At 41.6% G+C, this 57,297-nt stretch carries 55 protein-coding genes; 44 read left to right on the top strand and 11 right to left on the bottom strand.

Features of this window, described 5'->3' with window-relative positions:
- The 29 genes from VMW01_01175 to VMW01_01315 form a co-directional block, all read left to right on the top strand.
- On the top strand, positions 1-302 hold a 302-nt coding region (locus VMW01_01175), incomplete at its 5' end, for a hypothetical protein (GenBank protein HUW04845.1).
- A 243-nt stretch (positions 303-545) separates the two neighbouring features.
- Positions 546-1,679 carry a DegT/DnrJ/EryC1/StrS family aminotransferase gene (locus tag VMW01_01180; GenBank protein HUW04846.1) on the top strand — a complete coding sequence of 378 codons (1,134 nt, stop codon included), beginning with the start codon at positions 546-548 and terminating at the stop codon, positions 1,677-1,679.
- A 47-nt stretch (positions 1,680-1,726) separates the two neighbouring features.
- Positions 1,727-2,305, top strand: coding sequence for an acyltransferase (locus tag VMW01_01185; GenBank protein ID HUW04847.1), 579 nt, complete (start codon positions 1,727-1,729; stop codon positions 2,303-2,305).
- On the top strand, positions 2,305-3,258 hold the full coding sequence (locus VMW01_01190; protein ID HUW04848.1) for a Gfo/Idh/MocA family oxidoreductase: 954 nt from the start codon (positions 2,305-2,307) through the stop codon (positions 3,256-3,258). The genes VMW01_01185 and VMW01_01190 overlap by 1 nt, the downstream gene beginning before the upstream one ends.
- A gap of 23 nt (positions 3,259-3,281) precedes the next feature.
- A complete protein-coding gene (locus VMW01_01195) occupies positions 3,282-4,577 on the top strand; it encodes a nucleotide sugar dehydrogenase (GenBank protein HUW04849.1) in 1,296 nt (431 codons plus the stop codon).
- A gap of 298 nt (positions 4,578-4,875) precedes the next feature.
- Positions 4,876-6,402, top strand: a complete 1,527-nt coding sequence (locus tag VMW01_01200) for an amino acid adenylation domain-containing protein (protein HUW04850.1) — start codon at positions 4,876-4,878, stop codon at positions 6,400-6,402.
- The gene (locus VMW01_01205) at positions 6,395-7,234 is read left to right on the top strand and encodes a GNAT family N-acetyltransferase (protein HUW04851.1); all 840 of its coding nucleotides are present in this window, start codon (positions 6,395-6,397) and stop codon (positions 7,232-7,234) included. Before VMW01_01200 ends, VMW01_01205 begins: the two co-directional genes overlap by 8 nt.
- Entirely contained in the window at positions 7,215-7,448 is a 234-nt protein-coding gene (locus tag VMW01_01210; protein HUW04852.1) for a phosphopantetheine-binding protein, read from the top strand. The genes VMW01_01205 and VMW01_01210 overlap by 20 nt, the downstream gene beginning before the upstream one ends.
- Entirely contained in the window at positions 7,445-8,509 is a 1,065-nt protein-coding gene (locus VMW01_01215; GenBank protein ID HUW04853.1) for a ketoacyl-ACP synthase III, read from the top strand. The genes VMW01_01210 and VMW01_01215 overlap by 4 nt, the downstream gene beginning before the upstream one ends.
- 18 nt (positions 8,510-8,527) lie before the next feature.
- On the top strand, positions 8,528-8,743 hold the full coding sequence (locus VMW01_01220) for a phosphopantetheine-binding protein (GenBank protein HUW04854.1): 216 nt from the start codon (positions 8,528-8,530) through the stop codon (positions 8,741-8,743).
- Positions 8,743-9,507: an SDR family oxidoreductase gene (locus tag VMW01_01225; protein ID HUW04855.1), complete on the top strand. Its 765-nt coding sequence runs from the start codon at positions 8,743-8,745 to the stop codon at positions 9,505-9,507. The genes VMW01_01220 and VMW01_01225 overlap by 1 nt, the downstream gene beginning before the upstream one ends.
- A gap of 9 nt (positions 9,508-9,516) precedes the next feature.
- Entirely contained in the window at positions 9,517-10,269 is a 753-nt protein-coding gene (locus tag VMW01_01230) for an SDR family oxidoreductase (protein HUW04856.1), read from the top strand.
- A 2-nt stretch (positions 10,270-10,271) separates the two neighbouring features.
- On the top strand, positions 10,272-10,901 hold the full coding sequence (locus VMW01_01235) for an MBL fold metallo-hydrolase (protein HUW04857.1): 630 nt from the start codon (positions 10,272-10,274) through the stop codon (positions 10,899-10,901).
- A 77-nt stretch (positions 10,902-10,978) separates the two neighbouring features.
- The gene (locus VMW01_01240; protein ID HUW04858.1) at positions 10,979-11,644 is read left to right on the top strand and encodes an acetyltransferase; all 666 of its coding nucleotides are present in this window, start codon (positions 10,979-10,981) and stop codon (positions 11,642-11,644) included.
- Positions 11,645-11,860: 216 nt separating this feature from the next.
- Positions 11,861-12,856: an SDR family oxidoreductase gene (locus VMW01_01245; protein ID HUW04859.1), complete on the top strand. Its 996-nt coding sequence runs from the start codon at positions 11,861-11,863 to the stop codon at positions 12,854-12,856.
- 19 nt (positions 12,857-12,875) lie between these two features.
- On the top strand, positions 12,876-13,754 hold the full coding sequence (gene rfbA / locus VMW01_01250; protein HUW04860.1) for a glucose-1-phosphate thymidylyltransferase RfbA: 879 nt from the start codon (positions 12,876-12,878) through the stop codon (positions 13,752-13,754).
- Positions 13,755-13,915: 161 nt separating this feature from the next.
- Positions 13,916-14,482 carry a dTDP-4-dehydrorhamnose 3,5-epimerase gene (rfbC, locus tag VMW01_01255; protein ID HUW04861.1) on the top strand — a complete coding sequence of 189 codons (567 nt, stop codon included), beginning with the start codon at positions 13,916-13,918 and terminating at the stop codon, positions 14,480-14,482.
- A gap of 171 nt (positions 14,483-14,653) precedes the next feature.
- A complete protein-coding gene (locus VMW01_01260) occupies positions 14,654-15,904 on the top strand; it encodes an oligosaccharide flippase family protein (GenBank protein ID HUW04862.1) in 1,251 nt (416 codons plus the stop codon).
- Positions 15,904-17,142, top strand: a complete 1,239-nt coding sequence (locus VMW01_01265; protein HUW04863.1) for a hypothetical protein — start codon at positions 15,904-15,906, stop codon at positions 17,140-17,142. Before VMW01_01260 ends, VMW01_01265 begins: the two co-directional genes overlap by 1 nt.
- Positions 17,111-18,100, top strand: a complete 990-nt coding sequence (locus VMW01_01270) for a glycosyltransferase family 2 protein (GenBank protein ID HUW04864.1) — start codon at positions 17,111-17,113, stop codon at positions 18,098-18,100. The genes VMW01_01265 and VMW01_01270 overlap by 32 nt, the downstream gene beginning before the upstream one ends.
- Positions 18,093-19,268: a glycosyltransferase gene (locus tag VMW01_01275; protein HUW04865.1), complete on the top strand. Its 1,176-nt coding sequence runs from the start codon at positions 18,093-18,095 to the stop codon at positions 19,266-19,268. Before VMW01_01270 ends, VMW01_01275 begins: the two co-directional genes overlap by 8 nt.
- A gap of 12 nt (positions 19,269-19,280) precedes the next feature.
- Positions 19,281-20,318: a polysaccharide biosynthesis protein gene (locus VMW01_01280; GenBank protein HUW04866.1), complete on the top strand. Its 1,038-nt coding sequence runs from the start codon at positions 19,281-19,283 to the stop codon at positions 20,316-20,318.
- Positions 20,319-20,329: 11 nt separating this feature from the next.
- Positions 20,330-21,466, top strand: coding sequence for an NAD-dependent epimerase/dehydratase family protein (locus VMW01_01285; GenBank protein HUW04867.1), 1,137 nt, complete (start codon positions 20,330-20,332; stop codon positions 21,464-21,466).
- A gap of 58 nt (positions 21,467-21,524) precedes the next feature.
- The gene (locus VMW01_01290; GenBank protein HUW04868.1) at positions 21,525-21,869 is read left to right on the top strand and encodes a four helix bundle protein; all 345 of its coding nucleotides are present in this window, start codon (positions 21,525-21,527) and stop codon (positions 21,867-21,869) included.
- Positions 21,870-21,966: 97 nt separating this feature from the next.
- Positions 21,967-23,103 carry a UDP-N-acetylglucosamine 2-epimerase (non-hydrolyzing) gene (gene wecB, locus VMW01_01295; protein HUW04869.1) on the top strand — a complete coding sequence of 379 codons (1,137 nt, stop codon included), beginning with the start codon at positions 21,967-21,969 and terminating at the stop codon, positions 23,101-23,103.
- Positions 23,104-23,114: 11 nt separating this feature from the next.
- A complete protein-coding gene (locus VMW01_01300; protein ID HUW04870.1) occupies positions 23,115-24,317 on the top strand; it encodes a glycosyltransferase family 4 protein in 1,203 nt (400 codons plus the stop codon).
- Between the two features lie 13 nt (positions 24,318-24,330).
- Positions 24,331-25,206, top strand: a complete 876-nt coding sequence (locus VMW01_01305) for an NAD-dependent epimerase/dehydratase family protein (protein ID HUW04871.1) — start codon at positions 24,331-24,333, stop codon at positions 25,204-25,206.
- A gap of 4 nt (positions 25,207-25,210) precedes the next feature.
- The gene (locus tag VMW01_01310) at positions 25,211-26,215 is read left to right on the top strand and encodes a glycosyltransferase family 4 protein (GenBank protein HUW04872.1); all 1,005 of its coding nucleotides are present in this window, start codon (positions 25,211-25,213) and stop codon (positions 26,213-26,215) included.
- Positions 26,216-26,840: 625 nt separating this feature from the next.
- Positions 26,841-27,839, top strand: coding sequence for an O-antigen ligase family protein (locus tag VMW01_01315; protein HUW04873.1), 999 nt, complete (start codon positions 26,841-26,843; stop codon positions 27,837-27,839).
- Positions 27,840-28,090: 251 nt separating this feature from the next.
- Here the strand turns inward: VMW01_01315 and VMW01_01320 are convergent, their stop codons facing one another.
- From VMW01_01320 to mce, 9 genes are all read right to left on the bottom strand, one after another.
- Positions 28,091-29,080 (bottom strand): hypothetical protein, encoded by a 990-nt coding sequence (locus tag VMW01_01320; GenBank protein ID HUW04874.1) that lies wholly within the window; start codon positions 29,078-29,080, stop codon positions 28,091-28,093.
- 92 nt (positions 29,081-29,172) lie between these two features.
- Positions 29,173-31,113, bottom strand: coding sequence for a nucleoside-diphosphate sugar epimerase/dehydratase (locus tag VMW01_01325; GenBank protein ID HUW04875.1), 1,941 nt, complete (start codon positions 31,111-31,113; stop codon positions 29,173-29,175).
- 311 nt (positions 31,114-31,424) lie between these two features.
- Positions 31,425-32,981 (bottom strand): citrate lyase subunit alpha, encoded by a 1,557-nt coding sequence (citF, locus tag VMW01_01330; GenBank protein HUW04876.1) that lies wholly within the window; start codon positions 32,979-32,981, stop codon positions 31,425-31,427.
- The gene (gene citD / locus VMW01_01335) at positions 32,971-34,194 is read right to left on the bottom strand and encodes a citrate lyase acyl carrier protein (GenBank protein HUW04877.1); all 1,224 of its coding nucleotides are present in this window, start codon (positions 34,192-34,194) and stop codon (positions 32,971-32,973) included. The genes citF and citD overlap by 11 nt, the downstream gene beginning before the upstream one ends.
- Before the next feature lie 250 nt (positions 34,195-34,444).
- A complete protein-coding gene (locus VMW01_01340) occupies positions 34,445-35,608 on the bottom strand; it encodes a sodium ion-translocating decarboxylase subunit beta (GenBank protein ID HUW04878.1) in 1,164 nt (387 codons plus the stop codon).
- Positions 35,609-35,610: 2 nt separating this feature from the next.
- Positions 35,611-36,051 (bottom strand): biotin/lipoyl-containing protein, encoded by a 441-nt coding sequence (locus VMW01_01345; GenBank protein ID HUW04879.1) that lies wholly within the window; start codon positions 36,049-36,051, stop codon positions 35,611-35,613.
- A 6-nt stretch (positions 36,052-36,057) separates the two neighbouring features.
- Positions 36,058-36,960, bottom strand: a complete 903-nt coding sequence (locus VMW01_01350) for an OadG family transporter subunit (GenBank protein ID HUW04880.1) — start codon at positions 36,958-36,960, stop codon at positions 36,058-36,060.
- Positions 36,961-36,973: 13 nt separating this feature from the next.
- Positions 36,974-38,536, bottom strand: a complete 1,563-nt coding sequence (locus VMW01_01355; GenBank protein HUW04881.1) for an acyl-CoA carboxylase subunit beta — start codon at positions 38,534-38,536, stop codon at positions 36,974-36,976.
- Positions 38,537-38,569: 33 nt separating this feature from the next.
- Positions 38,570-38,983, bottom strand: a complete 414-nt coding sequence (gene mce / locus VMW01_01360) for a methylmalonyl-CoA epimerase (protein HUW04882.1) — start codon at positions 38,981-38,983, stop codon at positions 38,570-38,572.
- A gap of 306 nt (positions 38,984-39,289) precedes the next feature.
- Between mce and VMW01_01365 the strand changes: the two genes are divergently transcribed.
- Positions 39,290-41,206, top strand: coding sequence for a sulfatase-like hydrolase/transferase (locus tag VMW01_01365; protein ID HUW04883.1), 1,917 nt, complete (start codon positions 39,290-39,292; stop codon positions 41,204-41,206).
- A gap of 96 nt (positions 41,207-41,302) precedes the next feature.
- Here the strand turns inward: VMW01_01365 and VMW01_01370 are convergent, their stop codons facing one another.
- Positions 41,303-44,350 (bottom strand): glycoside hydrolase family 3 N-terminal domain-containing protein, encoded by a 3,048-nt coding sequence (locus VMW01_01370; protein HUW04884.1) that lies wholly within the window; start codon positions 44,348-44,350, stop codon positions 41,303-41,305.
- 285 nt (positions 44,351-44,635) lie between these two features.
- Here VMW01_01370 and VMW01_01375 point away from each other — a divergent pair, with 285 nt between their 5' ends.
- The 4 genes from VMW01_01375 to VMW01_01390 are packed head-to-tail and all read left to right on the top strand — an operon-like array spanning position 44,636 to position 49,336.
- Positions 44,636-45,262, top strand: coding sequence for a TetR/AcrR family transcriptional regulator (locus VMW01_01375; GenBank protein HUW04885.1), 627 nt, complete (start codon positions 44,636-44,638; stop codon positions 45,260-45,262).
- Positions 45,263-45,283: 21 nt separating this feature from the next.
- Positions 45,284-46,300 (top strand): HlyD family secretion protein, encoded by a 1,017-nt coding sequence (locus tag VMW01_01380; protein HUW04886.1) that lies wholly within the window; start codon positions 45,284-45,286, stop codon positions 46,298-46,300.
- A gap of 1 nt (position 46,301) precedes the next feature.
- Complete coding sequence (locus tag VMW01_01385; GenBank protein HUW04887.1) at positions 46,302-47,954, top strand: DHA2 family efflux MFS transporter permease subunit; 1,653 nt, start codon at positions 46,302-46,304, stop codon at positions 47,952-47,954.
- 47 nt (positions 47,955-48,001) lie between these two features.
- A complete protein-coding gene (locus tag VMW01_01390; protein ID HUW04888.1) occupies positions 48,002-49,336 on the top strand; it encodes a TolC family protein in 1,335 nt (444 codons plus the stop codon).
- 137 nt (positions 49,337-49,473) lie between these two features.
- Here VMW01_01390 and VMW01_01395 read toward each other — a convergent pair whose 3' ends face one another.
- A complete protein-coding gene (locus VMW01_01395) occupies positions 49,474-50,439 on the bottom strand; it encodes a ketoacyl-ACP synthase III (protein HUW04889.1) in 966 nt (321 codons plus the stop codon).
- Positions 50,440-50,863: 424 nt separating this feature from the next.
- Between VMW01_01395 and VMW01_01400 the strand changes: the two genes are divergently transcribed.
- The 10 genes from VMW01_01400 (at position 50,864) to VMW01_01445 (ending at position 57,180) form a co-directional block, all read left to right on the top strand.
- Entirely contained in the window at positions 50,864-51,412 is a 549-nt protein-coding gene (locus VMW01_01400; GenBank protein HUW04890.1) for a DUF134 domain-containing protein, read from the top strand.
- Between the two features lie 50 nt (positions 51,413-51,462).
- On the top strand, positions 51,463-51,789 hold the full coding sequence (locus VMW01_01405; GenBank protein ID HUW04891.1) for a NifB/NifX family molybdenum-iron cluster-binding protein: 327 nt from the start codon (positions 51,463-51,465) through the stop codon (positions 51,787-51,789).
- A gap of 2 nt (positions 51,790-51,791) precedes the next feature.
- On the top strand, positions 51,792-51,974 hold the full coding sequence (locus tag VMW01_01410) for a DUF5320 family protein (GenBank protein ID HUW04892.1): 183 nt from the start codon (positions 51,792-51,794) through the stop codon (positions 51,972-51,974).
- A gap of 24 nt (positions 51,975-51,998) precedes the next feature.
- On the top strand, positions 51,999-52,238 hold the full coding sequence (locus VMW01_01415; protein HUW04893.1) for a DUF5320 domain-containing protein: 240 nt from the start codon (positions 51,999-52,001) through the stop codon (positions 52,236-52,238).
- A gap of 79 nt (positions 52,239-52,317) precedes the next feature.
- Complete coding sequence (locus tag VMW01_01420; GenBank protein ID HUW04894.1) at positions 52,318-52,677, top strand: NifB/NifX family molybdenum-iron cluster-binding protein; 360 nt, start codon at positions 52,318-52,320, stop codon at positions 52,675-52,677.
- Positions 52,678-52,689: 12 nt separating this feature from the next.
- Positions 52,690-53,133 carry a CGGC domain-containing protein gene (locus tag VMW01_01425; GenBank protein HUW04895.1) on the top strand — a complete coding sequence of 148 codons (444 nt, stop codon included), beginning with the start codon at positions 52,690-52,692 and terminating at the stop codon, positions 53,131-53,133.
- Positions 53,126-54,022, top strand: coding sequence for an ATP-binding protein (locus tag VMW01_01430; protein HUW04896.1), 897 nt, complete (start codon positions 53,126-53,128; stop codon positions 54,020-54,022). Before VMW01_01425 ends, VMW01_01430 begins: the two co-directional genes overlap by 8 nt.
- The gene (locus VMW01_01435; protein ID HUW04897.1) at positions 53,997-54,872 is read left to right on the top strand and encodes an ATP-binding protein; all 876 of its coding nucleotides are present in this window, start codon (positions 53,997-53,999) and stop codon (positions 54,870-54,872) included. Before VMW01_01430 ends, VMW01_01435 begins: the two co-directional genes overlap by 26 nt.
- Positions 54,873-54,969: 97 nt before the next feature.
- Entirely contained in the window at positions 54,970-55,773 is an 804-nt protein-coding gene (locus tag VMW01_01440; protein HUW04898.1) for an Mrp/NBP35 family ATP-binding protein, read from the top strand.
- A 48-nt stretch (positions 55,774-55,821) separates the two neighbouring features.
- Positions 55,822-57,180: an FAD-dependent oxidoreductase gene (locus VMW01_01445; protein HUW04899.1), complete on the top strand. Its 1,359-nt coding sequence runs from the start codon at positions 55,822-55,824 to the stop codon at positions 57,178-57,180.
- Positions 57,181-57,297: the final 117 nt, after the last annotated feature.

Raw genomic sequence — 57,297 nt, forward strand, 5'->3', positions numbered from 1 at the left:
AGGTGTGCGATGCCATTTCTGGTGCTCGTCCAGGCGCTCGCCGCGAAATAGTGGAGAGCTACATCAAGCGTTTGAAGGAGATGGAGCAACTTGCTCTTTCATATCCCGGTGTGCTCAAGACCTTCGCTATTCAGGCAGGACGAGAGCTGCGCGTGATTGTGGGTAGTGAAAAGGTAACCGACCAAGAGGCAGAACGTCTATCGTTCGATATTGCCCAAAAAATTCAGGATGAGATGACCTACCCTGGACAGGTTAAGATTACCGTAATTCGAGAAACCCGCGCAATTAGTTTTGCAAAGTAGAAAACCAGATGTTATTGCATATTTAAAGAATAAGGCTGTCTAAACGACGGCCTTATTCTTTTTAATAGTAATGCTGTAAGCTCATCTTTACTCTTGAGTGAATCTATTAAACATTGGTAAATCAAATTTTTGTTGGATTTTGTCGTTACAATCAGGTTAACAAATGTTACCTCTTTTTTCAAAAAAGGTTGGACTGCCTTCAAGTAAATATTGTATTTTCGTACTCTTATTCAAGGTATAGCAATGGATAATATCGTAATGTGCGATCTTAAGGGACAATACCTTAAGATTAAGGATGAAGTTGATTCTGGAATTCAGTCTGTTATCGATAGTTCTGCGTTTATAAAAGGGGAGGCGGTAAAACAATTTCAGCAAGAGTTAGGCTCCTATTTAAACTGCAAGCACGTAATTGCCTGTGGTAATGGCACCGATGCTCTTCAAATTGCCCTCATGGCGCTGGGGCTTAAGCCGGGAGATGAGGTAGTAACTCCCAACTTCACCTTTATTGCTACCGTTGAGGTGGTTGCGCTAATGGGGCTAACCCCTGTGCTGGTGGACGTGGACATTGATTCATTCACCCTGGATATCGAACAGCTGGAAAAGGCAATAACCGCGAGAACTAGAGCCATTATTCCAGTGCATCTCTTTGGCCAGTGCGCCAACATGGAAGCCATTATGCAGGTGGCGCAAAAGTTTGGAATTTTTGTTGTTGAGGATGTTGCCCAAGCTCTGGGGAGCAGCTACACCTTTTCCAGTGGGTCGGTAGCAAGAGCGGGCACCATAGGTCACATTGGAACAACCTCCTTTTTCCCATCAAAAAACCTTGGATGCTACGGCGACGGTGGAGCGCTCTACACCAACGATGATAGCTTGGCTGAAGAAATTCGCTCCATTGCCAACCACGGCATGAAGGTGCGCTACCACCACGATCGGATCGGGCTTAACTCTCGCCTGGACACCATTCAGGCAGCCATTTTAAGAGTTAAGCTGAAGTATTTGGACCAGTATAACCAGGCGAGAATACAAGCGGCAGATAGGTACGATAGGCTTTTTGCCAGCTGCTCAGCGCTGAAAACGCCATTCAGAGTTGCGGATTCCAACCATATTTTTCACCAGTACACCCTCCGGCTGCTGGATGGCGATCGGCAGGAGCTGATAAAATACCTTGCCTCCAAGGGCATACCAGCGATGATTTACTATCCCGTTCCGCTTCATCGCCAGGTTGCCTTTGCCGAATACCAGAAAGTGGCAATAACAAAGGAGTTTCCGGTTACCGATCAGCTGTGTGCATCGGTATTTTCGTTACCCATGCACACGGAGCTGACCCTCGAGCAGCAGGAATATATTGCAGGGGCCATACTTAACTATCTTGAGTAGGACATTGTTTATACTGTGAAGAAGAATATACTGAATCGAATTTTGAAATGGAAAAGGCATACTTTGCTCACGAAACAGCCGTTATCGATAGCGGGTGCATAATTGGTGCAGGAACAAAAATTTGGCACTTTAGCCATATTATGCCGGGATGTGTTATCGGCAAGGGGTGTAATATTGGCCAGAACGTGGTTATTTCCCCGGAGGTGATTCTGGGCAATAATGTAAAGGTGCAGAACAACGTCTCCATATACACGGGCGTGGTTTGTGAGGATGACGTGTTTTTAGGACCTTCAATGGTTTTTACCAACGTGATAAATCCGCGAAGCGCAGTTAATCGCCGTGACCAGTATTTAAAGACCATTGTTGGAAAGGGAGCCTCCATTGGCGCCAACGCAACCATCGTATGTGGACATAATATTGGCCAGTTTGCGTTTATAGGAGCAGGCGCTGTGGTAACGAGGGAGGTTAAGCCCTACGCCTTGGTGGTTGGCAACCCTGCCCGGCAGGCTGGATGGATGAGCGAGTATGGCCATAAGCTTACCTTTAATAGCGATGGTATTGCCGTATGTCCAGAAAGTGGGCATTGGTATCGATTAGCATCAGAACATGTTGAAAAAATAGAGTAATGGAAGATTCAAAAAAGTTAAATTTTGGTCTCATTGGGGCCTCCGGATACATTGCACCACGCCACTTGAGGGCAATTAAGGATACAGGAAATAACCTCATTGCAGCTCTCGATAGGTTCGACAGCGTGGGCATCATGGATAGCTTTTTTCCCGAAGCCGATTTCTTTGTGGAGTATGAGCGCTTCGACCGGCACTTTGATAAGCTAAAGCGGCATGGCACCCGCATTGACTATGTAAGCATTTGTACCCCGAACTACCTGCACGATTCCCATATTCGGTTTGCCCTGCGCCAGGGGGCTGAGGCCATATGCGAAAAACCGCTGGTGCTCAACCCGTGGAACGTGGATGCCCTGCAGGAGATAGAGCAGGAAACCGGCCATAAGGTGAACACCATTCTGCAGCTTCGGTTGCACCCAGCTATTATTGCGCTAAGAGAGGAGGTGGCTAAGGCTCCTGCCGATAAGATTTTCGACGTGGATCTCACCTACATTACAAGCCGTGGGCATTGGTATTTTGTTTCGTGGAAGGGCGATGCCCAGAAGTCGGGTGGCATTGCCACCAACATTGGCATTCACTTCTTTGATATGCTCTCCTGGGTTTTTGGCGAGGTGCAGGAGAACGTGGTTCACCTTTCGGAGCCGGATAAATCTGCCGGTTACCTTCGCCTGAAGAAGGCTCGGGTAAGATGGTTCTTAAGCGTAGATTATACGGATATCCCTGAAGCCATAAGGCAGAAAGGGCAGCGCACCTTCCGGTCGATTACGATGGAGGGGAAGGAGATTGAGTTTTCAGAAGGCTTTACCGACCTGCATACCGAAAGTTACCGTCAAATTATTGCTGGCAAGGGATTTGGCCTTCAGGACGCCAAGCCATCCATTCAAACGGCCTATACCATTCGTAATTTTAAGCCTCTTGGTTTAACCGGTGACTACCATCCATTCTGCAAGAAGTAATTTAACCCTTTAAAACTTGAGCGATGATATATCAAGACCTAGTTGCCAAGCATGAAAAGTTGGCTGTAATAGGCTTAGGATATGTAGGGCTGCCCATTGCACTTGAATTTGCCCGTAAAATCTCCGTTATAGGATTCGATATTAAGCCCGATCGGGTTAAGCTGATGCAGGAGGGCATTGATCCAAGCAAGGAGCTGGAGAGCGAGGCTTTTAAGGGGTGCGAAATAGAGTACACTAGCCATCTAGAAGATCTTAAAAAAGCTAAATTCTTTGTTGTTGCGGTGCCAACCCCCATCGATGATCATAACCTTCCCGATTTGAAGCCGCTGCTTGCGGCCACCGCAACCGTGGGTAAGGTATTAAAGAAGGGCGATTACGTGGTGTACGAATCCACTGTGTATCCGGGCTGCACGGAGGAAGATTGCGTTCCGCTGCTGGAGCAGCTATCGGGGTTGAAGTATGTTGAGGATTTTAAGGTAGGCTTTTCACCGGAGCGGATCAACCCGGGTGACAGGGAGCATACGTTGGTGAAAATAAAGAAGATTACCTCCGGCTGCGATGCTGAATCGGCAGAGGAGATAGCAAAGACCTACGAGCTGATTATTCAGGCGGGCATACACCGCGCCAGCAGCATAAAGGTGGCAGAGGCGGCCAAAATTATTGAGAATACCCAGCGCGACATCAACATTGCGTTTATGAACGAGCTATCCATCATTTTCAACCGAATGGGAATTAATACCATGGAGGTGCTGGAGGCTGCAGGGACGAAGTGGAATTTTCTAAAGTTTTTTCCAGGGTTGGTTGGCGGTCACTGCATTGGGGTTGATCCATACTACCTGGTTTACAAGGCAAAGGAGGTGGGCTACCATCCTCAAATTATTAGTGCAGGTCGGTTTATCAACGACTCCATGGGTGGCTACGTTGCCAAGCAGACGGTAAAGAAGATGATTGGTGCTGACAAAAATCCAAAGGAGACCCACGTGCTCATTATGGGAGTAACCTTTAAGGAAAATGTGAGCGATATCCGTAATTCCAAGGTGGTTGACATCTATAGAGAACTAATTTCTTTCGGGGTGAAACACATTGATGTTATTGATGCTTATGCTGATGCCCAAGAGGTAAAACAAGAGTATGGATTTGATATCGCAAAGGAACCATCCGGAAAATACGATGCCATTATTGTTGCTGTAAGCCACCAACAGTATATCCTGCTAAAGGAGGAGTGGTTCCAAGGAATAGCATCAGAGGGTTGCATTTTTGTGGATGTAAAGGGAGTATATCGTGATAAAATCAAAGCCTTAAATTACTGGAGTCTTTAGATTGTTGGTGTATATTTTCTGCGCAATTGATTTTTAACGTCTGAGGCAAAAGCAGCATCAGACGTTTATGCATGAAGGATATTGCGAAATTGCATATTTCGTGAGCACTTTTTTGGGCCTTCGATTTGGTCTTACCCATTTTAGGGGTAATTTGGTCTGCCATATTTTATGCAGTCTTTTGTGGGACTGAGAGGGCGAAGCTGTATCAAAATTGGTTTATTAAAGTTTTCCACATAGAATTGATTTAAAGTTTGATAGAACCAAATATTGTTTGTGAACCTAGTAATTATTACCAGCAATGCAGAAGAATCTAATTGAATATTTTGATAGGGTTCAAAAACTCCATCCTAATAGAGCTGCGGTTATTGAGGGAGATAAGAGCATTTCATTTTCACAGCTAGGCCAAGATTCTAAAAATGTTGCCAATAGAATTATCGTAGCGGTTGAGCAAGTGCTAAACAAACCGGTTGCAGTTTTTTTACCAAAAGGCATCGAAAGCGTTGTGGCCGATTTGGCCATTACATATAGTGGGAATGTTTACATGAACCTGGATGTAAAATCGCCTCAGCTGCGCATTGAGAACATTCTCAACCTGATTCAACCGGTATTAATACTTACCAATAACGCAAATCGAGAGAGGTTAAGCGGCATTTCCTATAAATGCACTATTCTTTGCATCGACGACATTGAAGCTTCCAGCAGTGGGGACGAATTGATTTATCGGAGGCTCGAAGCGCATATCGATACTGACCCATACTGCATAATAAACACCTCTGGATCCACCGGAACGCCCAAAGGGGTTGTGCTAAACCATAGGAGCTTTATTGACTTTACCGAATGGGCTATTGATACGTTGCATATTAAAGATAATGAGATAGTTGGTTCTCTTTCGCCAATTGTGTTTGATATTTATAGCTTTGAGCTATGCATGTTGATGGCCAAGGGAAGCACTCTTGTAGTTTTGCCCGATTCGTTGGCCGCATTTCCTGCCAAGTTATTGAGCATAATGCAAGAACAAAAGGTTACCTTCATTTTTTGGGTGCCAACCATTATGGTGAACATTGCCAATATGGACTTGCTGTCGAAAATTGCTTTACCCGTTCTAAAAACTGTTTGGTTTGCTGGTGAGGTTTTCCCCACCAAGCAGTTTAACCAATGGAAGCAGCAGTTGCCCAGCACCAAGTTTGTAAACCTGTATGGCCCCATCGAAATTACGCTCGATTGCACCTACTATGTTGTGGAGAGAGAGCTAAAGGACAATGAACCTATCCCCATTGGGTTTCCTTGCAAGAATAGTGATGTCCTCATCCTAAATGAGTCGAACCAACGTGTGGCTATTGGTGAAGAGGGAGAGCTATGTGTGCGTGGCTCCTCTTTGGCAATGGGATATTACAACAATCCCGTGAAAACAGCAGAGGCTTTTGTGCAGAATCCTTTGAATTCGTCCTATCCCGAAATTATCTATCGAACGGGAGATATTGTTTCAATTAATGAGCGTGGCGAAATTGAATTCAAGGGTCGAAAGGATAGCCTCATAAAACACATGGGATATCGAATTGAATTGGGTGAAATTGAGCATGTTATAATTAATACGTTGAAGTTGGTGGAGAATGGATGTGTGGTTTACAACTTTAGCAAGAAGGAGATCACCCTATTTTTCGAAGCCAAAGGGGAGATATCTCTTGCGGAATTGAAATCAAAAATTGCGACCGTTTTTCCAAAATACATGATACCAACTGTATACATGCGGCTAGAAGAGATGCCACGCAATATTAATGGCAAAATCGACCGACTTTTCTTAAATAACTCCATCAATAATGGATAGGGTAAGCTCCCTTGAGGTAGTTCAGAATGCAAATAGGCGCATTAGAGGCAAGGGGAAGGGCTTCTTGACCAACTATTTTGGTGATTTAAAAAAAACAAATCGCTGGATTGACCTTGGGCTTTTGTTTTCCATCGAAAGCGACGATTATGCCTGTTTCTTCAAGAAAAATAGTGGTTTTTATAGCGGCTATTACTTTGTGGCAAATGCCGCTGCACTTAATGCTTTACTAGAGAAAGTTTGGCAGAAATATCCAAACGATACATTTGTTTTTGATAACGTTGGAACCAAGGAGTCATTAACAGAGGTTGCTGAAGTTTTTGAGAGCAGGGACTACTCACAATACACGCAGCTTCATCGAATGTCAAGGCTCGAGCAGCAACAGGCAACTTTGGCAATAAATGCTTCTGTTGAGTTTGCAACAAAAAACGATTTGCTGGAGGTAAAAGAGTTACTTGCTCGTTACTTTGACCCTCTTGCCGAGCAGCTGCCGCTCGATGGTGAGTTGCTAGAATGGATAGAGCAAAATGGTGTTGTCGTTTTTAGGGAGACCCACACCATAGTTGGTTTTGCCATTTTCGAAATAGTTGGAATTACTGGCTACCTACGCTATTGGTTTACCCATCCGTTGCATAGGAACAAAAAGGTTGGATCTTCACTACTTCATCGTTTTTTTGAGGAGGCACGATCAACCAAGCGCCAGCTTTTCTGGGTAATTAGCGACAACCATAATGCAATTGTTCGCTATGAGCATTATGGTTTTAAAAGTGAGAATTTAGTCGATATTGTCTTTGTAAATAATAAAGCTTTGAAGTATGAAAAAAGTGGTGATTGATATCTTAACGGACCTTCGGCCTGAGTTTGACTTTACTGAAGATGTTAATTTTATTGAACAAGGAATGCTCGATAGCTTCGATGTTGTAAATTTAGTAACTGCATTGGATGAGCATTTTAAGATATCTATTGATGGAATGGATGTATTGCCAGAAAATTTTGCCACGGTTGATAATATCGTAAATTTGCTAGTGAAAAATGGTGTGAAACAATGATCTTTAACTATAAAAACAAGGCGATTACAGGTATTCTTACTGTTCTGCCTTCAAGAGTTGTTCGTTTTGAGGATGAGATGGAGAACTACAACTTCTCCACGGCAAAGTCGCTTAAGCTCAAGATGGCAATGGGCTATAACACCCATCGAATTGTTAACGAAGATGTGACTGTTTCCGATCTATGCATTCACGGACTTACTTACCTTTTCGATAATGATTATCTGAAAAAGGAGGAGGTTGATGCCCTTATTTTGATAACCCAATCGCCCGACTACTTTATGCCACCCACCAGCAATGTAATTCAGGGACGGTTGGGCTTAAAAACCGATATGGTTTGCCTCGATATCAACCAAGGGTGTGCTGGATATATTGTTGGCCTTATGCAAGCATTCATGCTTTTGGAGCAAGAATCCATTAAGAAGGTGGTTGTGCTTAATGCCGATATTCTGAGCCGTAAGGTATCGAAAAGAGATCGAAATAGTAATCCACTAATTGGCGACGGAGCCTCTATTACCATTGTTGAGCGTAGCAGTAAGCCAACGAATATCTTCACTTTTCTTAAAATGGATGGAACAGGATCTGATGCACTGATGATTCCAGCGGGTGGTTTTAAATTACCCTCTAGTCCACAGACTGCTGAGATGCAAGAAGATGCTGCTGGTAATTTTCGATCGTTGGACAATCTTGTAATGAAAGGGGATGAGGTATTTAATTTCGTTCAACGTGAAGTACCACCGATGATTGAAGAGCTTTGTGCTCACGCAGGCGTTAATAAAAATGATATTGACTGGTATCTGTTTCATCAACCCAATAGGTTTATGTTGAATAAGTTGGCTGATAAGTTGGAGGTGCCTCGCGATAAAATGCCCAGCAACATTGTTGAAAACTTTGGGAACTCCAGCGGTGCTTCCATTCCAACTGTTATAACCCATAATATTGGCGACAAACTTACTAATGACTCCCTATTGGTTTGTCTAGCCGGTTTTGGCGTAGGTTTAACCTGGGCTTCCATGATACTACATCTTGAGAACCTGACGTTTGTTAAGCAAATTGATTTTTAATTTTTAAAATATTGTAATATGGATAAGTTTAAAGCACAGATGGCTGAAATTCTTGAAGTTGATGATTTTAATTTGAGTGATGAACTTAAGTCGTTTGAATGTTGGGATTCATTAACCATACTTTCAATTATTGCCTTTGCAGGCGATAGCTATAATGTTGCTTTGTCGGCAAACGATGTTATTGGATCGAAAACAGTTGGAGGTCTTTACGAACTGATTAATAGCAAAAAATAGTGAGCAGCTTTAATCCCTTTTCTCTTGAAGGTCGACGCATACTAGTTACTGGTGCTGCCTCGGGTATTGGCAAGGCCACAAGCATTATGCTTTCAAAGCTTGGTGCCAAGCTTTTGCTTATCGATATAAATCGAGAAGGTTTGCTGGAAACCAAGCAGCTCTGTAGCACTGACGATCAAATATTAGCCTTCGACCTTGTCGATTTTCCCAAGCTAAAGGCTGAAGTGTTGGAAATGGTTTTAAACTTTGGCAAGCTGAACGGAGTAGTGCACCTAGCCGGCAAGTCATATATTGCTCCGTTGAAATCGATAAGCGAGGAAAAGTGTTTTGACGTTTTTACCCTTAATACATACTCGGCCCTTGAATTGGCTAAGTTATTTATTAACAGGAACATTTATGCGGGCGAGAAGGGCTCTATCGTATTGGTTTCGTCCGTTTATGGAATTGTGGGATCTCCCGCAAATGTGGGTTATGCCATGAGTAAGTCTGCCTTGCTCGGAATAACAAAATCGCTTGCAATGGAGTTGGCAGGTAAGGGGATTAGAGTAAACTGTGTTGCTCCTGGATTTGTGAAGACCAACATGCTAAATTCGGCAAGTGAACTTTTTGATGCCAACTACGCAGAAACATTAAACCGCTTACATCCTTTGGGTATTGGAGAACCGGATGACGTTGCCAGCTCCATTGCTTATCTGCTTTCGGATGCCGCAAAATGGGTGACTGGGGCTGTTTTCAATATCGATGGCGGGTTTACTGCACAATAGCTCATACCTATGGAAGAAAAAAAGCAATTTATACTCGTTACCGGTGCCTCATCGGGTATTGGTAGGCATATTGCCATTAGCCTTTCCAAGAACCATAACGTAATTCTGAATGGGAGAAACCAAGAAAGGCTAATGGAGGTAAAGGGTATGTGCTCAAATGCCAACTCGCAGCTAATTTTTAATTTCGATTTAAGCGGTGTTGAAAAATTGGAGGCAGAGCTATCAGCCTTTATTCAAAATAGCAATATTGAAATTACCCAATTTGTTCACTGCGCGGGCTTTATGAAGATGGTCCCGCTAAAGATGATCACTTTGGAAACCCTAACTTCAACCTATTCAACCAATACGATTTCTGCTGTGCTGATTCTTAAGGCACTTACCAATCGTAAGAGTAATAATTCGGCCCTTCGGAGTGCCGTGTTTATATCCAGTAACGTTAGTAATTTTGGTGCAAAGGCTTTTAGTGCTTATGCCTCCTCAAAGGCAGCCCTCGATTCTATGATGAGGTGCCTAGCCGTTGAGTTAGCACCCAAAGTGAGGATAAATTCTGTGCTACCCGGAGCCATCCATACTGAAATGACCAGCACTATATTCGAAAACGCTGAAACGCTTGAAAGAATGCTCAGCAGCTATCCACTTGGAGAGGGAAAACCTGAAGATATTTGTTCAATGGTTGAGTTTCTGCTTTCAGAGAAATCACGCTGGATAACGGGTCAGCAATTTACCGTTGATGGGGGGAGAACCATTAATATTTCCGGTTAGAAATGGCATGTGTTGTTTCTAGAATTGAAAATCGACCGATTCCCTCCAACAGCTTTGTCATTAGTAAGAATGGATATCGGTCGTGCGTTATCATCGACCCTGGAACGAGTGACTGCGAGGAGCTGATAACCTACCTTAACGATAATAATTTAGCACCGGAGTATATTTTGTTAACCCATGAGCATTTTGACCATGTTTGGGGAGTAAATAGGTTGAAAGATAGCTATGGCTGCAGCATCGTTAGTTCGAAAATCTGTTCCGAGAAAATCGTTGATCGGAAAAAGAATATGTCCCTGTTTTACGATCAAGTTGGGTTTGAAACCTATCCGGCTGATATTTTAGTTGATAACGGTATTACCATAAGTTGGAACGATTCCATCATCGAAGCTTTTGAAACGCCTGGCCATACCGATGGTAGCTTGTGCTTTCAGATAGAAAACTTCCTGTTCACTGGCGACACCATAATAAAGGACCTAAAAACCGTGGTTAAGCTACCCACCGGGAGCAAGGGCAAGCTCAAGGAATCATTTTCGTTTCTTGAGAATAAAATGAAGGGGAAGCAAATAGTTGTTTACCCTGGTCACGGCGAAAGTTTTATGTTTGATGAAATTAAGTTCAGTGACCTTCTTTAAAGGAAGATTAACCGAAACTAATCGATCCTGTTGTTTTCGTTTTTAGGCCTTTTTCAGTCTTAACAAAAAATTTCAAAATGAAGAACATTATCATACTTGGAACTGGCGCCGTTGCGGCTGAACTTACATCCTATATCGACGACAATAACAGCAAAGTTGAATTGGATAAACAAACGAATATTGTTGGCTATATCGAGTATGCATACAATATTGAAAAGTACTATGCTAGGTATAATCTTAAGGCACCTGTACTTTGTGATATTGATTCTTTTGTGCCTGACGAAAACGTAGAGGTTCTAGTAGGTATATCGGATATACCTTTTCGAAATACAATGATTAATCGATTGCTGGAAAAGGGTGCAGTGCTAGCAAGTTTTATTCACTCCTCCGTTATTATGCCGGCATCAACCAAAATTGGCAAGGGAAATATTATTTATCCTTTTTGTATCATCGGTCCAAATACTGCTATCGGTGATTTTAACTTTATTACCTCCTACAGCTTTATTAGCCACGATTGCACGGTGGGGAATGGAAATTTTCTGTCCACTGCAGGGATTGCAGGCCGGGTTAAGGTGGGAGACAACAATTTTTTTGGGATACGCGCCACCGTAATCCCGCACATCGAAATTGGGAACAACAATACCATACAAGCCGGTATGGTGGTGGACAAGCACATTGGGGACAACTCTACCATTTTTTACCGCTACAAAGAACAAGTTATCGCAATTCCGAAAGTTGACTAATTTACGTCAGTTCGATGTAGGGTGACCTTTTAGTGGCTTATTTATTACTTTCGGTTTGATCTTTTCTTTATTAGAATTACTTTTGTCTGCCTTATTTCAAGCAGTCTTTTGTGGGACTGAGAAGGCGAAGCTGTATCAAATAGGATGAGCTATTTTTGTACCAATATAGGTATCAGCAATATCCGTCTTTAGTTAAATAAGATTCTATTGTTTTCAATGCTTTATCCAACTTTAACAAATAGGAGTATTCTTGTAACCGGCGGAGCAGGGTTTATTGGCTCTAACCTCTGTGAGGAGCTGCTTCGTCAAGGGAATAGAGTGACCTGCTTGGATAATTTCTCCACCGGTAAGCAAGTTAACATTGCTTCATTTCTAGAGAACCCAAATTTTGTGCTCATAAACGGTGATATTCGTAATTATGAAGATTGCCAAAGAGCTGTTGCTGGTGTTGACCTTGTTTTTCATGAGGCAGCCCTTGGGAGCGTTCCACGCTCGATAAATGATCCGATAACGACCACGGACGTAAACATAGGCGGATTTGTAAAGATGCTTTTTGCGGCTAAGGAGCAGGGTGTGAAGCGTTTCATCTATGCTGCGAGCTCATCTACTTATGGCGATCATCCCGCCTTGCCAAAGGTGGAAGAGCATATAGGGAAGCCACTTTCGCCCTATGCCATTACCAAGTATGTAAACGAGCTGTATGCCGAAAATTTTGGCAAGCTATATGGAATAGAGACCATTGGTTTAAGATATTTCAATGTTTTTGGGAAGCGGCAGGACCCCGATGGCGCCTATGCAGCCGTTATTCCAAAGTTTGTAAAAATGCTAATCGAGCATGAGCAACCAATAATCAATGGGGATGGAAATCATTCACGCGATTTTACCCATATCGAAAATGTGGTTCTAATGAATTTACTCGCTGCGACTACACAAACTAAAGCGGCAGTAAATCAGGTTTTTAACGCTGCCTGTGGTGAAAGGAATACGCTTAACCAGCTTGTTACCTATCTTAAGGAGTTTTTAGGTGAGTACGATTCCGAAATCAAGAGGATTGAACCAGTATTTGGCAAAGAGCGGGAGGGAGATGTTCGACATTCGTTGGCTAGCATTGAAAAGGCCCAGAGGCTTTTGGGTTATAAGCCCATCCATCTGTTTAAGGAGGGGCTGAGTCTCTCAACTTCATGGTATTACCAATTGCTTGTCAATCAATAATAACCATAAATCAAATCAAATGAAAGGTATCGTATTAGCAGGTGGGGCAGGCACACGTCTTTTCCCAATTACAAAGGGAGTTTCGAAACAGATGCTTCCAATTTATGATAAGCCGATGATTTACTACCCCTTATCTGTGCTAATGCTTGCAGGGATTAGGGAGATTTTAATTATTTCCACTCCTGATGATTTACCCGGATTTAGACGCTTGCTTGGTGATGGCTCCGATTATGGGGTATCCCTCTCTTACGCCGAACAGCCTAGCCCCGATGGGTTGGCTCAGGCCTTTATTATTGGCGAGAAGTTTATTGGTACCGATAGCGTTTGCCTAGTGCTGGGCGATAACATATTTCATGGACACGGATTTACAGGCTTACTGGAGAGTGCAAGAGTAAATGTTGAAAAAGACGCTGCTGCCACGGTATTTGGCTACTGGGTAAACGATCCCGAACGTTATGGAGTGGCAGAGTTTGATGCCAGCGGTAGGGTTACCAGCATTGAGGAAAAACCGGAACATCCAAAGTCGAACTATGCTGTTGTGGGACTTTACTTTTATACCAACGACGTGGTTAAGGTGGCCAAGAGCATCAAGCCCTCTGCTCGAGGAGAGCTGGAGATAACTACTGTTAATCAGGAGTATCTCAAGCAAAATCGCTTAAATGTGGAGTTAATGGGGCGTGGGTTTACTTGGCTCGATACGGGAACGCATGAGTCTTTGGCCGAAGCCAGTAACTATGTGGAGACCATTGAGCATAGGCAAGGCCTCAAAATCGCCTGCCTCGAGGAGATTGCCTTCAGCAAGGGGTGGATCACCAAGGAGCGCCTTCTGGAGTTGGCGCAACCCATGATTAAGAACCAGTATGGGCAATATCTGGTTAGCTTGGTGGAGAAGAAATAGATGCTTAATTAGGGGATTAGCTGTTTAGGTTATTAGGTAATTAGGTTTTTTGGTTATTAGGTATTAGGAAAGCCTTTCACAAATAACCCCGATAAATCGGGATCTTCACTGCGCTTCGACTCATAACTCACAACTCACAACTCACAACTCATCACTCACAAATGAACGTTATTGAAACATCAATTCCCGAGGTTAAAATTATAGAACCTAGAGTTTTTGTTGATAGCCGTGGTCTGTTTTTTGAATCGCACTCACATAAACAATTTATTGAAAAGGTTTGTAATACCACTTTTTTACAAGATAATGAGTCTCATTCTCAGTATGGAGTTCTTCGTGGTATGCACTATCAGCTATCACCATACAGCCAATCGAAGTTGGTTCGAGTGGTTGTAGGAAAGGTTTTGGATGTGGCAGTGGATATGCGGAAGGGCTCACCAACCTTTGGAAAGTATGTGGCCGTTGAACTTTCGGATGAAAACAAGAGGCAACTCTTTGTTCCACGAGGTTTTGCGCACGGCTTCTTAACACTGTCGGAAAAAGCCATTTTTCAGTATAAGTGTGATGCATACTATGTTCCAAACCAGGAGGGCGCTTTCATGTGGGATGATCCAACGGTAAATATTCAGTGGCCGATAGATCCCGGTAAGATAATACTATCGGATAAGGACAAGGTTTTGCCTTTGTTTGAGGAGGCGGTAGCATTTGACTATGCCGAGAGTTTGTATTAAATTCAGTTGGTAGTTGAAGAACGAGCAATGGCTCAATTGTGTTACAAATTGTGATTGCAAAAAAAATATGAGATTAAGTAATCTAATCGATAACATGTTTGATTATTTTCTTGGTTTTTATGGTATTTTTGGAATCAATTCCTTGTTAAAATGTTTATTTTATAAATAAAGATGATAAATAGAGTAAAATCTATAGTAAATAAAAATAGAGTAATATTTGAGAACTTTTCGTTTCTAAGTATGCTGCAAGTGTCAAACTTGCTCATATTTATGCTTACTATACCGTATCTTTTTAGGGTCTTAGGGAAGGAAAATTATGGACTAGTTGTATTTGCTCAAACTATTGCCTTATACTTTACTATTATCGTAAGTTTTGGATTTAACGTTACTGCTACTCGTGATATTTCCATACATCGTGGAGATAATGCAAAGATTGGAGATGTTATTTCCGCTATTTTATCGCTTAAGTTGCTTTTTTTCTTTATTTCGCTAGCGATTATTTCAATACTTATAATATTTATTCCACTACTGAATGCTCATCCAAAAGTCTTTTACCTCTCAATGCTAGTTTGCCTCAGTGAGGCACTTTTCCCAATTTGGTATTTCCAGGGAATAGAAAAAATGAAATATATCACCTTCATTAATGTGGCAACACGAGTTGCGTCTGCATTGTTAATATTTGCTTTTGTAAAAGAGGCAACCGACTACTATTTAGTCCCGCTATTTTTAGGACTGGGAACTGTATCGGGGGCATTAATTGGATTATACATCGTATTCAGAGTACACAATAATCGATTTAGATGGTTAACCAAACTTGAATTAACCAGTTGCATTCGCGATAATATTCCGCTCTTTATATCAAATGTATCTTCCCAAGTATACGTGAATGCAAATAAGCTAATAGTAGGCTCTTTTCTCGGTATGCAGGATGTAGCAATATATGACATCGCTGATAAAGTAGTAAATCTACTCAAAGTGCCCATTTTTTTGGTAGGGCAAACATTATTTCCTCGAATTTCTCGCGATAAGGATGTTCGATTTGTGAAAAAGGCAATGAGTTTGGTTTTTACATTCTTTGTAGTTGTGTACTCTGGACTGTTTCTCTTTTCTGTTCAGATTATCCATCTGTTTAGTGGGACTAATAATCCTGAAGCAATATCCTTACTTCGTTTGCTTGGGTTAACTATTCTTCCAATAAGCGTTGGCCTATTCTTTAACGATTTACTATTGGTTCCTTTTGGTTTTTTAAGGGATTATGCGAAACTGCGTTCGTCCTCCGTGGTTGTTTATCTTGTATCAATTGGGATTTTAATAATGTTAAATCAGGTGGGGTTGTTTCAACTGGCGGGTGTTATTATTTTAGTGGAATCTTTTGTTTTAGGATATTCCGTGTTTTTATGTAGAAAAAACAAAGTTTATTAATGATTACTATTGTGAAAATATTAAACTCAAAGATATCTAAGAAGATTTCTATTGATAATATTATTTTCTTTTTTTCGTCAATATTGTTATTTATTTGTGTTTTTGATCCTGCAGGTCTGTTATTTGGGATTAAGGATAAATTGTTTGTTTTAATTGTGTTGCTCTTTATTTCCAATATTTTTATAAAGAAGAGAATTGCCATAAATGTTAATCTATTTGTTTATATTTTTGTTTTTAGTGTTGTATTGCCTTTGATTTCTTTAGTAACATATTTTGTATTTCAAAAATCGCATGGAGTTACAATTGATACAGGGATTCTAAAAACATTCCTATTTCTTTTATTCGGGTTTATCGTTTTTAGTTTTAAAAAGGATGTACTAAAAATATTTGTTACTTGGTTATGTATACTTTCTATTCTTATTATTGCTGTATATATTGTAATTAGAGTTTTTCCTAATTCGACAAATTCTTTCTTCCTATTTGGGAATAAGTATTTAATCTTTACTATTGCGATAAAATATTTGGCTGGATTTTCTGTGGTCCGTGTTTATTTTTGGACTTCACCGCTAATACTAATTGCAATTAGTTACTGTTTTTATTTTTACAGAAAAACAAGTAAAAAAAGATATTTAGTCTTAACAGTTGTTAACTTGTTAGGTCTGCTTTTAAGCGGTTCAAGAGCAAATTTTGTTGCTAGTATTTTTATTATTCCAATTATTTATTACTATTATTCTACGCCAATAAAAAAGATTTACCTGATGTTTGTTTTGTTGGTAATCATTGTAATTACAGGTTTAATCAAATATCACGTTATTTATGAAATGTTTTTCAATCCACTAGATGAATCAAATAAGGTAAAAATATTAATGGTTTCTGATTATATAAATATTTATCGGTCAAATATTCCAACTTTTTTATTTGGACAGGGTGTTGGTAGTGAGTTTTATATTCCTTCGCGACATATGACTCTAACCTTTTCTGAGTTAACATATTTTGAATTGTTTAGGCGTTTTGGTTTTGTATTAGGATCTATTTATTTGTATTTAATGATATATCCGATCAGGTTTTTAAAAAGAGACAATCAAGGTTGGCTGTATCTTTCTTATCTACTGTATTTAGTTATTGCATTTTTTAATCCTTTTTATTTTTCTTCAACAGGTATTTTGTTTTTGTCAATTGTATTAGCTACTCATTATAAATACTCAAATGAATCGAAAATCGATAATTATATTAGTTAACTACAATAATGCATGTGATACTATTGACTGCATTAATTCGATAAAGAAGTCTGATAATACTGATTATTGCATTGTTGTTGTTGACAACAATTCCTTAGACGATTCTTATGTTAAATTCGCGGATTATACTAATAGAAATGATGTTGATAATAAATATAATGATTTATTAAATATTAATCGTTCTTACAATTTATTGGTTTCAAATAATTTATTATTTATTAAGACTCCAATAAATCTTGGCTTTGCTGGTGGAAATAACTTTGGAGTAAGATTTGTTAAAAACATAGGATTGAATTTTGAATATGTCTGGTTTTTGAATAATGATACAATTATAGAAGTGAATACTTTAGGTTATTTAGTGGAAAGGATGGAGTATGAGAGAATAAATAATAGTCGTTTAGGAATATTAGGTTGTAAGCTATTTCGTTATTACCAACCTGATAGATTCCAAGGCGTTGGTGGTATGTATAATAAATACACTGCGACATGCTCGCAATTGGGTGATGGTGAGTTCGACGAAGGACAATATGATGTTCAAGATGTTATATTTAATTATCCTATTGGTGCCTCCCTTTTTGTTTCTTGCGATTTTATTGAAAAGGTCGGCTTAATGGAAGAGAGTTATTTCCTTTATTTTGAGGAGCTGGATTGGGTAATGAGAGGAAAACAATATGATTTTCGATTTGGATACGAATATAAAGCTAGAGTCTTCCATAAGGAAGGCGGATCAACCAAGTCAAGTGTTAAAAGGTTAAGTCTGATCGCAGATCAATGTCAGGTTAGGAATAGAATAATTTTTACTTATCGTTACTACCCACAATATCTCATTTCTGTAATTCCATTCACATTTGGTTCTGTATTAAATCGGTTTTTACGAGGACAATTTAAACGGGCGATAGAGTTGCTATTGGTAATTTTTAAGACTTCTTTCGGAATTTTATTTCGGTGTTATGAGTAGACGTGTTCTCGATATAATACATATTTATGCTGGTACTAGTGGTTCGGCAGGAACTTATATTCATGAAATATATACTAGTTTAAGTTTAAATTATAAACAGGAGATTTTCGTAAACTATTATTTTCCATTTATGTATGGAAAAAAATATTTTTATCGTTTTTCTGAACTTTCAGCTCCTTATACATTTTTACGAAAGAATCAAAGTATCAGGCATATTATTCGATATGTTGAATTATTGTTATCATTGATTCGTATATTGAGTTATGTTTTAAAGTGTGAAGTGAAAATAGTTAATTATAGTTTAACAAGTGATTTGCGAATTGAATATTGGTTTCTTTCTATTCTAAGTTTCTTTAATATTTCAATTGCGATTACCTGTCATGATGTAATTCCATTTGGTCTTAATGATATTAATAATGAAAAGAAAATTAAAACTAAGAAGAAATTCTTTGATCTAGCAGATTATTTAATTGTTCATAATGATAATTCGAGTGAGGAGTTAATTTTAACTTATGGTATTGCTTTAAAAAAAATATTCAAATATCCTTTTCCTGTTATGAATCTGTGCAATTTTCCAATAACTGGGATTGAGAATATACCTGATATATTTAAATCTAAGGATGGCAGCACATTTAGGGTGGGCATGGTTGGCCATTTTCGAAAGGAAAAAGGACTTGATACTTTATTGAAAGCTTGGGATTTATTTTATGATCATACAAAGGAATCAGAACTATTATTAGTGGGTAATTTTCCAGACGGAATTGATACAAAGCGAATTTCTGATTCAAAAGGTATATATGTTTTTGATCAGTTTGTTGACGACTCTACTTATGTTTCTGTGATAAAAAATTGTGATCTGATAGTTCTTCCATATGTAAAAGGAACAAATAGCGGAATTCCTTCTAGTGTTATTTCTTTAGGTACATTATTGGTTACATCAAATATAGAAATGTTTAAGAATAACACATTGATAAATAATAATTACTTATTTCATTCTGAAAATGCAGAGGAACTTAGTGATAAAATTATGACATTCTATTCTCTTTCTAATGAAGAAAGGATACTTTTGGTCAATGAAAATAAAAAGTTACTGATGAAATACATTGTAGAATTTAATAAATCCATAAATGATTGTTTTAAAGTATTAATGGAGAACTCCTTGCACTAAAATCCTAATTTTATGTTTCAAAATAAAATTCTTCTTATTACCGGAGGCACTGGTTCTTTTGGTAATGCTGTCCTTAAACGGTTTCTTGATACTGACATTAATGAAATACGTATTTTTTCACGTGATGAGAAGAAGCAGGATGACATGCGTCGTCACTATAACTCTTCAAAGATTAAGTTCTATATCGGTGATGTAAGGGATGCTAATAGCATCGATAGAGCCATGCATGGTGTTGATTTTGTATTCCATGCTGCCGCACTGAAGCAGGTTCCATCCTGTGAGTTTTTTCCTGTTGAGGCGGTTAAAACTAATATCCTCGGAACCGATAATGTTCTTCAGGCTGCTGAAAAGTATGGAGTGAAGCGGTTGGTGGTATTAAGTACCGACAAAGCTGCCTATCCCATTAACGCAATGGGCATGTCGAAGGCGTTAATGGAGAAGGTGATGGTTGCAAGGTCACGAAGCAATGATCCAGCAACCCAAATATTTTGTGGCACGCGCTATGGAAATGTAATGGCCTCCAGAGGTTCTGTTATTCCATTGTTTATAGAACAATTAAAAGTTGGAAAGCCATTGACCATTACCGATCCTAACATGACTCGGTTCATGATGACCTTGGAGGATGCAGTTGATCTCGTTCTTTATGCGTTTGAGCATGGTAAACCGGGTGACCTGTTTGTTCAAAAGGCTCCCTCGGCAACTATTGAGACTTTGGCTAAAGCTTTAATCGAACTCTATAAGTCTACTAGTGAAATTAAGATAATCGGTACTAGGCATGGAGAGAAGTTATACGAGACCTTAGTTAATAGGGAGGATATGGTTAAGGCAGAAGATTTAGGAAACTATTTTAGAATTCCTGCTGATAATAGAGACCTTAATTATGCTCAGTATTTTTCAGAGGGTATTCCGGATGTATCTCAATTTGAGGAGTATCATTCGCACAATACAGAATTGTTGGATGTAGAGGGAATGAAAAGACTTCTCTTAAAACTTCCCATGATACGCAAAGATATACTAGGTGAAGAGAGTAGTAACCAATATCCTGATTAATTTAATACAGTATGCTGAAAGTTGGAATTACCGGTCAATCTGGTTTTGTAGGTACTCACCTCTATAATACTCTTGGCCTTTTATCCGATAAATTTATGCGTATTCCTTTCGATGATAAGTTTTTCAACGAAAGAGAGAAGTTAATTGAGTTTGTCACCTCTTGCGATGTGATTGTTCATTTAGCAGCCATGAATCGTCATAATGATCCAGAGGTACTTTACAGCACAAATATCTCTTTAGTAAAGAAACTTATTGAAGCATGTGACTCTTCAAATATAACTCCCCATATTTTATTTTCATCCTCAACACAAGAGGAGAGAGATAATCTGTACGGTAGATCGAAAAAGGAGGGGCGTGAACTATTTGAAAATTGGGCGAAACGTTCAGGGGCAAGATTTACTGGCCTCGTTATTCCTAATGTGTTTGGTCCCTTTGGTAATCCCTACTATAACTCTGTTGTTGCCACTTTTTGTCACCAACTAACGCATAAGGAGACGCCAACGATTGAAACTGATGGCGAGTTGAAGTTAATTTACGTAGCTGAGTTAGTTGATTTTTTGTTGAATAAAATTGAGGTCACAGTTCTTAATGATGTTGAATCTATTGAGCGATGCGAGGTACCATATACTTCTACCATTAAAGTATCTGAATTACTTGAGAAGCTAAAAGGTTTTAAAGAACGTTATTTTGAAAATGGGATGCTTCCAAACTTGGGCAATGCATTGGATCGCAATTTGTTTAATACCTTACTAACCTATAATGACCATAAATCGTTTTTCCCCTTTCATCTAAAACTAAATACCGATGAAAGAGGTTCGTTTGTGGAGACGATAAAGTTGAATAGTGGTGGGCAAGTCTCTTTTTCTACTACCAAACCAGGTATAACACGGGGTAACCATTTTCATACCCGAAAGGCAGAGCGTTTTGCTGTAATAAAGGGTAAGGCTATAATAGAATTTAGGCGTATAGGCACTGATAAAAAGTTCACCTTTGAGTTGGATGGTGGGAACAATCCTTCATTTGTAGATATGCCGGTATGGTTTACCCATAACATAACCAATGTAGGAACAGAAGAAGTTTATACCATTTTTTGGATAAGTGAGCACTTCGATCCAGCCGATCAGGATACCTTTTTTGAACAGGTATAGGTAAAGATAAAAGATAAATAGCGAAGGAAAAAGATATAGATAGAAAGTTATTTATAGTATGAAGAACGATCTCGAAGACCGGCTATTTGATTTTGCAATTAGATGTATTAAATATATTCGTAATTTACCTGATACAACTGAATACAAGGTGATAAAGTACCAATTATCTAAGAGTTGTACTTCATCAGGAGCTAATTACGAAGAAGCCCAAGCTGGTTCTTCAAAAGCAGATTTTAACAATAAGATTCGTATCTCATTACGTGAAATGAGAGAATCAAATTATTGGTTAAGAATTATTAAAGGTATTTCAGTTGAAGTTTCTGAAGAGTTGAACTGGTTAATCAAAGAATCGACTGAACTAAAACTTATCCTTGGCTCGATCTGTCAAAAAACTAGAGCATAATTAGTTCATCTGCTAATTGTTTAAAACGAGCATTCACTGTTTCTATTTTAGTTTTTATCTTTGCGTTTTTGTCTTTTTTCTTATATAAATAAAAGTTATGCAAACAAGGCTTAAAGTTGTAACTGTTGTTGGCACCCGACCTGAAATAATAAGACTTTCGCGAGTGATGGCAAAACTAGATCAGTCTGAAGCCATCGACCATATTACCATTCATACAGGGCAGAACTACGATTATGAACTAAATCAAATATTTTATGAGGATTTAGGCATACGTAAGCCAGATTATTTTTTAGATGCTGCGGGAGCAACAGCAATAGAAACGGTGGGGCAAATACTGATTAAAATTGATCCATTGTTGGAGCAGCTCAAACCCGATGCTTTTTTGGTTTTAGGTGATACTAATAGCTGTCTTTGTGCCATTCCTGCCAAAAAACGCCATATTCCAATTTTCCACATGGAGGCAGGAAATCGTTGCTTCGATCAGCGGGTTCCCGAGGAGACAAACCGGAAAATAGTTGACCATATATCTGACATCAACCTAACCTATAGTGATATTGCCCGTGAATATCTTTTAAGAGAAGGTCTACCGGCTGATCGGATTATAAAAACAGGTTCTCCAATGTTTGAGGTGCTTAATTACTATCTTCCTCAAATTACTAAGTCGGATGTATTGAGTCGATTAAACTTAGAAAAAGGAAAATTCTTTGTTGTCTCTGCTCACCGGGAGGAGAATATTAACAGCGAAAAGAATTTTAGTGGGCTGATGGAAGCCCTTAATCTGATTGCAGAGAATTATAACCTTCCAATTATTGTTAGCACCCATCCACGTACTCGAAAAATGATTGATTCCAAGAATATAAAAGTTCGTAATGAAATCCGGTTTTTAAAGCCACTCGGATTTAATGATTACAATGCTCTTCAGGTTAACTCATATGCGGTTCTTTCTGATAGCGGTACTATCTCAGAAGAGTCTTCAATACTAAATTTTCGTGCACTTAATATTCGTGATGCCCACGAGCGTCCCGAAGCAATGGAGCAGGCTTCGGTTATGATGGTTGGGTTGAATCCAGAACGTATTCTGCAAGGATTGACTCAATTAAAATATCAGAAAATTGGCGAGACACGGAATTCTTTACCTGTTGCTGATTACTCTATTCCTAACGTTTCTGACAAGATGGTGAGAATAATTTTGAGCTATACCGATTATGTGAAGCGAGTGGTGTGGAGTGAATAAGTTTTTGAATCATGAGAGTTCTTTTAGTAACACAGTATTTTTATCCTGAAAATTTTAAGAGTAATGATATTGCTTTTGAATTATCCAAACGAGGCTATAAAGTTACCGTGTTAACGGGAATCCCAAATTACCCTAGCGGAAGATTTTTTAAAGGTTATGGTCTATTCCGTAGACGAATCGAAACTATTAATGGAGTTAAAGTTTATCGCTCTTTTCTTATACCAAGAGGGAATGGGAGTGGAATGGCCTTAGCATTAAATTATTTTTCATTCGCATTTTTTGCATCTTTTTATGCTTTTATTTTGGCTATATTTCAACGGTTTGATTGTATTGTTGTTCATGAACCTTCACCAATAACTCAAGGAATACCTGCAATTATTCTAAAAAAAATACAAAGGATCCCAATCTATTTTTGGGTTTTGGATTTATGGCCTGAGAGTTTAACTTCATCTGGTGGAGTTACTAATAGACAAATTTTGTCATTTTTCGAAAGGATTGTAAGATTCACCTATAAAAATTCCGACAAAATTCTGATCAGTTCCAGAGGATTTGAAAAATCAATTCTTCAGAAGGGTGATTTTTCAAAAAAAATTATTTATTTTCCAAATTGGAGTGAAAACGATATTGACGAAAGTTCTGAACTAACTATTCCAATTTTAGCAGATGGTTTTAGAATAATGTTTGCTGGAAATATAGGAGAGTCACAAGATTTTGAAGCCATAATGCAAGCGACGTTGTTAATGAAAAATAATAAAGATGTAAAATGGATATTTGTTGGAGATGGTAGAAAGAAACCTTGGGTGGAACAGTTTATAAAAGACAATGAATTGCATGAAACAGTTTTTGCACTTGGTATTTATCCGTATGAGACAATGCCTACTTTTTTTAAAAATGCAGATGCTCTTTTAGTTACATTAAAAGATGAGATGATTTTCAACTTAACAGTTCCTGCTAAACTACAGGCATATATGGCCGCTTCTCGACCAATATTGGCTATGTTAAACGGTGAGGGTGCCGAGATTATTAAGGATGCTGATTGTGGCTATTCAGTGGGCTCAGGGGATTATGAAAACCTTGTGAAGATAATTAAAGAGAAAGTTTTACCATATAAAGCCGACTTTGAAAGTAAAGGAAGTTCAGGGTATAAATATTTTAACCAACACTTTAAAAAAAATGCGTGTATAGATAATCTTTGTAATATAATTAATTGTTAGTAACGATAAATAGATGAGAATATTAATAACCGGTTCCTCGGGTTTTGTGGGCACTAATTTTATCAAATTATCTCCAGATCAAGATATTGTAACGATTGATTTATTAACTATTTCATACTTTGAGATAGATTTCAACGGCTTTGATTCAGTCCTTCATCTTGCTGCGCTTGTACATCAAATGAAGGGTGCCCCGGAAGAGCAGTATTTCAAGGTTAATCGAGATCTAGCATTTGAAGTCGCTAAAAGAGCCAAGGAGCAGGGCGTTAAGCAATTTGTTCTTATGAGCACTGCTAAGGTTTATGGAGAATCAACTGCAAATGGAGGTTACTGGAACGAAGAGTCAGAATGTTTTCCGACCGATCCATACGGTAAAAGTAAGTTGGAGGCAGAACGATTGATTAGGACACTAGAGGATGAAAATTTCAAGGTAGCGACTGTTCGTTCACCTCTTGTATATGGGGCAGGGGTGAAGGCAAATATGTTGAGCCTTATTCGGTTGGTGGATCGGTTTCCTTTGTTACCGCTTGGAAATATTCAAAATGAACGATCAATTGTCTATATTGGTAATCTTGTTGCTCTTTTAAATAATATTATTGAACAGCAGGTGTCTGGTGTTTTTATTGCCGGAGATCGATCTCCTTTATCTACAACCCAAATGATCCGATTTATTGCTTCTGGTATGGGTAAAAGAGTTTTTCTGTTTGCACTGCCTGGGTTCGTGCTAGCCGTTATCCGAAAATTACGCCCTTCAATTATTGACCGCCTTTATGGTTCGTTGGTGCTTGATAATAGCAACACAAATAGGGTTCTTGACTTTACGCCTCCATATTCAAGCGAAGAGGGTCTTCATGAAATGGTAGATTGGTATAAAACACGAAACTGGATGTAGGCATATGAATATTTTTGTTTATTGTGTTGTAGGCCTATTGGTATCTGTGGTTTTGACATATATTGTAAGGGAATGGGCCGTACATAAGTCTATTCTTGACCATCCCAACGAGCGTAGTTCCCACTCCATTCCAACCCCACGGGGCGGGGGTGTTGCCATTGCAGCTACTTGGTTTTTGGCAATCACTTTTCTTTTTTTTAGAGGAGATATTGATTCTGCACTATTTTTTGCACTGCTGTGTGGCGTTCCTATTTCTGTTATTGGTTTGGTGGATGATGTAGTTACCATTTCGGCAAAATTCCGGCTCATAGTGCAGGTGGCTTCTGCAGCAATGGCCCTTGTTTTTCTTGGTGGGCTGCAAGGCATTAATATTGGCTTTGTTTATCTATCGTTGCCTATTCTATTTAGCATTTTGGCGGTAATAGGTATTGTATGGTTTACCAACCTTTTTAACTTTCTCGATGGCATCGATGGCTATATTAGTGCAGAGGTAATCTTTATAGGTTTTGCCTTCTTCCTTCTTTTTGAGAGGGTTCCACCTGCATTGCTGGCTACTGTTACTGCCGGATTTTTAGTTTGGAACTGGCAACCGGCAAAAATATTTATGGGGGATGTAGGCAGCACGCTTCTTGGATTTACCATCGGTGTTTTTGCCGTTTACTACCAAAACGGTGGAGATTCCTCCATTCTTATTTGGCTTATGCTCACCTCACTTTTCTGGTTCGATGCATCCTTAACCCTTTTTCGACGCTGGCGTAATGGGGAAACCCTTTCCAAGGCTCATAAGAAGCATGCCTACCAGCGCATTGTTCAATCGGGCTTTAGCCACCAAAAAACAGTGATTTATTCGCTGCTTATCAACCTCTCCATATTGGGGCTGGTATGGTTGGCTATTCGCTATCCCAGCTATTCCCTACTGTTTTTGGGAATAAACATTGTCTATCTCTATGTTGTTATGAAGATTATTGATAGAAGGTTTCCATTTCAGATTGTGAAGAGTGAATTGTGAAAAGTGAGAGGTGAAAATTGATTGTGTAGTTAAGTTTATTCAAAATGCGATAAGTAACATCTCTTTGCTTGTGCAGAATAGAATATTGCAAGTTCTTCCTCTATTAAATTTAAAATTTAGAATCGTTGTTATATGGCAAATATTTGTTGATTCCATACGGGGAACTAGCATCAAATGTTGCCATGCTGCTCTACAATACTTTATCCCTACCTCGTCGACAGGTAGGGTTTAACAATGAAAAGCAACACAAGAGTTGTTTAGATTTTTCCACGGACTGCAGTGACTTGGAATATTCATGACTTTAAATTTTGTTCTCTCTTCGGTTCTATAATTGTTTTTAAAATTTAACCAATAAATGCGTAAATTACTCTCTCTGGATTACTTCGCTTTTTATTTGGTCGTTTTCTCATTGCCGTTTGGGAAGAGTATTTTTGTTCCCATACTCTTTGGATGGCTTTGTGCTGTTTTCCTTAGTTATTTTATTAAGCGCGACTACTCTTTCAATTGGTTTAGAGGGCTCCTTATTCTACCTGTTATCTTCTATCTGTTGCAGCTTATCGGGTTGATCACTTCCAAGAATCTTAATGGTGGCCTCTTCGATATGCAGCTGAAGTTGTCACTAATCTTGCTACCTATTCTTTACCCTACTATGAGAGAATCGTATAGGGATAACAAGCGAAACTTTTTACTTTCATTTGTTCTAGGTTGTGTTGCGGCTACTATTTACTATTTTGGATATGCTATCTATCGCTCATCTGAATTTGTTAATGGCATTTGGGTTTTTAACCCGATACCAACGTCCGGTTGGAATAACTATTTTTTAAGTACGGAATTCTCTCATTTAATTCATCCATCCTACCTTGCCCTTTATCTATTGGTTGCGATTTTAATAATAGGTTTTGCGCTGCGTCGATGGAGGAGAATCAGGTCTATTCTTAAAATTGCTGTAATCCTAGGTACTATAGTTTTGCTTTCTTCCTTAATTTTACTGCAAAGCAGGGCTGGTATACTTGGCTTTGGATTATTAGCACTTGTTTGGCTTTTTTACCTTGTCTTTGCAAAGCGAAGGTATATTTTGGGAGTTGGGGTCTTTCTTGCTCTAATGAGTCTTGCCATAATTGTATTTACAAAGTTTAATCGTCTTGCAAATACTGCTAAATCGCTTGAAAATACGGCTGATTTTGGGTTTAATCGTCAAAGCAAGGATGATGCTACTGCAATCCGTTTTTGGATATGGAAGTCAGATTTTTTATTGATAAAAGAACACCCAGTTTGGGGTGTTGGAACCGGTGATGTAAGGGATATGTTGCAAAAACAGTATGAAAGGCAAGGCATGACCAATGCCGCTCAAGAACGTTTAAATGCTCATAACCAATATCTTGAAACCTGGCTTGGGACTGGAATTTTTGGCCTTCTAGCGTTGCTTGCCATGCTGTTTGTTCCGTTGTGGGTGGGAGTTAAAAAAGGGGATTGGCTGGTTGTCGGTTTTTTGAGCTTATGCAGCGTGAGTTTCATGTTCGAAAGTATGCTCAACACCATTGCAGGTGTTGGTTTTTTTGCCATTTTTTATACCCTGTTGGTGTCCAACCTTGCTGTCAGGCATGAAAAGGCGTTAGCTAAATGAAGTTGTAGCAAAAAGGAACTTGCGCTAGATTAGATTGCACCTGTTTGAAAATCTGCGTAACTTGCTCCTGTGTAAAGCGTAGGTTTTTCATCTCTTAAATTAAGTTTTGCAACCTTAAATTTAGAAAAAACTCACTTTACACACTTTTTGGGACAGTATCGTAATGCATTAAGAATAGAGGTAATTATCCGTACTATATAAATAAAAATCCCGCCTATGGAGAGCGGGATTTTTAGTAATATTATTTGTGGTTAACCTAACATGTTTTTGCGTAGGAAGGTGAATAGCGATTTTCGATGTTGCCAGTAAACTCCTGCAAAAAAGCCGAGTAGGGCAAACCCAAGCCCCCAATATTTCACATACTTTGTCCAAGGATTTACGGCACGCGTGAGCTGGGTAAAGTCCTGAATAACTGTAATTGGGTCAGGATTTAATGTCAATGTTTTTTGCAAATCCTGTTTTTGCGCAACAAGTCCAAGCATCTCCTTGTGAAACAGCTTTACGTCCTTTTCATTGAGAAATATAATTTGGCCACTTCCCGCCTTCTGTGTAAGCTGGTTAAAGTAGTAGTCTTTCTGGAGGCTGTCCAGCTTCTGTATCTCCTTATCGTAAGCCACAATCATGCTGGCTGTCTGCTCCTTGCGTATATCATTGTTTTCGGCAATATAGGGATTGCTAAAAATGTATTTTTCAATTCCATTGCGAACAGGGGCAAATACACCCTTATCGAACACCTTCACCATTACATAAAATATGCCAGGTACCCTTTTCGTTGTGGTATCTTTTGGGTTATAAAGATTATCGTAGTCCACGTAATCGGGAATGTTGTCGTGATTGATATCAATACCGTAGAAGGCCTGAATCGATTTTATCTTCATTGCATGTTCAAGAGGAATGTTTAAGTTTTGGGCGGCTGCAGTGTAGTTAGCGGCAGTAAAGAGGTCGTTCAGCTGGTTAATGGCATTAATTACAATACCGTTGTTGGTTGAGTTGGCGGTTGCCGTCATTTGTGAGGAGTAAAACCTCGGTGTTGCATAAAACACAGCTATTCCCAAACCTATTCCAATAATCATGAAGGATGCTATCCAAAATGCTTTGCTGAGAATAAGAAGAAAGAGTTTCAGCATCAGGTTTAATACCCACATAATGCTTTTGGTAAATGCTTTCCCCATTCGGTTGAATAGCTCCAGAAGATCAATTTCGTCGTTTGAATTTGACCTTGGCGTAATCTGATTGTCCATTGTTGTAGTAGTTTGTGGCAAAGATATAAAAATCTATGGTTTGGAATATCACCTAGGATTAACTTAAGTGGGGGGTAGTCAGCAATACCTTTTTAGTTCGGGCTTACACTATTCTCGGGTAGCTGCTTGTCCAGGTCACAAAAGATGGAGTTCTGGCTCTTGTACTCGGGTACAATCATTTTCATTCTTCCTACAACTGAAAATGGTTCAGTATCGTTCAATATAAGGCGCCATAGCTCAGTAAGGTGCTCATTAATAACCGAGTATTGCATCTTTACTACAGCCGCTTTCATAATCTTCTGATGGTAGGTGGGAAGCGTATTTTCACCGTTTGCCAGCAGCTCTTCGTAGAGCTTTTCTCCCGGGCGAAGACCGGTAAAGACAATTTCGATATCCTTGCCCTCCTCAAACCCCGCTAAACGAATCATGTTCTTGGCGAGGTCCACAATTTTAACGCTCTTTCCCATGTCGAAAATAAAGATTTCGCCACCATGCCCCATTACGCTTGCCTCCAGCACCAGCTGGCACGCCTCCGGAATGGTCATAAAGAAGCGGGTAACTTTGGGGTGGGTTACGGTAATTGGGCCACCCTTTTCAATTTGCTGCTTGAACAGTGGAATAACTGAACCATTGGAGCCAAGCACATTGCCAAATCGGGTTGTGATAAATTGGGTTCTTGACCGTCCATTTAACGATTGCGTATAAATTTCGGCAATTCGCTTGGTCGCTCCCATAATATTGGTGGGGTTTACAGCCTTATCGGTGGAGATCATGACGAACTTTTCGATATTGTATTTTACGGCAAGGTCGGCAAGTAATTTTGTGCCAAACACGTTGTTTTTTACAGCCTCCTTTGGGTTGTTTTCCATGAGGGGCACATGCTTGTAGGCTGCTGCATGGAAAACAATATCGATTTTTTTCTCGCTAAAGAGCTTGTCCATTCTTACTGCATCGGTAATATCGCCAACCACTACCTCAACCTGATCTTCCCTCGACTTATAATTAGCAATCATTTCCAGCTCGACATAGTAGATGGGTGTTTCTGCTTGGTCCAGCATGATGAGCTTGTTGGGGAAGAAGGAAAATACCTGACGGGCTATTTCGCTTCCGATGGAGCCGGCAGCTCCTGTAATAAGTATATTCTTGCCTTTCAGTGATTTGGCAATATTTTTTACACTTAATTTTATGGGGTCTCGCTCAAGTAGATCTTCGATTCTAATCTCATGTAATCGAGGTGTACTTGATGCATTATTCATTAACTCTTTATAGTTTCTTAAATTTAAAATCTTAATGTTTGAATTAAGGCACTGCTCAACAAGAGTATTCTTGTCTTCAGGTGAGATCGAATTATCGGTTATGATAAGCTCTTTTACTGCATAGGATTCTTTGAGTTTATCCAACTCTGATAGATTAAAAATGCTAACACCCTCAATTCGCTGGCGAAAAATCATGGGTTTGTTATGGATGAACCCAATTACTTTTTTGGGAAATTCACTATCAGTTTCTATGGCAGTTTTTATAGAAACGGCAAAGTGATCGTGACCAAAAATTACAACATTAAAGTCAGGGTTTTGACTTCCAGTTTTAATTCGATATATAAGAAACCGTGCAAGCATCCTAAACCCTGTGAGAAGATAGGCTACAACAAAAAAATCAATAATTAAAACTGAAAACGAAAGATATATGGTGTAGCCTAACAAGTATCGTATATAGGTTGCTATGGTAAGGATAAGGGTTCCGGTGAAAATAGCAGCGAGCAATTTAATTATATCCCTGCTACTGGTGTAACGGATGTGGACCCTTGCAATTCCAAAAAAAAGAAATACGACACCTCTAATTAATAGATACAGCAGAAATATAACCGTAAAATTGGAAGAATCTTTTACTGGGACTACAAAATTATAGCGGAGGAAATATGCTATTAAAATTGATACTAAACTTAAAAATATGTCAATATTGAAAACTACCCATGCCGGCAACAGTACGTCGGCAATTTTTTTAAAATATCTTTCTATATATGAAGTTGTTATCATTCGAATGGCTAATTTTTAAAACGAAACGAAATTAGTATTATAATATTGCAATGCAAGACAGACAGTGAAGTTTAACTGTAAGAACATTTAGCTTAGTGCTTCTCGATTTCAACTTCATTCAAGTGTTGCTCCTCTAGCAAAAGTGTTTACTTCATTTTTTATTAATGGTTGCATAAGCAGGAACTCTTCCTGTCAAAATACAGTTCTGATCCCATATACCCTACTATATCATTAAAAAAAGGAATTATAATATTGCAACAAAATAATAGGGCTGCCTTTTAAAACAGCCTTATTATTTTTATAAAAGGTAATTATTCGGCAATCTTCCTAACCACATCAATCACTGTGCCATCCACCCACTTTATGGCGGCAACGATGTCGTTTGTGAACTGCGGTTTTTCCGGAGTGCCACAAATTTGGTCGGCTTCGGCCTTCAGTTCTTGAATGGTCTTAATGGGGAGTTTGCTGCCCTTCATCTTTTCCAACAGGTCGGTGCGCTTTGGATTGATGGCAATGCCTCTTTCTGTAACAATTACGTCGATGAGTTCGCCAGGTCCGCAGAGCGTGGTTACCTCGTCAACAATTACAGGGATTCGATCGCGGAATAGGGGCACAGGAATTATCACATTCTTTGCATGCAGGCAATTTTGCCAGCCACCGATTCCATGTAGCAAATAGCCATCGGAGTGGGTTACCACATTACCGTTAAAGTTCACATCAATTTCGGTAGCTCCAAGAATTACGATGTCGGTCATGCCGTTGTAGTTCCCTTTGCTGTGGTAGTTATAGGCGTGCCAAACCGAAACGTCTAAGTGGTTGGCGTTCTCGCGGATCGATTTTACCGATTCTAGGTCGAATGATTGCGCGTCGAGTATGTAGTCCAGCACTCCATCTTCCAGCATCTTAACCAGATACTGGGTGCTGCCACCAAAGCCAAAACGTGCCTTTTGCCCCTTGCGCTTCAGCATTTCGTGGAAGTATATGCCTATGGCAAGAGAGGTTCCGCCGGCTCCAGCTTGAAAACTGCAACCATCGGTTAGAAGACCTGCCTCTTCACAGAACTTGGCGGTTAACTCTGCAATTAGAAGCCTATCGGGGCTTGAGGTTACCTGAGTTGTTCCTGAAACAATTTTTTCGGGAATACCAATCTTATCAACGGTAACAACGCAGTCCACATAGTTTCCAAGTATCTGCATGGGAGCGCATGGGAATTGCACGAGGTTGTCGGTTACTACAATAACCCGATCGGCAAATTGGGTATCAGCAAAGGCGTAACCCAGCAGCCCGCAAGCCGAGGGGCCATTCACGCCGTTGGCATTTCCAAATTGATCGGAGGTAGGGGCTGCCATAACGGCAATGTCGATATGTACCTCTCCATCCTGAATGGCCTGAACGCGTCCTCCGTGTGAGCGAAGCACCGCTGTGCCTTTCATCTTCCCCTTGCTGGTAAATCGGCCTAAGGGACCGTTCATACTGCCCTCAATGCGGTTGATTGTGCCATCTTCGAGATACTTAATCAGCGGATCGTGACAGGGAAAAGAGGCGGAGGGAAGCCACACAAGATCTTTTATACCCAGCTCGTGGGCGGCGTCAAAAATCATCTGACTTACGAGATCTCCGTCACGAAGGTGATGGTGGGTGGAGATGGTCATTCCATCCTTTAATCCGCACTTTATTAGGGCCTCCTTTAAGCTTGGAACAACCTTATTTCCGTCCTCCGGGTAATCCAATACGGTAGGAATCATAGGTGCATACATACGGCCGGTTGGACGATGCTTGCCATCGCCCTTAAATGGAATAGCAGGTTGGCCATTGATTTCGGTAGGAACCATTCTACCTGCTGCATTCTTAACTAGTTTAGCACTCATGGTATTGCTCCCTCCAATTTTGTGATAGTAGACCTAGACTAATCGCTAGGCTTATTGTCTTTTCTGCGCGTTTAACAACAGGTGGATCAACCATTTTTGAACCAATGGATACAACGCCAAGCCCCTGCTCAGTTGCAATAATAAAGGCATCCACAATTTTCTTCGCTTTTTCGATTTCCTCACTGTCTGGAGCAAATCCCTCGTGTATAACCGTAATTTGGCGTGGATGAATGCAACCCATACCTTCAAAACCAAGTCCTTTTGATACCCTAACATTTTCCCTTAAAGCAGCCATGTCGGCAACATCGGAGAACACCGAATCAATGGGCTGTATTCCTGCTGCTTTGCAAGCATTTACAACCCTTGTTCTTGCATAAAATGATTCATCTCCCTCGTTGGTGCGACGAGCACCTAGATCCGCTGTATAATCTTCCAATCCTACAGCCAGTGCAACAATATTCTGGCTGGAAGTGGCAATTTCAAATGCTTTTTCAACCCCCATAGCGCTTTCAATGATCGGCATTAGGAAGATGGGGTGATCGATGTTATGTTTCTGTTTTATGCTCTTGATCTCTTCCTCAAGGGTGATAATCTGTTCAGCACTTTCACACTTCGGCACGAGGATCAGGTGAACATTATGGGGAATAATGTATTTTAAATCTTCCAATCCTTTTGGAAACTGGTTGATACGAACCATGCGCTCAGCACCATAAAAATTTAGGCTGCGCAGCGCATTACGGACGATGAATCGGGCCTCGAATTTCTTGGCCACCGCAACGGAATCTTCCAAGTCGAGTATTATTCCATTTGGTCGATGCAACCCGGCATTAAGCATCATGGCGGGCTTGTTACCGGGTAGGTAAAGTCGCGAAAATCGGAACTTGTCCTTGCTGCTGGTGTAACGATTCTCCTCAATGAAATCGGGAAGAAGCTCTTTGTCAGTGTCCACCACTTGCTTTACGGCGGCCTCAATGCGAGCCATTATGGTCCAAGGCAATGCACCCTTATCTTCGATGGTTAGGACAGCATTTTTTATCCCAAAAAAATCGAGCGATTGACGGCAGAGTTGCTCATTGGCTCGGCCATACATCACCTTAACTTTGCTCTTCATGTTGATGACGATTCCACCTGAATCGGTCAACTCAATTGTAACGAGGCAATCGGAGCGTTCCTTGTCCCCATTAATACCAGCGGAGGCAATTTTGTTGTTCATAGGAATGATAGTTTAGAAGCTTATGGTTTTTGGGCAAAGGGATGCCTCTACAAACCTAATGATTTTTACAAAATAGTGACCTATTCTTACAATATTTCCAACGTAATTTAACTTTTTAGCTGGAAATTATAACCATAAAGTCGTTGAAGTGAGCTGGATTCGAGTTTGATAACGAGCAGAAATGGGTCTTGTTTTAGGAATAAAAAAGAGGGGCTACAATGAGCAGCCCCTCCAACTATTTTAGAATTAATTATCCCAAGAAGCTGAGCAGGATACCAGCTGCAACGGCACTTCCAATTACACCGGCAACATTGGGTCCCATAGCATGCATCAGTAAGTAGTTGGTCTTGTCGTACTGCAAACCAACCACCTGCGATACACGAGCGCTATCGGGCACGGCCGAAACGCCGGCGTTACCAATTAGCGGGTTAATCTTGTTGCCCTCCTTAAGGAAAAGGTTGAATATTTTCACAAACATTACTCCACCAAAGGTTGCAACTATGAATGATGCTGCACCAAGCGCAAATATACCAACGCTCTTTGGGGTGAGGAAGGAGGTAGCCTGGGTGGATGCTCCCACTGTTAGCCCAATTAGAATGGTAACAATGTCGATAAGCGGTCCCTTTGCAGTATCGGCAAGGCGCTTAGTTACCCCGCTTTCTTTGAGCATGTTGCCAAAGAAAAGCATACCGAGAAGGGGTAATCCCGATGGAACCATAAATGTGGTAAGCAGCAGCCCGATAATTGGGAAGAGAATCTTCTCCAGCTGCGATACCTGACGTGGTGGTTTCATTCGTATAACCCGCTCTTTTCTGGTAGTAAGCAACTTCATAATGGGTGGTTGAATAACCGGAACCAGCGCCATGTATGAGTATGCCGAGACGGCAATTGCCCCCATCAGATCGGGTGCGAGCTTAGATGAGAGGAAGATTGCCGTTGGACCATCGGCACCGCCAATGATACCAATAGCACCCGACTCTGCCGGGCTAAAGCCAAGATGCAATGCCGCCATATATGCGCCGAAGATACCGAGCTGAGCTGCTGCGCCAATGAGCACCAGCTTAGGGTTGGAGATGAGGGCGCTAAAGTCAGTCATGGCCCCAATACCCAAGAATATCAATGGTGGATATAGCCCTTGCGAAACACCAAAGTAGAGGTAGTTGAGGACACTCCCTTCCTCGTAGATTCCAATTTTAAATCCAGCAGCAAACGGAATATTCCCGATTATTATCCCAAACCCAATGGGGATGAGAAGCAAGGGCTCATACTCCTTCGAAATTGCTAGGTATATAAACAGCAACCCCACCGTAATCATTATCAGATGGCCCAAGGTTAAATTGGCAAATGCAGTGTAGGATAAGAATTGAAGCAGGTTGTTGTGGAGGAACGTAAAAAAGCCAGTTGAGTTTTCCATTGTTAATCCCCTATGATAATTAATACATCACCTTCCAGAACAGAATCACCCTTACTTACTTTAACCTCTTTAATATGGCCTTCCTTGTCGGAGTCAATGTTGTTTTCCATTTTCATGGCCTCGAGGACGAGAATTTTCTGGCCCAATTTTACGAAGTCTCCAGCCTTAACAACCACATCGAGGATAACTCCCGGTAGTGGAGACTTAATGGCTCCTGCAGTTGCTTTTCCAGGGCTTTGGGTTTTAGCTACCGAAGGATGTGAATCGGTGGATGGAACGGCCACTGTGCGAACAAGCTTGGGCGTTTTGGATTGTTTCAGCTCCTTGTCTATTTCAACTTTGTATGGAGTTCCGTTAACTTCAAGCTCGGCAAGATTACCTTCTACGTTAGTGATGTTAACGTTATACTCACTCCCATTTATTTTGAATTTGAACTCGTTCATGGTCTACTAGCGATTAAATTCGGGTTTACGGTTTTGTTTCTGAGGGGTCTGCGTGAGACCGTAGAGTTTAGAACTCCATGGAGAGTATGACTTTGCTACTCGGTTTATGGTGAGTATGGCCGATTCTTGATCGTGCTGTTCCGTTTCGTATAGGTAGAGTGCAGCTGAAATTGCAGCAAACACCTCACCTGAAACTTCGGCAGATTCCAAACTACCAGTAGCAGCTCCAGCATTCTTAACTCGTTGCGCTCTAATGTTTCTCTTCCCAACCTGCTTGAATACTAAGTAGAGAAGGATTAAGGCAAAGAATACAACAGACATTGCTGTAACAGTCATGCCAAACCCATACGGATCAGCGGACGCAAATCTAGTTCCTGCTGGGACAACCTCATCGGTAAAGTTGGTCGCCATTGGCGTATTTTGCTTAAGGAAGGCGAGTTTAGCCCCACCATCGGTATACCTTCCATAGGAAACGTCGGCCTTCATTGGTGGTAGGGTCATACTGTCAATTAGCGTTCTTCCATTTACGTCGAACAGGGCAATGAACCGCGATGTGGAGTCGAGCACAAAGTTTGTATGGAATGTCCCATGGGTTGTTTTGTCATCGACAAAAAAGATAGTGAATGCACGGGTAGGAATCACCGTATTGGGATCCGACTTGGCTATTCTATATTTTTTGGGATTGTTCAAATCGTCCGTCAGGTAGCAACCAGCAATGTTTACCTTGTTGTAGGCGGTGTTAAAAATCTCGATCCACGCGCTCCTGTCCCCAAAATTATCGAGGTAGCTGGTCTTGTTGATGAGCAGCACCTCATTTATTTTTAGGTCCTTTGCGCTCTGGGCAAATCCTCCTTGGGCCATGGCTACTATCCCTAAGAGAAACACAAACCTTTTCAGTTTTATCATCATGCTTTAATGGGGATTAGAGTGGCAAGTTGCAGTGCTTCTTAGGCGGATTAACATCCTTTTTAGTGGCTAGTGCTTGAAGCGCCCTTATAATACGGAAACGTGTATTACGCGGTTCAATCACATCGTCGATGTAGCCAAACTTAGCGGCCACGTATGGGTTGGCAAATTTTTCGCGGTATTCCTGCTCCTTATCTATGAGCATCTGAACCTTTGCCTTCTCATCGTCGATGTTGCTGAGCTCACGGCTTAGCAGAACTTCAATGGCACCTTTAGGGCCCATAACTGCAATTTCGGCAGCAGGCCAAGCATAGTTTAGGTCACCTCGAAGGTGCTTTGAGCTCATAACGTCGTATGCTCCACCGTATGCCTTACGAAGGATGATGGTGATTTTTGGCACGGTTGCTTCACCATAGGCAAAGAGCAGCTTTGCACCGTGCAAAATAATGCCACCATACTCCTGACCGGTACCGGGAAGGAATCCAGGAACATCCACCAGCGTTACAATTGGTATGTTGAAGGCATCGCAGAAGCGAACGAAACGTGCTGCCTTGCGAGAGGCATTAATATCGAGCACCCCTGCCATATATTTTGGCTGGTTGGCCACTATACCAACGCTAACGCCGTTAAATCTTGAAAAACCAACAACAATGTTTGGTGCAAAGTCGCGATGTACTTCCAAAAATTCGCCGTTATCGGCAATGGAGTGAATTACGTCGAGGATATCGTATGGCTTATTAGGGCTTTCTGGAATCACTTCGTTAAGTGAATCATCGAGCCGGTCGATAGGGTCGGTGCATGGAACTACTGGTGGCTCCTCCATATTGTTTTGAGGCAGGTAGCTGAGTAGTTTTCGGATAAGAAGAATGCCTTCCTCTTCATTTTCGGCAACAAAGTGGGAAACGCCGGATTTGGTGGCATGAACAGTGGCTCCTCCAAGCTGCTCCTGGGTTACATCCTCGCCGGTTACTGTCTTTACAACCTTTGGACCAGTTACAAACATGTAGCTGGTATCCTTACTCATAATAATAAAGTCGGTAAGGGCAGGGGAGTAAACTGCTCCACCAGCACATGGGCCAAATATGGCAGATATTTGAGGGATAACGCCAGAGGCAAGAATATTACGTTGGAAAATCTCAGCATAACCACCCAAACTCTTTACTCCCTCTTGGATACGGGCTCCGCCAGAGTCGTTGATACCAATTACAGGGGCACCAACCTTCATGGCCATGTCCATAATTTTGCAGATTTTAGCTGCATACATTTCGGAGAGTGATCCTCCAAATACTGTAAAGTCCTGGGAGAAAATGTAGATCAGTCGGCCATCAATTGTACCATAACCGGTTACAACTCCATCGGAAAGGTAACTTTCCTTTTCTAGGCCAAAGTCGATACAGCGGTGGGATACAAACATGTCGAACTCTTCGAAGCTACCTTCGTCAACAAGCATTTCAATGCGCTCGCGAGCGGTATACTTACCCTTTTTATGTTGGGCTTCAATTCGCTTTGGTCCACCACCAAGTTTGGCTCTTTCCCGGAGGTCGATTAATTCCTTGATTTTTTCCTGGTTGCTACTCATCTCAAGTTGATTGTTGGTTTATGTTGAATGGGATTATTTCTTATTCTTGTCCTCACACAGTTCGGTGAGCACACCAAAGGTTGACTTTGGATGGAGAAAGGCAATGGTTAAGCCTTCGGCACCATGGCGTGGGGTCTTGTCAATTAGCTGTATGCCTTTGCTCTCAACATCGGCGAGCGCACTTTCAATTCCCTCTACGGCAAAAGCCATGTGGTGAATTCCTTCACCTTTTTTCTCAATGAACTTGCCAATTGGGCCTTCGGGATCGGTAGACTCTAGCAGCTCAATCTTTGTTTGGCCAACCATAAAAAAGGCTGTTTTTACCTTTTGGTCCTTAACCTCTTCAACGCTATAGCATTGGAGACCCAAAACATTTTCCCAATAGGGGATAGCCAGTTCAAGGCTCTTTACGGCGATACCGATGTGTTCAATATGAGTTGGTTTCATCTTATAACTTTTTGGTAAAACAATTCATTGATATATTGGATGTTATACAATTCCTCTTGAGTGAAACAAATACGACTTTTTGGTGTTTATTTAACTTGTATATGTTGCCAATGGTCATGAGGAATTGATTGCATCTGTAATCCCTACAAAAGTAGTTTTAAGAATTATCAGCAGCGAATAAAAAAACATGATTTATGGCACATTTATAGCTTGTTATACAACATGTAATACTAAACTGTAACCATTTCCACTAAAAAAATTACTTTTGTGGTTCTCGGTTTTTTTCATACTGAAAATTTTAGTGCTATGCGACATTACCTCTACCACCAGCGGCTACTATTATTGCGATTTCTTCTATTGCTTTCTGCCTTCACTATATCGCGATTGTTCTTCTACCTACTTAATATTCACAACTTTGAATTGGCCACCTTTAGCGACGCATTTTGGCTTTTTGTAGCTGGTATTAGGTTTGACCTTTCCGCTGCCCTCTACCTGAACCTTCTGTTCTTCATCATGCATCTGATTCCTGGCCGATTTAAGGATTTGAACGGCTATCAGCTCTTTCTAAAACTTTACTTTGTTATCGTAAATGGACTGGCACTTGCCACCAACTTTGTCGATTCCAAATTTTATGATTTTGAGCACAAGCGGCTAACCTCCGATATTTTCTCCTCCGTATGGCTGGGTAACGACTTCAAAAACATGCTCCCCCAGTTTATAAAGGACTACTGGTATATTTTTCTTGCGTGGATAGCGCTAGTGTTTCTGCTGTGGATATTGTATCCTAGGGCTAAACGGAAACATACTCCCGGAGTAGTTACCTCCATCAGCTATATATGGCAAACTGTTCTGGCATTAATTATTATGGGACTAGGAGTGCTATCCGCTCGTGGTGGATTGCAAATGAAGCCATTGCGAATAATTACCGCCGCAACTTATACTTCGGCTCAGAATGTTGCCCTTGTCTTAAACTCGCCATTTACCATATTGCAAACGCTGAAGAAGAAGGAGATTTCGGGACGGATATATTTTAAAAACAAGGCCGATATTCTTTCGTACTATAACCCAGTGCAGCAATTTGATACTACCTCTGCTCGTTGGAAAAAACCTAATGTGGTCATCTTCATACTTGAGAGTTTCTCCAGTGAGTATACCGGTTTCTTTGGAGCAGAAGGTGATTACACTCCATTCTTGGATTCTATTGCTGCCCACAGCTGGGCGTTTCAAAATGCCTATGCCAACGGTAAGCGCTCCATTGAGGCAGTACCCTCCATTTTGGCATCAATTCCAGCACTTATGGACGATCCGTTTATTACGACTCGATACGGCTCCAATAGAATAAACACTTTACCTGAATTTTTAGGAGAGATGGGCTACAACTCCTCCTTCTTTCATGGCGGGCATAATGGCACAATGGGTTTCGACACTTTTGCAGCCGACGCCGGTATTCAAAAGTATTATGGCAAGAATGAGTATACTGGCCCCGATGCCGAGGACGGTGGCTGGGGCATTTACGACGAGGAGTTTCTGCAGTACTTTTCAAAGATGTTGACCACTTTCAAGCAACCATTCTTTTCTGCAGTATTTACGCTTTCGTCCCACCACCCCTACACGGTTCCCGATAGGTATACAGGAGTATTTCCAACGGGAAAGCTTCCAATTCTGCAGACAATTGCCTACGCTGATTACTCCATTCGCCGCTTTTTTGAAGCAGCAAAGAAAACCAGCTGGTATAACCACACCCTCTTTATTTTTACTGCCGACCACACTGCTCAGCCAATGGGAGAATATTATGGCAATAAAGTTGGGAACTACGATATTCCAATTATGTTTTACTATCCCGGTGATTCTACATTTCATGGGGTAAGCTATACCGTGGCCCAGCAGGCCGATATTATGCCATCGGTGTTGCAGCTGGTTGGTTGTAAAAGACCTTTTGTTGGCTACGGAACCTCTCTTTTCGATTCCACTGCCCAGCATTTTGCCGTTAACTATATAAGTGGAATTTACCAGCTGATTGATGGTAATTTTGACCTTCAGTTTAATGGAGAGAAGGCGCTTGCTCTATACAACTATCGCAAGGATAGCTTATTGAAAAACAATTTGTTAAAAGCACTACCCGATACGGCCAACCTGATGGAGAACCGCCTTAAGGCCATCATACAGGGCTACGAGCAGAACTTGGATAAGAACACGCTTTATGTTAAGGATACCTTGAAGTAGTGAGCTATGTTTGAAGTAATTAAACCTACATAAAGGAAAACCCCAGCAATAGTGCTGGGGTTTCTTTTTGTGAATTTGGGGCCAATTTTTGGTTACCTATTTTTTTATCGCTTTCTCTAACTCTTCAAGAATATCGGTTCGGATATTCATCTTTGCCAGCTTGGTGTTCTCGGCATCGGGGTATACCCTGTTGGAGAGAAATACATAAACCAGTTTGGTTACGGGATCGACCCATACCAATGTACCAGTGAATCCGCTATGTCCATAGCTTTGTGGAGAAGGCGTTGGACCAACTGGATTGGCCTTGGAGGTGTCGGTCTCAGGCTTGTCCCAGCCTAGCCCGCGGCGGTTTCCTGGGCTGTATTGAGCCGTGAAAAGCGAAATGGTTGCAGAATCAAGAAGTTGCTGCTTTCCGTAGCTTCCATAGTTTAGAAAAGCCTGCAGGATTTTGCCTAGGTCGTTAGCATTGCTAAATATTCCTGCATTTCCCGAAATGCCACCAAGCAATGAGGCAGTGGGGTCGTGCACGAAACCACGCACAATTTGTTTCCTATATATAAGGTCATATTCTGTTGGGGCAATGCTATCGAGGGGGTATTTTTCCCCGGCACAGTAACCGGTAAAGTCCATTCCCAATGGTTTATAGAAATATTGCGCTGCAAGGTTATCTAGCGATTGCCGTGTAATATTTTCGGCAATGCGTTGAAGGTAGATAAACCCATGGTCGCTGTAGCGGTATTGATTGTCGTTAAATGTGGGGCAGTTGTCTATCTTTCGGTAAATGCTATCCTTAAGTCCATCAACCGAAAAGAGATTTTGTGCAATTGGGATTGGAAATTGAGGACTAAAATGGTGGCTAAAAAGTGTAGGATTTAGCTGGGAGTAGAGGTTTAAATATTTTGACTGTCCAACCTTGATGGCAAATGTGTCGCTTATGGCATTGCTAAAAACAGAATCTCCAGGCCGCATGGTGGTTAGGTAGTCAAGTTGGTAAGGAACATACTCCTTTAGTCCCGCCTGATGGGTAAGCAGCTGCCAAAGAAGAATTTTGTTTTTTGTATTGTTGGGTGCAAGGCTCACAAATTTTCCAAGTGAATCGGTAAGGGAGAGTTTACCCTGTTCTTCCAGCCGCATAATAACCGGTAGGGTTGATACCACCTTGGTTACAGAGGCAACGTCGTACAGCGTATTTGGAGTGATAGGGGTGTCGTTACTACTGTATGTTTGCCTGCCATACCCCTTATTCAGGAATACTTTTCCGTTGACGGAGGCATAGATTTGGCAACCGGGTGTTGCTCCAGAAGTAATGGCCAAATTTGCAATTGAATCTACCCGCTGAAGTGCAGCAGCAGAAATGCCTGCCTCTTCTGGCAGCACATAGCTAACCCTTACACCACCAGTTGTTGTAATTCCAAGGCCCGATGGGAACAATTCTCCTGCTGATACCGGCAACTTACCCTGTGCTCCAATGCCTCCCATCAGCACCTGTGCTGTCATATCCTGAATTTCGTTGCTATTGTCGTAGCCAATCACAATGGTGTTTGGTAGCGATGTTGCTGGAAACTTCATGAGCGCATAGGGTGAACCGAAAAGGCAGAGAACAACCTTATGAGTTGCAGATAATTCCTCAATAAGATTAACCATCTCGGTACGAATACCAAAGTTAAACTGGGGTCGGGCATCCATGTTATGGTATCCAACTATAATTGTGTTGTATTTCTGTAGTTGCTGCCTGATGGAGTCAATCCTTCCTTGATAGGAATCTCGCGCAATGCTAAACGGAGTTATCTTGGTGTAGTTCTGTAGCATTTTAAGAAAAGCGCTTCCCATGCCAGGGTCAATTTCGAGGTAGGCAATCGAAAGAGTATCGAGCCGTTGCATTGGAATAAAGTTGTTTTTGTTGCTTACAACTGTGACAGACTCTTTAGAAATCCTGCGCTTGAGCAACTCCGATTCGGTGGTATTCAGGTTGTTGATAATGTTGGTCGTGTCAATGGGCGTAAATCTGTTAAGGCCAGTATAGTATTTAGCAGCTAATACCTTGCGGCATTTTGCCTCAAGGTCGGCAAGCGGAATTCGCCCCCTATTCACAAACCGTTTTATTTTGGCTATGCTTTCAGGAATCTCGCTAGGAAATAGGAGAACGTCATTCCCGGCTTCAAGCGCCATAACGTTTACCCTGCGCGGCTTTCGGTATTCACTCACACCTTTCATGTTGAGCGCATCGGTAAAAATGATGCCCTTAAAGCCAAGGGAGTCCTGAAGCAGGTCGGTCACCACCTGGTGGGAGAGAGAGGTAGGTACCTTTCTTCCATCTTCCAAGGCTGGAACTTTTAAGTGGGCTACCATCACCGAGGCCACTCCAGCATCGAAGAGCTGCTTGAAAGGGTAAAGTTCCAACGTGTCCAGCCTAGATTTTGGGAATGGAACTGTTGGCAACGTTTCGTGTGAATCCTGGTCGGTGTCGCCATGACCCGGAAAGTGCTTTGCGCAGGCAAGTACCCCGTTATCCTGAAGTCCATGCATATAGGCAATTGCCTTTTTGCTGTCTAGAAGCTTATTCTCACCAAAAGACCGGGTGTTAATTACCGGGTTATTGGGGTTGCTATTCACGTCGGCCACAGGAGCAAAGTCTATTTGGACTCCCAATAGTCTTAATTGGTGAGCAATATCCTTTCCCATGAAATAGATGAGGCTGTCGTTGTGCAGCGCGCCGAGCATCATTTGACGTGGGTAGCGAATGGTACTGTCTAATCGCATTGATGGTCCCCATTCGGCATCCATGCCAATGAGTAGTGGAATTTTTGAAGCTTTCTGGAGTCGATTAGTGATATTGATTTGGGCTTTGGGTCCACCTTGGAAAAAGATAACGCCTCCGATGCCGTATTTTTTAATTAACTGAAGAACTTCAGCAGAATTGTCTTGGCTTTTTGCCGAATATCCAGCGACCATAAAAAGCTGGGCAATTTTTTCATCCAGGGTCATTGTGGCCATTACAGAATCGACCCAATGGTTTGCCGCCATTGAATTTAGCTGAAAGGGAATTGGACTTGGATTTAGGCTGGTCGTGGGTCGGTTGCCAGCAAGAAGGAGTTTGGACGATAGGAGTGTAAGGAGCAGAGCAGCACTGAGATATTTACGCATTGTATTTAATCACATTTAGTGGTTACAAATATACCTTTATTACATCTACTTCATTGGTTAAGTGTCTAAAATTCTTGAGAGGTAATCATCGAGTATTTTGATTTATCTCTATTTATATTGATGTCAACTTGTTCATTTATTGGTAAATGTGGAAAATTTGAAAATGGGGACCTTTTCGTCTTGGCTGGAAGAAAATAATGTTGTTACTTTGACCGTCTTGAACAAAATGGTCAAAGTGCTGTTTGTTTAACATTTATTACTTGTAAAAGAGTAAGTTATATAGCCATGGTTTACATTACTCATAGTGGTGAGAATAAAGAAAAGACTGATGCAATTCTTAGAGTTGCACAGGAACGCTTTGGGCTTTATGGGTTCGCCAAAACCACCATGCGTGAGATTGCCGCTGAAATGGACATCTCAAAGGCATCGCTCTACTATTACTTTCCCGATAAAGAGAGCCTTTTTAAAGCGGTAATAGGGAAAGAACAGAATGACTTTTTTGAATTAATGGAGTATAAGCTTACAGCTCTTGAGCAGGCTGCTGAAATGTTAATGGAGTTTTCAAATGTACGTTTGGCCTATTTTAAGAGTTTTTTGAACTTGAGCAAACTTCGTGTGAGTGAGTTTCCCAATTTTAATATTCAATTAGGTTACTTGTCGCAGGGGTTGGAAGCACGTGAACTTGAGATTGTGACGAAAATAATGGAAAAAGGTAAAGCTGCTGGAGAATTTTTCATTTCCGATTGTTTAAGTACGGCACAGCTCTATCTTGACCTTTTTAGGGGCTTAAGAATCGTTATGCTTAAACGCAAGGAGCCTGTCAATATTTCGCAGGAAGATTACGATGTAATGGAGAAGCATATGAGTGAGTTTGTAAATATTTTTATCACTGGGATATCAAACTTGAAATAATTTTTTGAAAAAAATAGCTGTATGAAGAGAGTAAACGCAGAAGGAAAGAAAAGTAAGTTTCTGGTCTATTTGCCGCTGGCAATAGTGATTGTTGTTGTAATAGTTGGAGGATATTATTGGTATAGAGACTATTCGCGATACATTTCCACCGATGATGCCTACATTGATGCCGATAGGGTATCGGTTAGTTCAAAAATTCCAGGCCGAATTGTGAACATACTTGCAGACGAGGGCGATACGGTAACGGCAGGTAAGTTGTTGGTAGAGTTAGACAGTTTAGACATGCTAGCACAGAAGCGGCAGGTAGTTTCGCAGGTTGCACTTGCCACGGCTAACTTAACCCAGACTAGGGCAAAGTACGGCTACGATGAAAAAAATATTACCGTGTTGGTAATTGCCAGAGATAGGGCAAAGGATGATCTAGCTAGGGCTTCAACACAGTTTGCCGGAGGCGTTATAACACAGGAACAGTATGACCACCTCAAGAAGGCCTTTGAATCGGCACAAGCTCAGCTTGATGCTGCCACTGCTCAGCTTGATGTTGCAAGGGGAGCCATCTCTTCGGCTGAAGCGGCAGTGCAAGCATCCAGAGCACAGCTGCAAGTTGTAGAGGTTGAGCTAACGAATACTAAGGTGTATGCACCGCACAGCGGCATGATTGCCCGTAGATGGTTGCTTCCAGGTGACGTTGTTCAACCAGGTCAATCGGTAATGACAATAACACAAGATAGCTTAAAGTGGGTGTTGGTATACCTGCAGGAGACAAATCTTGAGGGAATTAAGATTGGACAAAAGGCAATTTATACCGTTGATGCTTTTCCTGGGTTGGAGTTTGAGGGGAAGGTATTTTATATAGGTTCTAACACCGCATCTCAATTCTCACTCATACCTCCAAGCAATGCGTCAGGGAATTTCACAAAGGTAACACAGCGAGTTCCATTGAAGATATCCTTTGACAAGGCAACCAAGGATGGTGTTGAGGTGCCCATGCCCGACTTGCTAGCTGGAATGAGCGTTGTAGTTAAAATAGTTCGGTAGGATGCGGAAAAGATTAACAGCGTCGCACCGTATCAGACGATTTATACGTCGCCGTAGTTCGTCGTTTCATCCCCAAAGTGGGTCATACAGATGGTGGTTGCTGGCTAACGTAATGATTGGCACCTTTATGGCGGTGCTCGATGCTACCATTGTGAACGTTGGTTTGCCAAAACTAATGGCCTCGTTTGGTGTTGGAATTGATAAGATTGAGTGGGTTCTTACTGCCTATATGCTGGCATTGGCAGTTATGCTACCAACCTCGGGTTGGCTTGCCGATAAGTTTGGCTACAAGAAGATGTATTTCTGGGGCATGTTTGCATTTACCCTTGGCTCTTTTTTATGTGGGATGTCGTCCAACGAAAATATGCTCATTCTGTCAAGAGTGATTCAAGGGTTGGGGGCTGGCTCCATTATGCCGGTGGGTATGGCAATTATTACCCGCGAGTTTAAGCCGGAGGAACGAGGAATTGCCTTAGGTTTTTGGTCAATTGCAGCAGCAGCTTCCGTTTCGTTTGGTCCCCTAATTGGAGGCTATCTGGTTGATAACTTCAACTGGCAGCTTATTTTTGATGTCAATGTCCCAATTGGGATATTTGGTTTGGTTGCCACCATTATTATTCAGCGCGAATATAAAAATGTAAAAATTCGCTCGTTCGATGCCGTGGGATTTTTCTCGGTGAGCATTTTCCTTCCTTTTCTTCTCTATGCACTTTCGGAGGGGAATGCGCAAACAAATTCTGCAGGCTGGTCGGCCACCTATATTTGGGTTTGCTTTGCCATTGCACTAGTTGCACTTGCAGTATTTCTCACCACAGAACTTACGATAAAGGAGCCATTAATTGACCTTCGGCTACTCGCCAATAATAACTTTGCCTATGCAAACCTGATTATGTTCATTTTTGGAATAGGAATGTTTGGGAGCACTTTTCTATTGCCTCTCTATCTCCAGAACTCACTAGGTTACACGGCCATTCAGGCCGGTGCAGTTTTTTTGCCCGTGGGCATAATTCAAGGAGCAATGGCGCCGCTGGCAGGCCTATTTGGAGATAGAACTAATGCAAAAATTCCAATAACAGTAGGAGTGGTGGTGCTTGCAATCAGCTTCTTTTTGAATAGCAAACTTTCGTACCTCACCGAACATAGCTATATCATGCTTGCACTTTACCTTCGAGGTTTTGCCATGGGGGTGATGTTTACGCCATTGAGTGCAATAGCTCTGATAGAAATCCCTCGGGAGAAGATGGCTCAGGCCTCTGGACTATTCAACGTTATTCGCCAGCTGGGCGGTAGCTTTGGAGTTGCCATTCTTGCAACGGTTCTGACTACTAGGGTCGATTATCACTCTCAAATTTTCTCTTCTTCGGTAAATACCACTTCGCCGGTTTACCAAGAGGTTGTTCATCATTTGAACGGGTATATGAAGGAGAATGTTGGTAGTAGTTCAGCTGTTGCAGCCCAACAAAGCAGCTATGTTGTCTCGGCACACCTCAATAAACAAGCATTTATTGAGGGAATCAACGACGATTTCTTGCTTGCTGGTATTATTACATTGATAGGTGGAGTGCCAGTATTTTTTCTACACTCGCGCAAGAAAAAACAGAAACTCGCTGAAGCGGAACGACGTGCAGCCTCAATGGAGGCAGATAAGGGATGATATTAATATAAGTGGTATCTTTTTGTATGATACAAATTTGATAATTCATGATACAGACGAAATTTAAAATAGCAGTTTCCCTTCTCTCTGCATTGCCCACCCTATTGTTTGGGCAGGAGGGAGTTAAAGTGAACGATATCAGTAGCCGGGACACATTGTCGTTTGAGAAGGTGTTGCAGACTGTTATGGAGAGCCATCCTTCGTTGATGAAGGCAGCAGATGAGGTAAGCATTGCGCAGAGTAAGGTTGATTTGGCAAAAACGGCCTATCTGCCTTCCTTTGACATTGATGCTAGCTACACCCGATTGGGGCCTGTTACCGAGTTTAGCATTCCTAGCTTGGGTACATTTAAGATGAACCCTGCCGATAACTTTGCGGCTTCGTTAAACTATCACCAAACACTTTATGATTTTGGTAAAACGGCAAAAAGTGTTGCGGCAGAAAAGGCTGGGAGTGTTGTGGCAGAGGGGCGGCTTACTCAGGTAAAACAGGGTCTCTCACTGCAGACGGCTAATGCTTACTTTATGCTTGTATATCTTCAAAAAGCTATTCAAATAAAGGCGGAAGAGATTGCTAACCTGGAAGAGCACATCAGCTTTATTCGGAAAAAGCAGCAGACTGGTTCAGCTACACAATACGAGCTGCTTAGCACGCAGGTAAGGCTTTCGGTGGTGAAGAACCAGCAGGTTGATCTTGAGTCGATGCGGTTGGATAGACAGTCGGCATTAAATATTCTCATGGGGAATTACATCAATCACTATATGGTTGTAGGTGAAAAACTTCCTGTTGTAGATATCTCCATGAATGTGGACTCACTCGTGGGATTTGCGGTCGATCATCGTATTGAGGCAGCCATTGCCAAGGAGGCGATTGATCAGGGTAGCCTTCGATTGAAAATGGTGGCAGCAACAAATAGTCCTAAAGTAGATGCATTTGCTTCTGCTGGAGGTAAGAACGGTTATGTACCCTATCTCGGGACAGTAAAGGCAAACTATGTTGCAGGTATAGGTATCAGCATCCCACTGTTTGATGCCAATAGGACACGGTACAATAAGGCTATCGCTTCCTCTCAGGTAAATGAGCTTAAGCAGGACTATGAGCTTACTGTAAGAAGTATCTCTGCAGAGGTGAGACAGAATGAGGCCAATCTTGAAGCCTCGCTTAAAAAACTTGAACAGAGCCGACTTCAGGTTGGGCAGGCCGAGGAGGCATTTTCATTGGCCAAAGTAAGCTATACCGCTGGTGCACTAACTAACCTTGACCTGCTCGATGCGGAAACGGCTGTTTCGGAGAGTAAACTTGGTTTGTTGAAAGCGCAGGTTCAATACCAACTCAATGCTATACAGCTTTCTATTTCACTTGGAAACGCAATTGCAAAATAGGAGAAACCGGGTTTGACCCGGTTTTTTTGGCTCCATAATAGACCAAGTTCAACCTCTTAAATGAAAAAACCGCCGACATACAGTCGACGGCTAGGTAAGCAAATTAAGGTTTAGGTATTAGGTTTAGGGTTTTGCGGTTATAGTTCTAGTATTGTTCCAGCATAGGTGAGCCCGCCACCAAAGCCGAAAAGGAGTATTTTGTGACCTTTTTTCAACTTACCACTCTTCAAGCCCTCATAAATGGCAAGTGGAATGGAGGCAGATGAGGTGTTACCATAGAGCTGTATGCTTTCGAGCGTTTTGCTCATGGGTAGACCAACGCTTTGGGTAATGGATTCAATAATGCGCATGTTGGCGCTGTGAGGAATAAACCAGTCGATGTCTTCCACTGTAAGGTTGTTTTGCCTCAGCAGCTCGCCAATTTTATCACTCACAGTTTGCACAGCCCACTTAAAAACGGCTTTTCCATTCTGCACTATTTTATGGCTATCGATAACCTTAACGCCATTGACCACATCAGATAGGTGGGTCATATATAGGTCCTTCCCACCTTCGCCACTTGTGCCGGTAAGCCCTCTATACATTTTTCCTGCAGCACCATTTTCAATTATGGCTACACCCGCAGCATCGCCAAAGAGTATGCAGGTAGTTCGGTCGGTGAAGTCGGTAATCTTTGTAAGAGTTTCGCCTCCAAACACCAGTATCTTCTTATACATGCCTGATGCAACAAGGCTTTGGGCCATAATGAGCCCATAAACCCAACCTGCACATGCAGCAGATATATCCATGGCACCAACGCTATTTAACCCAAGTCTATTGGCAACTTGGCTTGCTACACTCGGGAATATCTGGTCTGGAGTAATAGTGGCAACTATGATGAAGTCTGTATCGTCAATGCTTACCTTCTCCTCGGTAACCATTCGCAAAGCCGCTTCAACGCAAAGGTCGGTGGTGAACTCCGTTTCAGCTGCATAATGCCGCTCACTTATGCCAGTGCGCGTTTTTATCCACTCGTCAGTGGTATCTATCTGTTTTTCGAAATCATGATTTGTTACTACTTTTTTTGGAGCAAAAGCCGATACAGCCGAAATCCTCGGATTCATATTTTGTGAGTTTTTAGTTTCTACTGTAAAAATCGGCTCAAATATAGCTTTAGTTTTTCAGGATCAAAATCGTTGATATATAAGGATATTACATAATAGTATGATAAATATGTTTAAAACTGTTACCATAATACTGGTTATTAGCTTCAAAATATTTTGCATTTTCCTTTAAACACTTATTAATTGATAGAAACAGAAAATATTCTTTGTTTAAAATTATTTTGCAATGCATGTAACATATATATAAACAAATAGATAACGTTTATGATGATAATTGTTCAGATAGGATGGCAGTGTGTATCGAATTGAAACATAGTGGATATTAATTGCTTCTTTAAGATGAAATATTTATTTATTTCCTTCCAAAAATTAGTAATACGAACATATGTTCACTATATTTGTATCGAACAAAAGATTAATTTATATGCCTCGTCAAAAACGATTACGTCGAATTGTAAATCCTCCACACTACACAGGTTTTCACCCTGTTGGCGTTGAAGGAGATGCATTGCCGGTCCTTATTCCATTTGAGGAGTACGAGGCAATAAGGCTTTCCGATTATGAGCTACTTGGGCAGGCTCAAGCTTCAGTAGTCATGGGTGTTTCGCGGCCCACATTTACTCGTATATACGAGAGTGCTAGAAGGAAAGTGGCTCTGGCATTCGTTCTTGGTAGACCCATAGTTTTTGAGGGTGGAAAAGTTTATTTCGATAGCGAATGGCATAAGTGTAACGGCTGTGGCTGCTGGTTTAACCATCCGCAGAAGTCCGAGCCAGTAGCAAGTTGCCCATTGTGTGGAAGTTCACATGTTGAAGTTTGTGATGTTATACCGAGCGATGTGGACTTGGCCGCTTCTGTTAAGGAACTATGTGTATGCTCAAAATGTGGATTCCAGAAACCCCACCGTCATGGCCAGCCTTGTAAAAATGAAACTTGCCCAATGTGTGGCTCACCCATGCGACGAAAGAATTGATAGCAGGGTTTTAATTTTCGAAAGTAACATAAATCTTAAAAATACGACATATGAAGGTTGCAATAACAAGTAGTGGTAATAGCCTCGATAGCACTCTGGATAAGCGATTCGGTCGATGTTCTTTTTTCGTAATCTACAACCTTGAATCGAAGGGGTTTGAAGTGATTCCTAATCCTGCTCGTGATTCACAGGAGGGGGCAGGTCCTGCCGCTGTGCAGCTGGTTGCATCCAAAGGGGTGAGTAAAATTGTGTCGGGAGAATTTGGCATTAAGATAAAACCCTTACTCGATAGCCTGCAAATGCAGCTAATTGTGTTGAAGGAGGCTGACAAAACTATTCAAGACATCATCGAAATGTTAAATCATAAGGAGGTATAGGTATGCCACATCTTAGCAAAACAGGTCCGCAGGGCAATGGGGAAAAAACAGGTAGGGGGTTGGGTGATTGTGCTCAACACTCAACCGATGAAATGCTTGCTAAATTAGGTCGTGGCCAAGCCAAGCGGAGAAATGCTGGTGGCGGTGAAGGAAAGGGCAAGCGTCGTAGGAGTGAAAAGGAATAGTTTAACCATTTAACTTGATATATTATGCCACGATTTGATCAAACTGGTCCAGTGGGGCAAGGCTCCATGACTGGACATAAGAGGGGGCGCTGCACCAATTTTGGTGCCGGTAGAAATAATGACATCCCAACGGTTGAAGTTTCGGATGCCAATAATAATTCAGAAACGCCAGCCAGCGAAGGATTTGGCATGCGTAGAGGTGGAAGAGGAATGGGAAGAGGCGCAGGTCAAGGTCAAGGACGTCGTAGACAAGGGCAGCATTAATGCCCCTGTAGCACTCTTTCTAGAATACCATTTTTAACGCATTTTAGTCTTGATTAACAAACACTTAAATAACTTTGGGATGAAAAAGATAATAGCCATACCTCTAGCCGGAGAGGTTCTGAGTGAGCACTTTGGCCATTGCCAGCAGTTTGCTTTTGTTACCGTGGAAAACGATAAAATTTTGACTGAAACAAGAATCACTCCACCGGAACATCAGCCGGGTCTTTATCCTCGTTGGGTTGCAGAGCAGGGTGCTTCTATTGTGGTAGCCGGAGGAATGGGACAGCAAGCCATTTCGCTCTTTAATCAGCAGGGAATTGATGTTTTTGTTGGTGCTCCAGTGAAAGCGGCCAAGGCGCTGGTTACCGATTTTTTGGCTGGTAGTCTAAGTTTGAATGCCAACTACTGTAACCACGACCACGATCATCACAATCACTAATTTTCCTGCATTATGGAAAAGGTTAAGATTGGAATAATTATTTGCGATAGGTATCGTACCTGTGCCGGTGGAAAGTGCTTCCGTGCTGTGCATAATCGCGAAGGAGCATTTGCTCGCTATAAGGGACAGGAGGTTGAAATTGGCGCTTTTACCACCTGTGGCGGATGTCCTGGCGGAAATATTGAATATGCTCCCGAGGAGATGAAGAAGAATGGGGTTACGCACATTCACTTTGCTACTGGGTTCATTGTGGGCTATCCTCCTTGTCCGTATATGGAGTATTTCCGTGATTTTATTGTCGAAAAGTATGGAATGGAGGTTGTATTTGGCACGCATCCAATTCCTCAGAAATACTTCGCTACTCACGGTGTGCTAAATACCTGGAAGAACCTTGTTCAGAAAGGTGTTCTTGATCAGACCCTAACAAATGAGCAGCTGAGGTTGACCTATGACTGAGCGCACTACCCAGCTAAAAATTGCCATTGCAAGTGGGAAGGGTGGAACAGGGAAGACTTTTGTTTCCACCAATATGTTTCGATCGCTGCAGCAATATGGTAGCAATGTAGTATTGGTTGATTGTGATGCCGAAGCACCCAATTCTGTTGCTTTCTTTCAAGCAAAGGAGGTTGCCCGACAGGTTGTTAAACAGTTGGTTCCGGTTATCGATACCAAAGCTTGCACATTTTGTGGACGCTGTCATGACTGGTGCAGCTACAATGCCATTTTTATCCTTCCACCAGCCAAGGTAATTCAGGTGATTGATGACTTGTGCCATGGCTGCGGTGCCTGCAGTGTTGCGTGTAAGGCAAATGCCATTAGCGAAAAGCCGGTTTCGCTTGGCGAAGTTGCAAGTTATACTACCGATGAAGGTTACCAAATTATAGAGGCAAACATGGCGGTGGGTGTCATGTCACCTGTTTCGCTCATTAAGGCAGCTATTGCCAATATTCCAGCCGAGGCAGATCTTGCCATACTAGATTCTCCTCCAGGAACTTCCTGTCCCTTTGTACAAACGGCTTCTGCTGCCGACTATGTGGTGCTTGTTACAGAACCCACGCCTTTTGGGCTAAGCGATTTAAAGCAGAGCGTGAACACTCTCAAGGAGATTGGAAAACCCTTTGGCGTAATTGTAAATCGTGCCGGACTGGGCAATAGAGACATTTACACCTATCTTAAAGAGGAGAAGATTGAACTTCTTTTGGAGATTCCTTACGATGCTCATATCGCCGAGGTCTATTCTAGAGGGGAACTTATTGTTAATACCATGCCCAACATTGGTATGCAGCTCAATAATGTGGTCACAAAAATTATTAGAAAACATGGAAGTAGCGGTAATAAGCGGTAAGGGTGGAACTGGAAAATCCAGCATTACTGCTGCTTTTGCGACTATGGGCGGAAGCGTTGTGTTGGCCGATTGTGACGTGGATGCTGCCAACCAATACCTTATTTTTAATCCAACAAACGAGGAAGAGCAAACATACATTGGCGGGCATAAGGCTGTAATTGATTATGGTCTTTGCACCGGATGCGGCTTGTGTATGAGCTACTGTCGTTTTGGTGCAATCTCCATACAAAATGGCCGGGTTACCATCTCCGAAACCTCTTGCGACGGCTGCTTTTTGTGCTCTAGAATCTGTCTTTCGAAGGCAATTACAATGGTGCCAAGCGATAAAAGCCGCATGTATTCTGGCCTCTTTCGCAACGGACGAATGGTATATGGTCGACTGGCTCCAGGTGAGGAGAATTCGGGTAAGCTGGTAAACATGGTTCGCGATAAAGCTAGGGAGGTGGCGTCGAAACATAGTATACAAACAATCGTGGTGGATGGCCCTCCCGGAGTTGGCTGTCCGGTTATCTCCACAATAACCGGTGTGGACAAGGTTGTGATTGTTACCGAGCCAACCGTTTCGGGAGAGCATGACCTTAAGCGTGCTGTTGAAATTGCTGAGAAGTTTAACCTGCTGCCCGAGGTAATAATCAACAAGTGCGATATCAACTCTGGCGTGTCACAGCATATTGAGGAGTGGTGCAGCCAAAGGGGCATTACTGTTTCTGGAAAGTTACCCTTCGATAAAAGGGTGGTTGAGGCAATGGTTAATCATCAAAGCGTGGTTGAGCGCTATCCCGATGCCGAAATCAGCATAATGTTGAGGGAGGTTTGGAACAATATTGTGAAGCAGGAAGTAGCAAAGTAGGCTAACCAATATATTTTAAAACCAGAGTATTTGGCTGGTTTTAAAAGGTATAGCGGTGGCCACTTAAACAGTAACAGATTATGTAAAATATCAAATTATGAGTCAACATTTTGAAAAAATTTCATTGCCAGGGGTAAAAAACATTATCGTTGTTGCTTCAGGTAAGGGAGGCGTTGGAAAGTCCACCGTTTCGGTCAATCTAGCCATTGCTCTTGCAAGAAATGGGGTTAAAGTTGGACTTGTGGATGCTGACATTTACGGTCCATCAGTTCCCCGTATGTTTGGAATGGAGCAGGTGGTACCAGAGGTTACGGTGATGGGTGACAAGGAGGTGATGTTTCCGGTGGAAAAGTATGGCGTAAAGATGATCTCCATAGGTTTTTTTGTCGGAAAGAGTCAATCCCTGATTTGGCGCGGACCAATGGCAGCCAATGCCATTACTCAACTTTGTGAAAATACGCAATGGAATGACCTTGATTACCTAGTTATTGATTTTCCTCCTGGTACTGGTGATATTCAGCTTTCACTGGTCCAAAAGTTGGCATTACGTGGTGCAATAATTGTTACCACACCGCAGGAAATCGCGCTGAATGACGCCCGAAAAGCTGCTTCAATGTTTTCCAACCCCGACCTCAAGGTTCCTATTCTTGGAGTGGTTGAGAACATGTCGTGGTTTACTCCAACGCAGCATCCCGAAGAGCGTTACTTTGTTTTTGGCGAAGGGGGTGGACAGATTCTAGCTTCTGAACTTGGGGTTTCGTTGCTTGGACAAATTCCTCTTGTTATGGAGGTTGGGCTGGCTGCGGAAAAGGGGTTCAGCGTTTTTTCTCAATCCAACCAACAGGCGGTGGCTGTTTTTGAGCAAATTGCGGAGCAGGTAATGACAGCGGTGGAGGCCTAGTATATGGTATCTAATCTTTAACAATAGTTACTTAACATAAGCAAAACAATGAGAAATACAGACGTATTAATAATTGGTGGGAGTGCTGCCGGCATGGTGGCAGCCGTTTCGGGGAAATCATCTTGGCCCGAAAAAAGTTTTCTTCTTGTTAAGAAGCAAAAGGATGTTATGGTACCATGTGGAATTCCATACATCTTTGGAACACTCGAAAGTAGCCAGCAGAACATAATGCCGGTAGATGCAGCACTAGGCAAAAGCGGTATTGTTTCTTTGGTTGATGAGGTAATTTCCATCGACAAGGAGGCAAAAACCGTAACGCTGGCAAGTGGCGAGGTAATTGGCTACGATAAACTGGTTATTGCCACTGGTTCAACACCCGTAAAGCCAAAATGGCTTAAGGGAGCTGAAAAGGAAAATGTCTTTACCATTCCAAAGGACAAAGTATACCTGGACGAGATGAAAAGTATGCTTATTGGGAAGAAGAAGATAGTTGTTATTGGAGCAGGGTTTATTGGTGTGGAGTTTTCGGATGAGCTGAAAAAGGCTGGGTTCGACGTCACCTTGGTGGAGAAGCAGGAAAATATTCTCAGCATGGCCTTCGATATTGAACTTTCTTCCAAAATTGATGAGCTGCTAACTAGTCGTGGAATAAAAATTCTAACCGGTCATGGTGTAAATGAGATTGTGGGTAATACTGACGTAGAAGCAGTAGTCTTGGAGAATGGCGAACGCTACAACGCCGATGCCGTAATCTTATCCATGGGTTACCGTCCCAATACCACGCTGGCTAAAAATTCGGGTATAACCATTGATGAGGATGGCTTTATTGCAGTTGATGAGTATATGCGTACTCATAGCTCTAACATTTTTGCCATTGGCGATTGCGCTCAAAAGCGTGATTTTGTCACTCGCAGTAGGGTTAGCACAATGCTTGCCTCCACCGCTTGTGCTGAGGCCCGCATCGCTGGTATGAATCTTTTTGGGCTACATGTGGTAAAGACTTTTAGCGGAACAATTGCAATTTACTCTACCGCTATAGGTGAAACCGGGTTTGGAACTGCAGGAATCACCGAGGCTAGAGCCAAGGAAGAGGGAATTGAGGCTGTTACCGGATTTTTTGAGGGTATGGACCGCCATCCGGGAAATCTGCCCGATGCCCATAAGCAAATGGTGAAGCTCATTGCTGCTCGTCATTCGGGTGTTATTATTGGTGGTGAGGTCATTGGTGGATTGAGTGCAGGCGAGCTGACCAACGTAATTGGTTTAGCCATTGAGAACAGAATGACAATTAATTCGTTGCTCACCTCTCAAATAGGAACACACCCCTGCCTTACCGCTTCACCAGCTGGATATCCGCTGATTAAGGCTGCTGAGATTATTGCAGTAAAAATAAGGAATGGTAAGTAAAGATTCCTTCCTATTTATATGTTGAGGTAGTTTTTGAACTCCTGCTCTTTTATAAGGATGCAGGAGTTTTAATCTCGTTAGGTCTAATTCCTCGAAGCTCTGCTTCGAAAATTAATT

The sequence above is a fragment of the Williamwhitmania sp. genome (assembly GCA_035529935.1).
Lineage (GTDB): Bacteria > Bacteroidota > Bacteroidia > Bacteroidales > Williamwhitmaniaceae > Williamwhitmania.

What these genes read in the sequence shown, in the direction of transcription:
- VMW01_01235 (HUW04857.1), top strand. Translation starts at nt 10,272, where the DNA reads ATGGCATGTGTTGTTTCTAGAATTGAAAATCGACCGATTCCCTCCAAC.
- mce (HUW04882.1), bottom strand. Translation starts at nt 38,983, where the DNA reads ATGAAACCAACTCATATTGAACACATCGGTATCGCCGTAAAGAGCCTT.
- VMW01_01260 (HUW04862.1), top strand. Translation starts at nt 14,654, where the DNA reads ATGATAAATAGAGTAAAATCTATAGTAAATAAAAATAGAGTAATATTT.
- VMW01_01300 (HUW04870.1), top strand. Translation starts at nt 23,115, where the DNA reads ATGAGAGTTCTTTTAGTAACACAGTATTTTTATCCTGAAAATTTTAAG.
- VMW01_01405 (HUW04891.1), top strand. Translation starts at nt 51,463, where the DNA reads ATGAAGGTTGCAATAACAAGTAGTGGTAATAGCCTCGATAGCACTCTG.
- VMW01_01375 (HUW04885.1), top strand. Translation starts at nt 44,636, where the DNA reads ATGGTTTACATTACTCATAGTGGTGAGAATAAAGAAAAGACTGATGCA.
- VMW01_01340 (HUW04878.1), bottom strand. Translation starts at nt 35,608, where the DNA reads ATGGAAAACTCAACTGGCTTTTTTACGTTCCTCCACAACAACCTGCTT.
- VMW01_01210 (HUW04852.1), top strand. Translation starts at nt 7,215, where the DNA reads ATGAAAAAAGTGGTGATTGATATCTTAACGGACCTTCGGCCTGAGTTT.
- citD (HUW04877.1), bottom strand. Translation starts at nt 34,194, where the DNA reads ATGAACAACAAAATTGCCTCCGCTGGTATTAATGGGGACAAGGAACGC.
- VMW01_01290 (HUW04868.1), top strand. Translation starts at nt 21,525, where the DNA reads ATGAAGAACGATCTCGAAGACCGGCTATTTGATTTTGCAATTAGATGT.
- VMW01_01200 (HUW04850.1), top strand. Translation starts at nt 4,876, where the DNA reads ATGCAGAAGAATCTAATTGAATATTTTGATAGGGTTCAAAAACTCCAT.
- rfbC (HUW04861.1), top strand. Translation starts at nt 13,916, where the DNA reads ATGAACGTTATTGAAACATCAATTCCCGAGGTTAAAATTATAGAACCT.
- citF (HUW04876.1), bottom strand. Translation starts at nt 32,981, where the DNA reads ATGAGTGCTAAACTAGTTAAGAATGCAGCAGGTAGAATGGTTCCTACC.
- VMW01_01440 (HUW04898.1), top strand. Translation starts at nt 54,970, where the DNA reads ATGAGTCAACATTTTGAAAAAATTTCATTGCCAGGGGTAAAAAACATT.
- VMW01_01390 (HUW04888.1), top strand. Translation starts at nt 48,002, where the DNA reads ATGATACAGACGAAATTTAAAATAGCAGTTTCCCTTCTCTCTGCATTG.
- VMW01_01215 (HUW04853.1), top strand. Translation starts at nt 7,445, where the DNA reads ATGATCTTTAACTATAAAAACAAGGCGATTACAGGTATTCTTACTGTT.
- VMW01_01430 (HUW04896.1), top strand. Translation starts at nt 53,126, where the DNA reads ATGACTGAGCGCACTACCCAGCTAAAAATTGCCATTGCAAGTGGGAAG.
- rfbA (HUW04860.1), top strand. Translation starts at nt 12,876, where the DNA reads ATGAAAGGTATCGTATTAGCAGGTGGGGCAGGCACACGTCTTTTCCCA.
- VMW01_01415 (HUW04893.1), top strand. Translation starts at nt 51,999, where the DNA reads ATGCCACGATTTGATCAAACTGGTCCAGTGGGGCAAGGCTCCATGACT.
- VMW01_01230 (HUW04856.1), top strand. Translation starts at nt 9,517, where the DNA reads ATGGAAGAAAAAAAGCAATTTATACTCGTTACCGGTGCCTCATCGGGT.
- VMW01_01380 (HUW04886.1), top strand. Translation starts at nt 45,284, where the DNA reads ATGAAGAGAGTAAACGCAGAAGGAAAGAAAAGTAAGTTTCTGGTCTAT.
- VMW01_01180 (HUW04846.1), top strand. Translation starts at nt 546, where the DNA reads ATGGATAATATCGTAATGTGCGATCTTAAGGGACAATACCTTAAGATT.
- VMW01_01385 (HUW04887.1), top strand. Translation starts at nt 46,302, where the DNA reads ATGCGGAAAAGATTAACAGCGTCGCACCGTATCAGACGATTTATACGT.
- VMW01_01205 (HUW04851.1), top strand. Translation starts at nt 6,395, where the DNA reads ATGGATAGGGTAAGCTCCCTTGAGGTAGTTCAGAATGCAAATAGGCGC.
- wecB (HUW04869.1), top strand. Translation starts at nt 21,967, where the DNA reads ATGCAAACAAGGCTTAAAGTTGTAACTGTTGTTGGCACCCGACCTGAA.
- VMW01_01310 (HUW04872.1), top strand. Translation starts at nt 25,211, where the DNA reads ATGAATATTTTTGTTTATTGTGTTGTAGGCCTATTGGTATCTGTGGTT.
- VMW01_01325 (HUW04875.1), bottom strand. Translation starts at nt 31,113, where the DNA reads ATGATAACAACTTCATATATAGAAAGATATTTTAAAAAAATTGCCGAC.
- VMW01_01355 (HUW04881.1), bottom strand. Translation starts at nt 38,536, where the DNA reads ATGAGTAGCAACCAGGAAAAAATCAAGGAATTAATCGACCTCCGGGAA.
- VMW01_01245 (HUW04859.1), top strand. Translation starts at nt 11,861, where the DNA reads ATGCTTTATCCAACTTTAACAAATAGGAGTATTCTTGTAACCGGCGGA.
- VMW01_01435 (HUW04897.1), top strand. Translation starts at nt 53,997, where the DNA reads ATGGAAGTAGCGGTAATAAGCGGTAAGGGTGGAACTGGAAAATCCAGC.
- VMW01_01345 (HUW04879.1), bottom strand. Translation starts at nt 36,051, where the DNA reads ATGAACGAGTTCAAATTCAAAATAAATGGGAGTGAGTATAACGTTAAC.
- VMW01_01320 (HUW04874.1), bottom strand. Translation starts at nt 29,080, where the DNA reads ATGGACAATCAGATTACGCCAAGGTCAAATTCAAACGACGAAATTGAT.
- VMW01_01195 (HUW04849.1), top strand. Translation starts at nt 3,282, where the DNA reads ATGATATATCAAGACCTAGTTGCCAAGCATGAAAAGTTGGCTGTAATA.
- VMW01_01270 (HUW04864.1), top strand. Translation starts at nt 17,111, where the DNA reads ATGAATCGAAAATCGATAATTATATTAGTTAACTACAATAATGCATGT.
- VMW01_01305 (HUW04871.1), top strand. Translation starts at nt 24,331, where the DNA reads ATGAGAATATTAATAACCGGTTCCTCGGGTTTTGTGGGCACTAATTTT.
- VMW01_01280 (HUW04866.1), top strand. Translation starts at nt 19,281, where the DNA reads ATGTTTCAAAATAAAATTCTTCTTATTACCGGAGGCACTGGTTCTTTT.
- VMW01_01370 (HUW04884.1), bottom strand. Translation starts at nt 44,350, where the DNA reads ATGCGTAAATATCTCAGTGCTGCTCTGCTCCTTACACTCCTATCGTCC.
- VMW01_01365 (HUW04883.1), top strand. Translation starts at nt 39,290, where the DNA reads ATGCGACATTACCTCTACCACCAGCGGCTACTATTATTGCGATTTCTT.
- VMW01_01350 (HUW04880.1), bottom strand. Translation starts at nt 36,960, where the DNA reads ATGATGATAAAACTGAAAAGGTTTGTGTTTCTCTTAGGGATAGTAGCC.
- VMW01_01220 (HUW04854.1), top strand. Translation starts at nt 8,528, where the DNA reads ATGGATAAGTTTAAAGCACAGATGGCTGAAATTCTTGAAGTTGATGAT.
- VMW01_01410 (HUW04892.1), top strand. Translation starts at nt 51,792, where the DNA reads ATGCCACATCTTAGCAAAACAGGTCCGCAGGGCAATGGGGAAAAAACA.
- VMW01_01185 (HUW04847.1), top strand. Translation starts at nt 1,727, where the DNA reads ATGGAAAAGGCATACTTTGCTCACGAAACAGCCGTTATCGATAGCGGG.
- VMW01_01395 (HUW04889.1), bottom strand. Translation starts at nt 50,439, where the DNA reads ATGAATCCGAGGATTTCGGCTGTATCGGCTTTTGCTCCAAAAAAAGTA.
- VMW01_01275 (HUW04865.1), top strand. Translation starts at nt 18,093, where the DNA reads ATGAGTAGACGTGTTCTCGATATAATACATATTTATGCTGGTACTAGT.
- VMW01_01265 (HUW04863.1), top strand. Translation starts at nt 15,904, where the DNA reads ATGATTACTATTGTGAAAATATTAAACTCAAAGATATCTAAGAAGATT.
- VMW01_01420 (HUW04894.1), top strand. Translation starts at nt 52,318, where the DNA reads ATGAAAAAGATAATAGCCATACCTCTAGCCGGAGAGGTTCTGAGTGAG.
- VMW01_01285 (HUW04867.1), top strand. Translation starts at nt 20,330, where the DNA reads ATGCTGAAAGTTGGAATTACCGGTCAATCTGGTTTTGTAGGTACTCAC.
- VMW01_01190 (HUW04848.1), top strand. Translation starts at nt 2,305, where the DNA reads ATGGAAGATTCAAAAAAGTTAAATTTTGGTCTCATTGGGGCCTCCGGA.
- VMW01_01425 (HUW04895.1), top strand. Translation starts at nt 52,690, where the DNA reads ATGGAAAAGGTTAAGATTGGAATAATTATTTGCGATAGGTATCGTACC.
- VMW01_01400 (HUW04890.1), top strand. Translation starts at nt 50,864, where the DNA reads ATGCCTCGTCAAAAACGATTACGTCGAATTGTAAATCCTCCACACTAC.
- VMW01_01445 (HUW04899.1), top strand. Translation starts at nt 55,822, where the DNA reads ATGAGAAATACAGACGTATTAATAATTGGTGGGAGTGCTGCCGGCATG.
- VMW01_01240 (HUW04858.1), top strand. Translation starts at nt 10,979, where the DNA reads ATGAAGAACATTATCATACTTGGAACTGGCGCCGTTGCGGCTGAACTT.